The 56,727-nt window shown below is 72.1% G+C and carries 49 protein-coding genes and 4 pseudogenes (1 of these 53 only partly in view); 31 read left to right on the top strand and 22 right to left on the bottom strand.

The genetic code is table 11. From position 1 onward, the window contains the following. From IEY93_RS04455 to IEY93_RS04445, 3 genes are all read right to left on the bottom strand, one after another. The coding region annotated (locus IEY93_RS04455; protein ID WP_189161666.1) for a HAMP domain-containing protein crosses the window boundary (this coding region is incomplete at its 3' end): on the bottom strand, positions 1-684 show 684 of its 992 nt. Its footprint begins 308 nt before the window's first position. After that, on the bottom strand, positions 681-1,880 hold the full coding sequence (locus tag IEY93_RS04450) for a PP2C family protein-serine/threonine phosphatase (RefSeq protein ID WP_229690849.1): 1,200 nt from the start codon (positions 1,878-1,880) through the stop codon (positions 681-683). The genes IEY93_RS04450 and IEY93_RS04455, both read right to left, overlap by 4 nt. A gap of 156 nt (positions 1,881-2,036) precedes the next feature. After that, entirely contained in the window at positions 2,037-3,050 is a 1,014-nt protein-coding gene (locus IEY93_RS04445) for a LysR family transcriptional regulator (RefSeq protein ID WP_189161665.1), read from the bottom strand. 286 nt (positions 3,051-3,336) lie between these two features. Between IEY93_RS04445 and IEY93_RS04440 the strand changes: the two genes are divergently transcribed. The 3 genes from IEY93_RS04440 to IEY93_RS04430 are packed head-to-tail and all read left to right on the top strand — an operon-like array spanning position 3,337 to position 6,826. Then, positions 3,337-4,110, top strand: coding sequence for a succinate dehydrogenase cytochrome b subunit (locus IEY93_RS04440; protein WP_189161664.1), 774 nt, complete (start codon positions 3,337-3,339; stop codon positions 4,108-4,110). Next, on the top strand, positions 4,107-6,029 hold the full coding sequence (locus IEY93_RS04435) for a fumarate reductase/succinate dehydrogenase flavoprotein subunit (RefSeq protein WP_189161663.1): 1,923 nt from the start codon (positions 4,107-4,109) through the stop codon (positions 6,027-6,029). Before IEY93_RS04440 ends, IEY93_RS04435 begins: the two co-directional genes overlap by 4 nt. Positions 6,030-6,088: 59 nt before the next feature. After that, positions 6,089-6,826: a succinate dehydrogenase/fumarate reductase iron-sulfur subunit gene (locus tag IEY93_RS04430; RefSeq protein WP_189161662.1), complete on the top strand. Its 738-nt coding sequence runs from the start codon at positions 6,089-6,091 to the stop codon at positions 6,824-6,826. Between the two features lie 141 nt (positions 6,827-6,967). Here IEY93_RS04430 and IEY93_RS04425 read toward each other — a convergent pair whose 3' ends face one another. Continuing rightward, positions 6,968-8,446 (bottom strand): ATP-binding protein, encoded by a 1,479-nt coding sequence (locus IEY93_RS04425; RefSeq protein WP_189161661.1) that lies wholly within the window; start codon positions 8,444-8,446, stop codon positions 6,968-6,970. A gap of 388 nt (positions 8,447-8,834) precedes the next feature. Between IEY93_RS04425 and IEY93_RS04420 the strand changes: the two genes are divergently transcribed. From IEY93_RS04420 to IEY93_RS39275, 7 genes are all read left to right on the top strand, one after another. Then, positions 8,835-10,211, top strand: a complete 1,377-nt coding sequence (locus IEY93_RS04420; protein ID WP_189161660.1) for an MFS transporter — start codon at positions 8,835-8,837, stop codon at positions 10,209-10,211. Positions 10,212-10,347: 136 nt separating this feature from the next. Continuing rightward, positions 10,348-10,965, top strand: coding sequence for a TetR family transcriptional regulator (locus IEY93_RS04415; RefSeq protein WP_189161659.1), 618 nt, complete (start codon positions 10,348-10,350; stop codon positions 10,963-10,965). Then, on the top strand, positions 10,962-11,153 hold the full coding sequence (locus IEY93_RS04410) for a ferredoxin (RefSeq protein ID WP_189161658.1): 192 nt from the start codon (positions 10,962-10,964) through the stop codon (positions 11,151-11,153). Before IEY93_RS04415 ends, IEY93_RS04410 begins: the two co-directional genes overlap by 4 nt. Before the next feature lie 9 nt (positions 11,154-11,162). Further along, positions 11,163-12,434 carry a cytochrome P450 gene (locus IEY93_RS04405; protein ID WP_189161657.1) on the top strand — a complete coding sequence of 424 codons (1,272 nt, stop codon included), beginning with the start codon at positions 11,163-11,165 and terminating at the stop codon, positions 12,432-12,434. 256 nt (positions 12,435-12,690) lie between these two features. Then, positions 12,691-12,819: a hypothetical protein gene (locus IEY93_RS39285; RefSeq protein WP_268241528.1), complete on the top strand. Its 129-nt coding sequence runs from the start codon at positions 12,691-12,693 to the stop codon at positions 12,817-12,819. Positions 12,820-13,654: 835 nt separating this feature from the next. Further along, on the top strand, positions 13,655-13,783 hold the full coding sequence (locus IEY93_RS39280) for a hypothetical protein (protein WP_268241527.1): 129 nt from the start codon (positions 13,655-13,657) through the stop codon (positions 13,781-13,783). Positions 13,784-15,006: 1,223 nt separating this feature from the next. Next, on the top strand, positions 15,007-15,135 hold the full coding sequence (locus IEY93_RS39275) for a hypothetical protein (RefSeq protein WP_268241526.1): 129 nt from the start codon (positions 15,007-15,009) through the stop codon (positions 15,133-15,135). 266 nt (positions 15,136-15,401) lie between these two features. On the opposite strand, the pseudogene IEY93_RS04400 reads toward IEY93_RS39275, so the two are convergent. Next, a pseudogene (locus IEY93_RS04400) lies at positions 15,402-15,599 on the bottom strand (nucleoside deaminase); the annotation flags it as partial. Positions 15,600-15,808: 209 nt separating this feature from the next. Between IEY93_RS04400 and IEY93_RS39270 the strand changes: the two are divergent. Both IEY93_RS39270 and IEY93_RS04395 read left to right on the top strand, forming a co-directional pair. Continuing rightward, positions 15,809-15,937, top strand: coding sequence for a hypothetical protein (locus IEY93_RS39270; protein WP_268241525.1), 129 nt, complete (start codon positions 15,809-15,811; stop codon positions 15,935-15,937). 453 nt (positions 15,938-16,390) lie between these two features. Further along, complete coding sequence (locus IEY93_RS04395) at positions 16,391-17,722, top strand: MFS transporter (protein ID WP_189161656.1); 1,332 nt, start codon at positions 16,391-16,393, stop codon at positions 17,720-17,722. 198 nt (positions 17,723-17,920) lie between these two features. Here IEY93_RS04395 and IEY93_RS39670 read toward each other — a convergent pair. The 3 genes and pseudogenes from IEY93_RS39670 to IEY93_RS04385 form a co-directional block, all read right to left on the bottom strand. Continuing rightward, positions 17,921-18,238: pseudogene (locus tag IEY93_RS39670) on the bottom strand (Clp protease N-terminal domain-containing protein); the annotation flags it as partial. A 27-nt stretch (positions 18,239-18,265) separates the two neighbouring features. Beyond that, positions 18,266-18,463 (bottom strand): annotated as a pseudogene (locus tag IEY93_RS37825) (Clp protease N-terminal domain-containing protein); the annotation flags it as partial. 1 nt (position 18,464) lies between these two features. After that, complete coding sequence (locus IEY93_RS04385; protein ID WP_189161654.1) at positions 18,465-18,698, bottom strand: RNA polymerase subunit sigma-70; 234 nt, start codon at positions 18,696-18,698, stop codon at positions 18,465-18,467. 178 nt (positions 18,699-18,876) lie between these two features. Between IEY93_RS04385 and IEY93_RS04380 the strand changes: the two genes are divergently transcribed. Continuing rightward, entirely contained in the window at positions 18,877-20,568 is a 1,692-nt protein-coding gene (locus IEY93_RS04380; protein WP_189161653.1) for an ABC transporter transmembrane domain-containing protein, read from the top strand. A 1-nt stretch (position 20,569) separates the two neighbouring features. Then, positions 20,570-22,321, top strand: coding sequence for an ABC transporter ATP-binding protein (locus IEY93_RS04375; protein ID WP_189161652.1), 1,752 nt, complete (start codon positions 20,570-20,572; stop codon positions 22,319-22,321). A 144-nt stretch (positions 22,322-22,465) separates the two neighbouring features. Here the strand turns inward: IEY93_RS04375 and IEY93_RS04370 are convergent, their stop codons facing one another. After that, positions 22,466-24,529: a S9 family peptidase gene (locus IEY93_RS04370; protein WP_189161651.1), complete on the bottom strand. Its 2,064-nt coding sequence runs from the start codon at positions 24,527-24,529 to the stop codon at positions 22,466-22,468. Between the two features lie 67 nt (positions 24,530-24,596). Here IEY93_RS04370 and mshB point away from each other — a divergent pair, with 67 nt between their 5' ends. The 6 genes from mshB (at position 24,597) to IEY93_RS04340 (ending at position 30,723) form a co-directional block, all read left to right on the top strand. Beyond that, positions 24,597-25,511, top strand: coding sequence for an N-acetyl-1-D-myo-inositol-2-amino-2-deoxy-alpha-D-glucopyranoside deacetylase (mshB, locus tag IEY93_RS04365; protein ID WP_189161650.1), 915 nt, complete (start codon positions 24,597-24,599; stop codon positions 25,509-25,511). A 37-nt stretch (positions 25,512-25,548) separates the two neighbouring features. Further along, on the top strand, positions 25,549-26,202 hold the full coding sequence (locus IEY93_RS04360) for a DUF6113 family protein (RefSeq protein WP_189161649.1): 654 nt from the start codon (positions 25,549-25,551) through the stop codon (positions 26,200-26,202). An 83-nt stretch (positions 26,203-26,285) separates the two neighbouring features. Continuing rightward, positions 26,286-26,747, top strand: coding sequence for a hypothetical protein (locus IEY93_RS04355; protein ID WP_189161648.1), 462 nt, complete (start codon positions 26,286-26,288; stop codon positions 26,745-26,747). A gap of 366 nt (positions 26,748-27,113) precedes the next feature. After that, positions 27,114-27,974, top strand: coding sequence for an MBL fold metallo-hydrolase (locus IEY93_RS04350; protein ID WP_229690848.1), 861 nt, complete (start codon positions 27,114-27,116; stop codon positions 27,972-27,974). 503 nt (positions 27,975-28,477) lie between these two features. After that, positions 28,478-29,746, top strand: a complete 1,269-nt coding sequence (locus tag IEY93_RS04345) for a chymotrypsin family serine protease (protein WP_189161646.1) — start codon at positions 28,478-28,480, stop codon at positions 29,744-29,746. Positions 29,747-30,027: 281 nt separating this feature from the next. Continuing rightward, on the top strand, positions 30,028-30,723 hold the full coding sequence (locus IEY93_RS04340; RefSeq protein WP_189161645.1) for a hypothetical protein: 696 nt from the start codon (positions 30,028-30,030) through the stop codon (positions 30,721-30,723). A 55-nt stretch (positions 30,724-30,778) separates the two neighbouring features. Here IEY93_RS04340 and IEY93_RS04335 read toward each other — a convergent pair whose 3' ends face one another. The 9 genes from IEY93_RS04335 to IEY93_RS04295 form a co-directional block, all read right to left on the bottom strand. Further along, positions 30,779-31,069: a hypothetical protein gene (locus tag IEY93_RS04335; RefSeq protein ID WP_203967989.1), complete on the bottom strand. Its 291-nt coding sequence runs from the start codon at positions 31,067-31,069 to the stop codon at positions 30,779-30,781. Positions 31,070-31,196: 127 nt separating this feature from the next. After that, positions 31,197-31,880 (bottom strand): class I SAM-dependent methyltransferase, encoded by a 684-nt coding sequence (locus IEY93_RS04330; RefSeq protein WP_189161643.1) that lies wholly within the window; start codon positions 31,878-31,880, stop codon positions 31,197-31,199. 74 nt (positions 31,881-31,954) lie between these two features. After that, the gene (cysS, locus tag IEY93_RS04325) at positions 31,955-33,343 is read right to left on the bottom strand and encodes a cysteine--tRNA ligase (protein WP_189161642.1); all 1,389 of its coding nucleotides are present in this window, start codon (positions 33,341-33,343) and stop codon (positions 31,955-31,957) included. Between the two features lie 49 nt (positions 33,344-33,392). Continuing rightward, on the bottom strand, positions 33,393-35,288 hold the full coding sequence (locus IEY93_RS04320; RefSeq protein ID WP_189161641.1) for a sigma factor-like helix-turn-helix DNA-binding protein: 1,896 nt from the start codon (positions 35,286-35,288) through the stop codon (positions 33,393-33,395). Between the two features lie 67 nt (positions 35,289-35,355). Next, positions 35,356-37,431 (bottom strand): UvrD-helicase domain-containing protein, encoded by a 2,076-nt coding sequence (locus IEY93_RS04315; protein ID WP_189161640.1) that lies wholly within the window; start codon positions 37,429-37,431, stop codon positions 35,356-35,358. A 10-nt stretch (positions 37,432-37,441) separates the two neighbouring features. Continuing rightward, positions 37,442-39,964: a hypothetical protein gene (locus tag IEY93_RS04310; protein WP_189161639.1), complete on the bottom strand. Its 2,523-nt coding sequence runs from the start codon at positions 39,962-39,964 to the stop codon at positions 37,442-37,444. A 73-nt stretch (positions 39,965-40,037) separates the two neighbouring features. Then, complete coding sequence (locus IEY93_RS04305) at positions 40,038-40,820, bottom strand: class I SAM-dependent methyltransferase (RefSeq protein ID WP_189161638.1); 783 nt, start codon at positions 40,818-40,820, stop codon at positions 40,038-40,040. Positions 40,821-40,952: 132 nt separating this feature from the next. Then, positions 40,953-42,053, bottom strand: a complete 1,101-nt coding sequence (locus IEY93_RS04300; RefSeq protein ID WP_229690847.1) for an ABC transporter substrate-binding protein — start codon at positions 42,051-42,053, stop codon at positions 40,953-40,955. Between the two features lie 110 nt (positions 42,054-42,163). Beyond that, positions 42,164-42,358 (bottom strand): putative acetyltransferase, encoded by a 195-nt coding sequence (locus tag IEY93_RS04295; protein WP_307837546.1) that lies wholly within the window; start codon positions 42,356-42,358, stop codon positions 42,164-42,166. Positions 42,359-42,490: 132 nt separating this feature from the next. On the opposite strand from IEY93_RS04295, the gene fdxA reads away from it, so the two are divergent. The 3 genes from fdxA (at position 42,491) to IEY93_RS04280 (ending at position 44,670) form a co-directional block, all read left to right on the top strand. Further along, a complete protein-coding gene (fdxA, locus tag IEY93_RS04290; RefSeq protein WP_189161635.1) occupies positions 42,491-42,817 on the top strand; it encodes a ferredoxin in 327 nt (108 codons plus the stop codon). 66 nt (positions 42,818-42,883) lie between these two features. Beyond that, positions 42,884-43,999, top strand: coding sequence for a succinyldiaminopimelate transaminase (gene dapC, locus IEY93_RS04285; protein ID WP_275411978.1), 1,116 nt, complete (start codon positions 42,884-42,886; stop codon positions 43,997-43,999). An 11-nt stretch (positions 44,000-44,010) separates the two neighbouring features. Continuing rightward, a complete protein-coding gene (locus tag IEY93_RS04280) occupies positions 44,011-44,670 on the top strand; it encodes a DUF4178 domain-containing protein (RefSeq protein ID WP_189161634.1) in 660 nt (219 codons plus the stop codon). 36 nt (positions 44,671-44,706) lie between these two features. On the opposite strand, the gene IEY93_RS04275 is transcribed toward IEY93_RS04280, so the two are convergent. Continuing rightward, complete coding sequence (locus IEY93_RS04275; protein ID WP_189161633.1) at positions 44,707-45,537, bottom strand: hypothetical protein; 831 nt, start codon at positions 45,535-45,537, stop codon at positions 44,707-44,709. 56 nt (positions 45,538-45,593) lie between these two features. Here IEY93_RS04275 and IEY93_RS04270 point away from each other — a divergent pair, with 56 nt between their 5' ends. The 6 genes from IEY93_RS04270 (at position 45,594) to IEY93_RS04245 (ending at position 50,911) form a co-directional block, all read left to right on the top strand. Next, positions 45,594-46,430, top strand: a complete 837-nt coding sequence (locus IEY93_RS04270; protein ID WP_189161632.1) for a 2,3,4,5-tetrahydropyridine-2,6-dicarboxylate N-succinyltransferase — start codon at positions 45,594-45,596, stop codon at positions 46,428-46,430. Further along, on the top strand, positions 46,423-47,502 hold the full coding sequence (gene dapE, locus IEY93_RS04265; protein ID WP_189161631.1) for a succinyl-diaminopimelate desuccinylase: 1,080 nt from the start codon (positions 46,423-46,425) through the stop codon (positions 47,500-47,502). The genes IEY93_RS04270 and dapE overlap by 8 nt, the downstream gene beginning before the upstream one ends. 234 nt (positions 47,503-47,736) lie before the next feature. After that, positions 47,737-48,498, top strand: a complete 762-nt coding sequence (locus IEY93_RS04260) for an LOG family protein (RefSeq protein ID WP_189161630.1) — start codon at positions 47,737-47,739, stop codon at positions 48,496-48,498. A gap of 240 nt (positions 48,499-48,738) precedes the next feature. Further along, a complete protein-coding gene (locus IEY93_RS04255) occupies positions 48,739-49,563 on the top strand; it encodes an alpha/beta fold hydrolase (RefSeq protein WP_189161629.1) in 825 nt (274 codons plus the stop codon). A gap of 185 nt (positions 49,564-49,748) precedes the next feature. Continuing rightward, positions 49,749-49,898 (top strand): hypothetical protein, encoded by a 150-nt coding sequence (locus tag IEY93_RS04250; RefSeq protein ID WP_189161628.1) that lies wholly within the window; start codon positions 49,749-49,751, stop codon positions 49,896-49,898. A gap of 164 nt (positions 49,899-50,062) precedes the next feature. Continuing rightward, a complete protein-coding gene (locus IEY93_RS04245; protein WP_189161627.1) occupies positions 50,063-50,911 on the top strand; it encodes a GNAT family N-acetyltransferase in 849 nt (282 codons plus the stop codon). A gap of 11 nt (positions 50,912-50,922) precedes the next feature. Here the strand turns inward: IEY93_RS04245 and IEY93_RS04240 are convergent, their stop codons facing one another. Continuing rightward, positions 50,923-51,576 carry a pyridoxamine 5'-phosphate oxidase family protein gene (locus IEY93_RS04240; RefSeq protein WP_189161626.1) on the bottom strand — a complete coding sequence of 218 codons (654 nt, stop codon included), beginning with the start codon at positions 51,574-51,576 and terminating at the stop codon, positions 50,923-50,925. A gap of 422 nt (positions 51,577-51,998) precedes the next feature. Between IEY93_RS04240 and IEY93_RS04235 the strand changes: the two genes are divergently transcribed. Beyond that, positions 51,999-52,712 carry an alpha/beta fold hydrolase gene (locus IEY93_RS04235; protein ID WP_189161625.1) on the top strand — a complete coding sequence of 238 codons (714 nt, stop codon included), beginning with the start codon at positions 51,999-52,001 and terminating at the stop codon, positions 52,710-52,712. 52 nt (positions 52,713-52,764) lie between these two features. On the opposite strand, the gene IEY93_RS04230 is transcribed toward IEY93_RS04235, so the two are convergent. Together IEY93_RS04230 and IEY93_RS04225 are read right to left on the bottom strand one after the other, a co-directional pair. Then, positions 52,765-53,223 (bottom strand): SRPBCC family protein, encoded by a 459-nt coding sequence (locus tag IEY93_RS04230; protein ID WP_189161624.1) that lies wholly within the window; start codon positions 53,221-53,223, stop codon positions 52,765-52,767. A gap of 59 nt (positions 53,224-53,282) precedes the next feature. Then, positions 53,283-56,024, bottom strand: a complete 2,742-nt coding sequence (locus tag IEY93_RS04225) for a helix-turn-helix transcriptional regulator (RefSeq protein ID WP_189161623.1) — start codon at positions 56,022-56,024, stop codon at positions 53,283-53,285. 491 nt (positions 56,025-56,515) lie between these two features. Between IEY93_RS04225 and IEY93_RS04220 the strand changes: the two are divergent. Continuing rightward, a pseudogene (locus IEY93_RS04220) lies at positions 56,516-56,727 on the top strand (endo-1,4-beta-xylanase); the annotation flags it as partial.

Raw genomic sequence — 56,727 nt, 5'->3', positions numbered from 1 at the left:
GCGCAGCACGACGTAGCGGACGATGAGCGTGAAGGTCACCGCCGCGCCGGCGAAGACGAGCAGGGTCAGCGCCAGCATCAGGTAGAACAGGCGCCAGCCCGCCTCGATGCGCTCGCTGCCGCGGTCGTGCAGGTACGCCAGGCGGTGCTGCTGGTCGGACAGGACGGCGCGCACGGCCGAGAAGCGCTGGGCGTTGACCGGGGCGTAGGTCGAGGCGGTGGCGGTCTTCAGCGACGGCACCTTGGCCACCACGACCTCGGCGTAGTCGCGCCGCCAGGCCGCCGACGCCGCGGTCAGCCGGTCGAAGCCGTCGCGCACCACCGGATCGCCCATACGGGTCACCAGAGCGGCGAGCCGGGCGGTCGCCGCGGCCTCGGCCTGCACCCCGGTCTGGAAGTCGCGGAGGTACTGCTCCTCGTTGGTACGCCCGTAGGTGCGGATCGAGCTCTCCTGGGCGGACAGCGCCGTGGAGATCTCCAAGGTGTGCAGGACGGCCGGGTCGATCACGTCGACGACCGAGACGCGCGCCACCCGCAGGCGTTCGACGGTCATGACGGTCACCACGGTGCCGAGGGTGAGCGCGAGGGCGACGAGCAGCCCGGCGATCGCGAACCACCGGCCGAGGGGCAGGCGGCCCACCCCGCTCGGCGGGGCGGGCGGGGGGAGGGGCGTGAGGTGGGTCATCGGGGCGGCCGGCGGCCCACCAGCACCGCCGCCAGGTCGTCGCTCAGGGCGTCCCGGTGCATCTCGCGGACCGAGGTGATGATGCGGTCGAGGTCGATCTCGCCCTGCTCGTTGATCAGGCGCATCAGCCCTTCGGTGCCCAGCAGGTCGGGGCCGCCGCCCACCGTGGCCTCGATCAGGCCGTCGGTGTAGAGCAGCATCGACCAGTCGTCGCCGAGGTCGAGGTCGATCGTCGACCACTCGATGTCGGTGAAGATGCCGAGCGGCGGCCCGGACGGGGTGTCCGGCACGACGTCCAGCACGCCGCCGTCCACGCCGCCGCGCACCCACAGCGGCGCCGGGTGCCCGACCACGTGCAGGCTGGCGTGCCGCAGGCCCGGCTCCACCGTCACCGTGCACATGGTGGTGAAGATCTCGGGAGACTTGCGCTCGTTGCGCAGCACGGCCTCCAGCGTGGTCAGCAGCTCGTTGCCGGTGTGCCCGGCCAGCACGAGCGTGCGCCAGGCGATGCGCAGCGCGACGCCGAGGGCGGCCTCGTCCGGGCCGTGGCCGCACACGTCGCCGATGACCACGTGGACGGCGCCGTCGGGGGTCTGGACGGTGTCCCAGAAGTCGCCGGCGAGCAGGGCCTGCCGGCGGCCGGGCAGGTAACGGGCCTGGTGGAGCAGCCCGTCGCGGGCCGGCTCCTTCTTCAGCATGGGAACGGGCAGCAGGCCGTGCTCGAGGCGGGCGTTCTCGTGGCTGAGGCGCTGGGCGTCGGCGAGCTTGCGCTGGGCGAGGTCGGCACGCTTGCGTTCGATGGCGTAGCTGATGGCCCGGCCCAGCAGGCGCTCGTCGACGTCCTGCTTGATCAGATAGTCCTGCGCGCCGGCGGCGACGGCCTCGACGCCGACGTGCGCGTCGTTCAGGCCGGTCAGCACGAGCACGGCGGTGTCGGGCGCCATGGCGATCACCTGGCGCAGGGCCTCCAGCCCGGTGGCGTCCGGCAGCGACAGGTCGACCACCACGCACTGCACCTCGTCGGTCAGCCGGTCACGGCTCTCGGCCAGACTGCGCGCCCAAATGATCTTCGGGGGCGTCGCAGACCCGGCCAGCAGCTCCTCGACCAGGAACGCGTCACCCGCGTCGTCCTCGATCAGGAGGATCGTCTGCATATCTTGCGGCGCCGCCGGCGTGCCGGGCGAGAGCGCGGTCACTGATTCCTCTTGTGACGTGATGGTTGACCTAGCCTGTTGCCCTGCACCATATAGCGAAAGTCGCTCCAACGCATGGAAGTACAAAACCCTCACTCAGGGGCCCGAACGAAGGGGAAACGCCGTGGACCCACCGGCGGGGTGGTGGTCCCCACATCGTCACTCGGCCGGTGGCTCTGCGAGTACGACACCCTGCGGCAGCGATCCCTCCTCCGAGGCTTGCGAAAGATAGGAGAGCAGCGTAGCGCGGAAGGCCTGCGCGGCCCTGGTCGGCTGGACGTCCTTGCGGTGCGCGAGGGCGATCGTCCGGCGAAGCCCGGGCGGGGCGAGCGGGGTGCCGGCCAGGCCAGGCCGCCCGTCGAGCACCATGGACGGCACCACGGCCACCCCGAGCCCGGCCTCCACGAAGCGGAGTACGGCGTCCATCTCGCCGCCCTCGACGGCGAACCGCGGCTCGAACCCCGCCTGGCGGCAGGCGCTCAGCGTCGCCTCGCGCAGGTCGTACCCCCGGCGGAACATCACCAGCGGGCACCCGCGCAGCTCTTCGATCCGGACGTAGGCTCTGCGGCCCTGCCTGCCGGGCGTCCGGGTCCAGGGGGCCGTGCCGTCCGAGGCGGGCTCGGGGCCGTGCGCCGTGCGGTGCCGCTGGAGGCCGGAGGGGGAGGCGACGACGAGGTTCTCCTTGAGGATCTCCTCGGTCACCAGCGAGGGGTCGCTGCTCTGCAGCGGCAGGATGATCAGGGCGAGGTCGAGCTGCCCGCGGGCCAGGTCGCGCACCAGGTCGCGGGAGCCGCCCTCCTCGACCAGCAGGTCGATGCCCGGATAGGCGTCGTGGAAGCGCGCCAGGGCGTCCGCGAGCAGCCCGGCGCACAGGGACGGCGTCGCGCCGAGCCGCACCCGGCCCCGGCGCAGACCGGCCAGTTCGGCCACCTCGCGGCGGGCGGTGTCGGCGTCGGCGAGCATGCGGCGGGCGAGCGGGAGCAGCGCCTCGCCGGCGGGCGTGAGCGTCACGTTGCCCCGGGCCCGGCTGAACAGCGCGGCGCCGAGCTCGGCCTCCAGGGCCTTGATCTGCTTGCTGAGGGACGGCTGGGCGAGGCGCATCCGCTCCGCCGCCTGGGTGAAGTGCGATGTCTCTGCCACAGCGACGAACGACGCGAGTTGCTGTAGCTGCACGTTCCACAGCGTACGGGCACGCGGCCGGCCGACCCGGGGCGGGCCGACCGGCCGTCTCTGTGACATCGCCCGCCCGCCGCCCTCGCGGCATGATCCGGAGCCGGCCGTTCCGGCTGGAGCGGTCCTTCGCCCCTTCCCCCTCGCCCGAGGCTGTGATATTGGTCGCACCCGCTCCGGGCGCCGCGGCGTGCCTCGCCGTGGGGCCACGGGCGATAGCGGGTGGCTATGGAAACCAGGCACCAGCTGACTTGGACCCACGAACCGCCCATGTCTAGCGTCAGGAAACGTGACTTCGACGCTAGACCGGGGTGCCGCCACCACAGTGGTGACGCCCCGTCCCACGCCCCCCAAGGCACCCGGACGCCCGCACGGCCGTCAGGGGATCGCCGGCCTCTTCCGCTCGTCCAACGGCAGGAAGGCGGTCATGGCGGTCACCGGCGCCATGCTCGTCCTCTTCCTCATCGGTCACATGATCGGTAACGCGAAGCTGTTCCTCGGCAAGGAGAGCTTCAACGCGTACGCCGAGTGGCTGCGCACCGTCGGGGAGCCCGCGCTGCCGGCCCGCACCTTGCTGACCCTGACCGAGATCGTGCTGGCCGCGGCGGTGATCCTGCACATGTGGGCGGCGGTCACCCTGGCCCGCCGCGCGGCCAAGGCGCGCCCGGTCAAGTACGCCACCAAGAAGAAGTCGCAGGCCAACGGCTATGTCGTGCACACCATGCGCTACGGCGGCGTCATCGTCGTGCTGTTCGTGGTCTGGCACCTGCTCGACCTGACCTTCGGCGTGGTCAACCCCGAGGGCTTCGCCGCCACCCCGTACGACCGGGTGGTCGCCGGCTTCCAGCCGTCCCGCTGGTGGGTGACCGCCTTCTACGTCGCCGCCCTGGTCATGGTCGGGCTGCACCTGCGCCACGGGCTGTGGAGCGCGTTCCAGACGCTGGGCCTGGTCGGAGGGCGCAACCGCCGCCTGTTGAACGCCGGGGCCGCCGTCTTCTCCGCCCTGCTCATCCTGGGCTTTCTCGCCGTCCCCATCGCCGTGACGATCGGAGCCGTGAAGTGAAGTACACGATCGGCGAGCCGATCCGCGACACCAAGGCCCCCGAGGGGCCGATCGAGGATCGCTGGGACAAGCGCCGTTTCTCCGCCAAGCTGGTCAACCCGGCCAACAAGCGCAAGCTCACCGTCATCGTCGTCGGCACCGGCCTGGCCGGCGGCTCGGCGGCCGCCACGCTGGGCGAGCTCGGCTACCAGGTCAAGTCGTTCTGCTACCAGGACTCGCCCCGGCGCGCCCACTCCATCGCCGCCCAGGGCGGCATCAACGCCGCCAAGAACTACCGTGGCGACGGCGACTCGATCTACCGGCTGTTCTACGACACCGTCAAGGGCGGCGACTTCCGCGCCCGCGAGTCCAACGTCTACCGGCTCGCCCAGGTCAGCGTGAACATCATCGACCAGGCGGTCGCGCAGGGCGTGCCGTTCGCCCGCGAGTACGGCGGCCTGCTCGACACCCGCTCGTTCGGCGGCGCCCAGGTGTCGCGCACCTTCTACGCCCGCGGCCAGACGGGCCAGCAGCTCCTGCTCGGCGCCTACCAGGCGCTGGAGCGGCAGATCGCGGCCGGCACCGTCGAGATGCACACCCGCCACGAGATGCTCGACGTGGTCGTCAGCGGTGGCCGCGCCCGCGGCGTCATCGTCCGTGACCTGGTCAGCGGTGAGATCGAGACCCACCTGGCCGACGCCGTCGTGCTGGCCACCGGCGGGTACGGCAACGTGTTCTTCCTGTCCACCAACGCCAAGGGGTGCAACACCACGGCGATCTGGCGGGCGCACCGGCGCGGCGCCTACTTCGGCAACCCGTGCTACACCCAGATCCACCCGACCTGCATCCCGGTCAGCGGCGACTACCAGTCCAAGCTGACCCTGATGTCGGAGTCGCTGCGCAACGACGGCCGGGTGTGGGTGCCGCTGCGCAAGGGCGACGACCGGGCTCCCGGGGACATCCCCGAGGACGAGCGCGACTACTACCTGGAGCGCATCTACCCGGCGTTCGGCAACCTGGTGCCGCGCGACATCGCCTCCCGCGCCGCCAAGAACGTCTGTGACGAGGGCCGCGGAGTCGGGCCCGGCGGTCTCGGCGTCTACCTCGACTTCGCCGACGCGATCGCCCGGCTCGGCCGCGAGGCCGTGGAGAAGAAGTACGGCAACCTGTTCGAGATGTACGAGCGCATCACCGGCGAGGACCCCTACACCCGGCCGATGCGCATCTACCCCGCCGTCCACTACACGATGGGCGGGCTGTGGGTGGACTACGACCTGCAGTCCACCGTGCCGGGCCTGTTCGTGATCGGCGAGGCGAACTTCTCCGACCACGGCGCCAACCGTCTCGGTGCCTCGGCGCTGATGCAGGGCCTCGCGGACGGGTACTTCGTCCTGCCGACCACCGTGGGCGACTACCTGGCGGGCGGCCCGTTCGGCGAGGTGGACCAGGCCGACGTGGACGAGGCGATCGGCCAGGTCAACGGCAAGATCGGCCGCCTGCTCTCGGTGAACGGCACCCGGACGGCCGACTCCTACCACCGCGAGCTCGGCAAGCTCATGTGGGACTACTGCGGCATGGAGCGCACCGAGGAGAGCCTGCGTAAGGCCCTGGAGCGCATCCCCGAGCTGCGCGAGGAGTTCTGGAACAACGTCAAGGTGCCCGGGGATGGCGAGGGACTCAACCAGGCGCTGGAGCGGGCCGGCCGGGTCGCCGACTTCTTCGACCTGGCCGAGCTGATGTGCCTGGACGCGCTGCACCGCACCGAGTCCTGCGGCGGCCACTTCCGCGCCGAGTCGCAGACCGAGGACGGCGAGGCCCTGCGCGACGACGAGAACTTCGCCTACGTCGCCGCCTGGGAGTACGGCCCCGAGGGTCCGGTGCTGCACAAGGAGCGGCTGGAGTACGAGTACGTCAAGATGAGCCAGCGGAGCTACAAGTGAGCGCCATCACGCGCCCTGAGCCCCCACTGGTCGCGACCGAGGAACGGTAAGCGGAACTCATGAACCTCACCCTGAAGGTCTGGCGGCAGAACGGCCCCGCCGACAGCGGACGGATGGTGACTTATCAGGTCACGGACGTCTCGCCGGACATGTCGTTCCTGGAGATGCTCGACGTCCTCAACGAGCGGCTGATCCTCGAGGGCGACGACCCGGTCGCCTTCGACCACGACTGCCGCGAGGGCATCTGCGGCATGTGCGGCATGGTGATCAACGGCGTCGCCCACGGCGAGCAGAAGGCGACCACCACCTGCCAGCTCCACATGCGCCACTTCGAGGACGGCGCCACCGTCACCATCGAGCCCTGGCGCGCCGCGCCGTTCCCGGTGGTCAAGGACCTCGTCGTCGATCGCGGCGCGTTCGACCGGATCATCCAGGCCGGCGGCTTCATCTCCGTCCCGGCCGGCTCGGCGCCTGACGCGCACAGCGTCCCGGTGAAGAAGGACGACGCCGACGCCGCGTTCGACGCCGCCACCTGCATCGGCTGCGGCGCCTGCGTGGCCGCCTGCCCCAACGGCTCCGCCTCGCTCTTCACCGCCGCCAAGATCACTCACCTGGGCCTGCTCCCGCAGGGCGGGCCCGAACGCGACTCCCGCGTGGTGTCCATGGTCGAGCAGATGGACGCCGAGGGGTTCGGCGGCTGCACCAACACCGGCGAGTGCACCGCCGTCTGCCCCAAGGGCATCTCCCTCGACGTGATCGCCCAGATGAACCGCGACTACCTCAAGGCCGCCAAGTAACCCCCTGACCGCCGCCCTGCAGAGCCGTGCCACCCCCGCCCCCGCGCGAGTGGCACGGCTCTTCCCGTGGTCGTCCACGCGGTGACGTGCGTCCTTCCTGGCGGCCACCGGTGGCGGGCGTCGGTATCCCGCCGTCCGGTTCTAAAAGGCGCCTGCACCGTAGAGGTCGGCGAGCGTGACGAGATGGACGTCCCTGCGGCCGGACGCCTCGCGTCGCAGATCGGCGTCGAATCCCGTGCGGGCGAATATCGCCAGTGCGGCGTCGCCGGCCCGTACGCCACGGCCGGTGAGCAACGCGCGCACGTGCTCCAGGCGGCGCAGGTCCGCGACCGTCCTCGGTTGGCTCGTGTACTTCGCCTCGCCGAGCAGGATCACGCGGGCGTTCTTCGCGAACAGTGGCTCACCGGCGGCCAGGGCGACCACATCCAGTTCATGCTGCGCCCTGCCCGCCGGATCGCTCACCACGGTGCGGCCGACGGCGCCCACCGGCTCCCCGAGACACTCCCGGGCGGCGAACCGGGACGTCCATTCCCGGGCCAGGTCCTCGAAATGCGGGCCCAGCGCCTGCGTGAGAAAGGTGTCCGACGAGCCCGCCCAGACCTCGACCCCGCGCCGCTCTTCGAGGTCGGCCAGACGCCGCCACATGATGGTGTTGTAGAAGCGGACGATCGGATCCATGAGCACGAGTTGGGCGCCACGCTGCTTCAGGACGTCCTGCACGGGCCGGACGAAGCCCGCGGCCCGTAGCACCGACAGCGGGTGGGACAGGGCACGGTCGGGCCGGCCGATCTGGCGGCCGATCTGGCTTGGTGTGCCCGCTCCTGAGGCGATCGCCGCGAGGATCGAGTGGTACAGGGCACGATCGGTGATGCGCGGGTCCTCCCGCAGCAGGTAATCGTTCTCCTCGAAGAGCGCATGAGACGGGTTGAGCACCGTTCTGGCCAGCCACGGCCCGAGGTCCGCGACGCGTCCGGGCACCGGAGGGTCGATCAGCGCCCGGTACCCCGGCGTCCCGCCGAAGATGGCATGCAGGTGAAACGCGATCTCCGGATCCGCCGCCTGCCAGAACGCCGCGGCCTCGCGGAAGTTGAACGCCTGCAGGCACATGTCCAGCACGGCGCGCCCGCGAAGCGGATGGGAGCCCGACAACAGTTCGGACATCACCGAGATCGCCGAACCGCTCAGCAGAAGACGTGCCGAGGAACCGTCCGCGCGGAAGTCCCACTCGTCGTAGACGGATTGGACCAGGGACGACAGCTCTGGGGCGTTCTTGAGCAGGAAAGGGTATTCGTCGATGACGACGAGACGGTGACGGCGCAGCGCGTCGTCCAGAGCCGTCTCCCACCCGCCGGGGGTGAATGTGCCAGGTGAACGCCCTTCGACGCGTGCGACGGCGTCGGCGAATCTCCGCAGTGCCGGCTGCGCCTCCTGCTCGACGGCCATCGTGTAGAGGCCAGAGGCCGCGCGGGCCAGCCGTCTGAGCAGGAAGCTCTTGCCCTGCCGTCGGCGCCCGTACACCACGCCGATGCGCAGGCCGGGCGCGGGGGACTCGACGAAATCACTCAGATCTCGCCATTCCACATCTCGCGCGAACACTTCCGCAGGCTTCTCGGCCATCACGCAGTTAGTCTAAGTCGAGTTAGTCTAGTTCGGAAGCGATTACGTCCAGCCCTGCAGAGGCAGGTTTGATCCGTGCTCTGCCCAGCAGGTGGTTGGGAGTGGGTGATGGGCGGCACGTCGTTGCGGTCGGAGAGGGCGGCCGGTGACGGACAAGAGAGCAGGAGCCGGGCCTCTGCCCGCCGAGCCGGGCCGGCCTGTCGGTCGTTGTTCAAGGTGTTCCACGGCGGAAAAGTGGTCGCGGTGCGGCTTTACCTGGCTGTTAGCATGGCAGCGCTCCACCGCGCCCGGCCGCCCCGATCCACCGGCCGATGACGCAGCCCGTGACCGCCGTGCGCTCTGGTCGTCCGGGTCCGTGCCAGCCGCCGACGCTGTGAGATCTGGGGGTCCGTTGTCCATAGCAGTCGGCCGGCGACGAGCCTCCGTCGCCCTGGCGAACGTCGCCTTCGTCATGGTCGGAGTGAGCGCCGGCGTCGGCGGCGTGCTGCTGCCCGCGCAGATCACCGACTACCACGTGGACAACGCCACGATCGGCATCACCTTCTTCACCTTCTCCGCCGGGTTCATGCTCGCGGGCATCACCTCCGGCGCGCTGATCGACCGCTTCGGCATTCGCACCTCCCTCGCCGTCGGGTGCGGCACGTACGTGCTGGCCGCGCTCTACACGGGGACGCGCCCGCCGTTCATCGCGCTCCTGGTGGCGCAGCTGGTGGCCGGGTACGGCACCGGCGTCGTGGAGTCGGGGCTCAACGCCTTCCTCTCCCGGCTGCCCTCGGCCACGACTCTGATCAACCATCTGCACGCGTTCTTCGGCGTCGGCGCGCTGATCGGGCCGCTGATGGCCGCCTGGATCCTGACCATGGCGCCATGGACGGTCGTGTGGCTGGTGCTCGCCATGCTCTACCTGCCGCTGCTCGCCGGATTCCTGGCGCTGTATCCCCGCGACGGCGCAGCGGCGGCGCATGACGAGGCGGTCCCCGGCCCAGACGCCGGCTCCGCGAGCTCCGCGAGCTCCGCGAGCTCCGCGAGCTCCGCGAGCTCCGCGAGCTCGGAGATCGCGGTGGATTCCCTGGGTTCGACCGGCGACGGCCGGTACGCGACGCGTCAGGACGCGCCGCCGGTCGGCGAGCGCCGCGAGGTCGTGCGGCCGAACCGGCGTGGTCTGCTGACCGCGGCGCTGCGGACGCCCGCGGTGCTGCTGGCCTCCGCGTTGCTCTCGGTCTACGTCGGCCTGGAGGCCAGCGTGGGCAACTGGGGATTCTCGTTTCTGGTCGCCGAGCACGCGCAGACGGGCCTGATGGCGGGATACACCATCAGCGGCTACTGGCTAGGGCTCACCCTGGGCCGGTTCCTGATCAGCCCGGCCGCGGCCAGGCTCGGCATGACCGAGGCCGGCATGGTCTTCGCCTGCCTGGTCGGGGTCACGGCCGGCGCCGCGGTCACCTGGCTGGCGCCGGTGCCCGCCGTCGCCAGCGTCGGCCTCGCCCTGCTCGGCTTCTCCCTCGGCCCGATCTTCCCGACCGCCATGGCGGTGGTGCCGCACTTCACCGAGGCCCGGCTGGTCGCCACGGCCATGGGAGTCCTGAACGGTGTGTCGGTCATCGGGGGCGCGGTGCTCCCGTGGCTGGCGGGGGTCATCGCGCAGGGCGTCGGGCTGTGGACGCTGATGCCGTACGCCGTGCTCCTCGGCCTGGTACAGCTCGCGATCTGGCGCACGGTCGCCGTACGGATGACCGGCGGACGCGACCGGGAAGCGGCCCGCTCGTAGCGGCCGGCGGATCGTACCGGGCGGCGCGTTCCCGGCCGCGCCGCGGCCGGCCTCCGACGCCTTCCCGTCCCCGGCGCTGCGCCGGCGATGCTCGCCTCGCGTTGACATATCAAATGAACGCTCATTTAATTCGGCTGTGGGGCGCATCGCGGGTGTCACCGCCGCCGAGACGCGGGAGCGGCTGCTGCTGGCCGCCGCCGAGGCGTTCTCCCAGCGCGGGTACGACGGAACGCGGGTGTCCGACATCGCCGCCGCCGCGGGGGTGAGCAACGGCGCGCTGTACGCGCACTTCGGCTCGAAGGCGGAGCTGATCGTGGCGGCGCTGCGCGCGCACGGGCCGAGGCTGCTGGCCGACCTGCTGGCCGCCGATCCGGACAGGTCGATCACCGAGCTGCTGCTCGCCGTCGGCCGCAGACTCCCGCTCCGGCGCGACGCCAAGGGCCACCTCATCGGCGAGGCGCTGGTCGCCGCCCGCCGTGACGAGGAGGTCGCCCGTCCGATGCGCGACTACATCGGGGAACGCGCCGACTGGCTCGCCGGTCTGGTGCGCGCCGCACAGGACGACGGCGAGCTCGACCCCGCGCTGTCGCCGCGCGCGCTGGCGCACTTCTGCCTGCTGCTCGCGATGGGCAGCGCGCTGGTCACCCCCGACGTGCACGCGGTCGACGGCGAGGAGTGGGACGCGTTGCTCGTCCGGTTCGTCGCCGCCCTCGTGCCCGCCGGCACCACATCTTGCGAAGGAGTGCCGAGGTGAAAGTCAAGATCGACCCTGAGCGCTGCCAGGGACACGGCCGCTGCTACGACCTCGCCCCCGCCCTGTTCGGCGAGGACGACGAGGGGTACGGGCGGGTCCTCGGCGACGGCACGGTGTCTCCGGAGGAGCAGCGGGCGGCCCGGCTCGCGGTGTCCAACTGCCCCGAACGGGCGATCGAGATCCTCTAGGAGGGGTAGATGACCGTCGACGACCGCTTCAGCCAGGATTTCCGGGAGGAACGCGGGGACCGTCCCCTCGGCATCCGCAACGAGATCGTCACCGGCCCGGTCGCCGACTGGGCCACCGACTTCTCGCATCTGGAACCCGAGTGGGCCGCCGACCCCTACCCGATCCAGGACGATCTGCGACAGCGCTGCCCGATCGCGCACACCGACCGGTTCGGCGGAGGGTGGCTGCCCACGCGGTACGAGGACGTCGCCGGCATCGCCTACGACACCGACCGCTTCTCCTCCCGGTCGGTCATCATGAGCAACTTCCGGCCGCCGCGCGACCTGGCGCCGATCGGCGCGGCGCCGCCGATCTCCTCCGACCCGCCCTTCCACCGCGACGCGCGCAAACTGCTGCTGCCGGCGTTCACCAAGACAGCGGTCGGCAGGCGGGAGCAGGCGACCCGCGAGTTCTGCCACTCGCTCATCGACGAGCTGGAAGGCCGGCCGGTCGTGGACGCCGCCCGCGACTACGCCCAGCACATCCCGGTCCGCGTCATCGCCGACATGCTCGGCTTCCCGCCCGAGGACGGGCCGCAGTTCCGCGAGTTCGTGGAGAACACCCTCGAAGGCGTGAACCTGCCTCCGGAGGAGCGCATCCCCCGCCTGGACCAGCTGTTCGACTACCTGTACGTCCAGATCCGCGACCACGTGGACAACCCGCGCGACGACCTGACGACCTACCTCATCAACGCCGAGCTGTACGGCCACAGGCTGGAGGCGTCCCACGTCGCCGGGACGATGTCCCTGCTGCTCATCGCGGGCATCGACACCACCTGGAGCGCGATCGGCGCCTCGCTGTGGCACCTGGCCAAGACGCCCGCCGACCGCGAGCGACTGGTCGCCGAGCCCGCGTTGCTGCCGACCGCGGTGGAGGAGCTGCTCAGGGTCTACGCGCCGGTCACCATGGCCCGGCTGGTGAAGGACGACATGAACTGGCGCGGCGTGGACATGAAGGCCGACGACTGGGTCCTGCTGTCGTTCCCGGCGGCCAACCGCGACCCGGCGCAGTTCGACCGGGCAGGGAAGGTCGTCATCGACCGCGAGGAGAACCGGCACGCCGCGTTCGGTCTCGGCATCCACCGCTGCGTGGGCTCGCACCTGGCGCGCATGGAGCTGCGGGTCGCGCTCGAAGTCTGGCTGGAGCGCCTCCCGGTCTTCGGCCTCGACGACCCGTCGGCCGTCACCTGGGCCGCCGGCCAGGTCCGCGGCCCGCGCACCCTCCCCCTGCGCATCGGCTGACCACCTCCCCACTCTCACCTGCGCTTTTCCGCCCGCGCGGGTGCCGTCCGGCGTGTCATCGCCGCTCGCCACATGTCGCCGCGAGAAGCGGTCGGGGGCGTCCCGCAGGTGAGGGAGCGCCCCCGCGCGTGATGGCAGGAAAGTGTCATGGGCGTGCAGCTTGCTGCCGCCGAATCGTCTGTTCCGAGGGCTCCGGATGCCGGAGAGTTGTTCGTGCAAGGACAAAACACGAAGCCCTCGAGAAAAGGACGAAGAAATGACCGCCATCGCTTTCCCCGCCGCCCGTTCCGCTCGCTCCGCCGGCACCACCTGGGACTCCTTCTCGCGCACCGCGGGCACCACCTGGGACGGTTACTCCCGCGCCGCCGGCACCACCTGGGACTGAGTGAGAAAACAGCACGGAACGCCGACCGGAAAATTGAACCACCTGCGAGCCGAGAAATCGCCGCAATAGAACTTCCAACCGGCATCAAGGCGCGGAGCGCGGATGCCGAAGAAAGAACGACCCCAGCCGATCGGGGACGCGGACCGTCCGATGGATCCGCCTGACGAGATCGGTGGACCACCGCATCGGCGAACGCGAAGACGCCCTTTTCCCGCGGCGCGCCGAAATCACAGCGCCCCCGCCGCTCCGATCCGCGGCCACTGCCGCGGCCCGCGGCCGGGCGCACCGCCCGCCGCCCGGCGCCTCCACGACCGCGGCCGGACCGCCGTCTCACCGAGTGGCTCCCGTCGCCCGCCTCCCTGAGCGTGCCGTACCCCTCTTCGACCTTCTCACGTGCCATGTTCCGTGCCGCGTCCGCGTTCACGACGGCCGTCCCGCGCGGCCGGCCGGCTCTGTCCCGGCGCAGGTACCGCCGGGTCGATGCGGACACCGTCGTCCTCGGGGGGCGTCCTGCCCTCCGATTCACGCCCACCGAGCGCGCGGGGGCCCGTTCGGACGGGAGTTTCGGCGAACACCTGCCGGGTAGCCGCAGATGCCGCCGACGGTCATGCGGAAGAGCTCGGGCGGCTCTTGCGTACGGCCGGTCGGGGAGCGCCGTGACCTGCGAGGACGCCGTGTGCGGGCGCCGGGAGGAGATATGGCGGAGACAGATGGCAGGAAGGTGCCACGGGCGTGCAGCTTGCTGCCGCCGAATCGTCTGTTCCGAGAGCTCGGAATGCCGGAGAGTTGTTCGTGCAAGGACAAAACGAAAAGCCTCCGATAAAAGGACGAGAAAATGACCGCCATCGCCTTCCCCGCCGCCCGTTCCGCTCGCTCCGCCGGCACCACCTGGGACTCGTACTCGCGCACCGCGGGCACCACCTGGGACGGCTACTCCCGCACCGCCGGCACCACCTGGGACTGAGAATGTCACGCCGGGTGGACAACGGCCGGCGACACGACGAAGAGCAGACGATCCAGCGCACGCTTCAGTAAAGACCGGCGGAACGAACGCCGGGGAAACGCAGCGAAAGCAGCTCTCCGCCGGACGAGAATCGCGGCCGGCGACGATGGTGGGAAGCGCAGGCGAAGTTCGGGCCGCCACCCGCCACCAGAAGAACCGGAATTCTCGGAACAGCGAGAACGGAATCACGGCCGGCCGATCGCGATCGGCGCCGAAATGAACCGGGCGAACCCCGCTCCGCCCGCGGCCACCGGGCCACCGTCACATCGTTCCCTGCCGAAGCCCCCCATGCTCGACGGTGACGCATGGCCGGCTCGGGGCAGGCGACCACGGCCTCACCTCTTCTCGTGCCCGGCGCGGTGACCACAGGTTCGCCGCGTCCCCGCCGTAAAGCGGCGCCGTCGTTCGCCGTACACCGTCCCGCCGACGCGGCGCCGAGTGATGGGCCCCTGGGACGGAGAGGAAGAAGGCGCCCGGCGGGGATGGGCGGTCGGCGGTAGTGGGGGCGCGGCCGGGCCGGCTGCCGAGATGCCGCCCGGCTTGGCGCTCCGCTTGAGTGCCGAGTTCGCTACGACGCGCCAGGAGGCACCCAGCGGCGCCGAGTTCGCTACGACGCATCAGGAGCGTCCCGCCGTCCTCCCCTCGGTCGCCGGAGCGGTACGCGGGCGCGAGGGGCGTGCTTCGCGGCCTGGCACCGGCATTCAGGCTGGCCCAGAGGACGAGCAGGCGGGTGTGGCGCAGGGGCGCCGTCAGAACTCCCGGTGTACCGCCGGCGCCGGCCACGCCGCCGCGGCGAACGCATCGACGGCACTGGGCCGACTCGCTGCGCCGGAGCCTTGCCACCGGCGCGGGGAGCCCGCGCGTTCCGGTGCGGATGTCGACTGGGCGCCGACCCTCAGGCCGGGCGCCAGGAAGCCCCGCGCGTTCAGGTGCGAGGGTGTCACGGCCGGATGGTGCCATGGGAGCGCCGGGCGCGGTGTGGGCGGGCGGTCCGGCTGCACGCCGCTGACCTGCGGTGACAGTGGGCTCGCCGCTTGTGTGGGCCCCGTCGCGTACCGGGTGGCAGGAAGGTGTCAGGGGCGTGCAGCTTGCTGCCGCCGAATCGTCTGTTCCGAGGGCTCGGAATGCCGGAGAGTTGTTCGTGCAAGGACAAAACGAAAAGCCTCCGAGAAAAGGACGAAGAAATGACCGCCATCACCTTCGCCGCCGCCCGTTCCGCTCGCTCCGCCGGCACCACCTGGGACTCGTACTCGCGCACCGCGGGCACCACCTGGGACGGCTACTCCCGCACCGCCGGCACCACCTGGGACTGACCAGAAAAGCAGGTCGAAGGTTATCCCGCAGAAATCGATGGACCAGTCTCCCAAGTGCTACTGAGAAAGTGATTCACGCCGGTCACCGAAAGAACCCGGCCGGCCGAGCGTCAGACCGAACAGCGAGCCGTTGAGATCAGCGCCATTCACACCGCCTCCGGTTCGTTCGGCTGAACCCGCTCCTTCCGTACAGTGAAACCCCCCGCGTTCTTCCACATGCCGGTGAGCCATGCGCGGAATCCCCGCGCACCGGCGCACGATGAGTGTCATTCGCCGCGGTGGAACCTGCGGTGCAGCTCGCGCACCTCGTCGGCCAGGCCCGGGACCGGGCCGTCCACGACGGCGCCGGGGACCACCTCCCGGATGGGCAGCGGCCGCACCGGCGGAGCGGGCACGCCGAGCTCGCCGAGCCAGGTGACCAGTTGCTCAGAGGAGGACACGTACACGATGCGGCCGAGCCCCAGCGCCTTCCCAGATGCGATCCGCGCGCTGACACCGCAAGCGGTGCACACGTGCCGTCCGACCTCGACCGTACGGCCCCGGAGGTCATGGCAGGAAGGTGTCATGGGCGTGCAGCTTGCTGCCGCCGAATCGTCTGTTCCGAGGGGTCGGAATGCCGGAGAGTTGTTCGTGCAAGGACAACACGAAAAGCCTCCGAGAAAAGGACGAAGAAATGACCGCCATCACCTTCTCCGCCGCCCGTTCCGCTCGCTCCGCCGGCACCACCTGGGACTCGTACTCGCGCACCGCGGGCACCACCTGGGACGGCTACTCCCGCACCGCCGGCACCACCTGGGACTGAGAATCTCCTTTCGAGAATCAATCGCACCATGTCGAGTGATATCTGAGTGATCCGGCGGGACCGCCCGCCGAGAAGTGAACAGCACGACCCGGCCGACCAGAATCGTCGCCCTCCGCGTACCGGGGCTTGACGGCGTCGCCGGAGAGAACGTGAAAAGCGCGGCACCTTTCCCGCGATCCCTGGACTTCCGCCGGACCTTTCCGGGTTCCATTCCAGGACCTGCTCCAGGACGGCCGCACCGCTCGCCCGGCCACCTCGCCCCCGCTCCGCGTCCGCCTCGCCTCGCCGAGTGCTGTGACCTCTGGGCCTGTCCGGGGTGATTCGGTAATATTGCACCGCTTCATCCCCTTGGTGGCCTCGATTCATCCGCCGATGGCGCCAACCGCGTCCGCGACCTTCGCGGTCGTCCGGGGCTGTCCGCGCCGAGTGCCGTCATCGGGGGGATTCGTGGCCATGTCTAGCGGTATGCGCCGAGCGTCGGTCGTGCTGGCGTACGTCGCCTTCGTGTACGTCGGTGTCAGCGCCGGCGTCGGGGGCGTGCTGCTGCCGTCGCAGATCGCCGACTACCGCGTGGACAACGCCACGATCGGGATCACGTTCTTCACCTTCTCCGCCGGCTTCATGCTCGCCGGGACCACGGCCGGCGCGCTGATCCAGCGCCTGGGCATCCGGCTGACCCTGGCGGTGGGCTGCGGCGCGTGCGTGCTGGCCGCGCTGTACACCGCGACCCTGCCGCCGTTCCTGGCGCTGGTGGCGGTGCAGGTGGTCGCGGGGTACGGCATCGGCATCCTGGAGGCCGCGCTCAACACCTACCTCACCAGGCTGCCCCGGGCCACCACGCTGCTGAATCGCCTGCACGCCTTCTTCGGGGTCGGGGCGCTGCTCGGACCCCTGATGGCCGCGTGGATCATCACCCTGGCGCCGTGGACGGCGGTGTGGCTGGTGCTCGCCCTGCTCGCCCTTCCCCTGCTGGCCGGCTTCCTCGTGATCTACCCCAGGGACGACGTCCCGGCCCGCCGCGAGGAGAGTGCACGCGACGAGGTCCGCACCGGCGTCGACCAGACCCGTCGCGCTGTGGACGGTCCCCCCGCCACCCATGCCGTGGACGCCGCCTCGGGCGCCGCCCACGGTGTCCAGAGCGCGGCGGCTTCTCCAGGTCCGGAGCTGAACGGGCGTGGCCTGCTGGTCCGTGCCCTGCGATCGCCCGCGGTGCTGTTGGCGTCGGCGCTCCTGGCCGTGTACGTCGGCCTGGAGCTCGGTGTGGGCAACTGGGGGTTCAGCTACCTCGTCGAGGAGCAGGCACAGCCGAGCCTGATGGCCGGGTACACCATCAGCGGATACTGGCTGGGCCTCACGCTGGGCCGGTTCCTGATCAGCCCGGCCTCCGCCCGCGCCGGGCTGGGAGTCGCCGGCATGCTCTACGCGTGCCTGGCCGGCGTCACCGCCGCCGCCGTGCTGACCTGGCTGGCGCCGGTTCCTTTCGTGGCCGCCGCCGGTTTCGTGCTGCTCGGCTTCTTCCTCGGGCCGATCTTCCCCACCGTCATGGCGATGGTGCCGAGGCTGACCGACGCGCGCCTGGTGCCCACGGTCATCGGGGTGACCAACGGCGTGTCGCTCATCGGCGGAGCCGTGTTCCCCTGGCTGGCGGGCACGCTCGCGCAACGGGCCGGCATGTGGACACTGATGCTCTTCGCCGTGATCCTCGGCCTGGCGCAACTCGCCTTGTGGCGCTCGGTCGTCACGCGAATGGCCGCCGAACCCGTCCCGGACACGGCGCGCCTGTGATCCGACATTTCTCCCCCTCCACCGGAAAGCAGGCGGCCGCCGCCGGCTGAGCGGACGCCCGCGGCGGTCCGCTCTCCCGAGCGGGCCGCCTGGGACGGCGCAGACGGTGCGACGGTCACCGTGGGGCGGGTCGGTCCATTGATGGCCCCTGGCGGGAGGCGCTCACCTGCATCATCTCTGTCAGTTGAGTTCGGCGCGGATCTCCTGGCGGAGTGTGGTGAGGTCGATGCCGGCTTCGGTCATGACACGGGCGGCCAGGCCGTCGCCCTCGCGGAGGAGGCCGAGCAGGATGTGGCCGTCGCCGATGTAGTTGTGGCCCAGGTTGATGGCCTCGCGCAGCGACAGTTCGAGCACCTTCTTGGCCCGTGGGCTGAAGGGGATGTGCCCGCCCAGGCGCCGTGACGGGCGCCGCGGGTCGCGGTCCAGCGCGCCGGGCCCGAAGGCGGCCTCGACCTTCTGGCGTATCGCGTCCAGATCGATGCCGATCGACTCCAGCGCGTCGGCGTCGATGTCCTCGGCGCCGTCGCCGGTCCGCGACTGGAGTGCGCGGGTCACCGCGTCGCCCGCCGTGTCGTGGTCGAGGCCGTGGCGGGCCAGGACCCGCGCGGCGACCGAGCCGGGCTGGGCGAGCAGCCCGAGCAGGACGTGCTCGGTGCCGATCTTGTCGTGGCGCAGGACGGTGGCCTCGTGCTGGGCGTGGACCACGGCCTGCTGGGCGTCGGCATGGAACCGTTCGAACATCTCATCTCTCCCGTCGTAGCAGTCCGCGGCCGCCCGCGTGCTTCTTGTGGACGGCCTGCCGGGTCACGCCGAGCAGGACCGCGATCTCCTGCCAGGTCCAGCCCTGTTCGCGGGCGTTGTCGACCTGGAGTGCCTCGAGCCGCTCGACCAGAATCCGCAACGCCCGCACGGCCCGCAGGCCCACGGCGGGATCGCGGCTGCCGGCGTCGGCGGCCAGCTGTGCCGTATCGCTCATGTCCGTCAATGTAGGTTGACGGCAGAGGGTCTGTCAACCGCCGTTGACGTCTGATCGTGAGAAGTGGAAGATCTTCACGGAAACTTCGGCCGCACACCGGATTCAGGCAGGTGAATGGGTGCGGCGGCCGGAAATTCGTTTGCCGGGGCTCCTTCCGGGCTGTCAGCCTGAGGGGGTCATGCGCTCACTTCCCGTCGCCGATCCCGGCGTTCCCGATGCCCGCAGCCCGTTCCGGTACCTGTGGTGGATCGCGCGTGGTCAGGCAGGCCCGCTGCTCATCGGCATCGGCTACGCCATCTTGTGGTGGCTGGGGCAGGCGATGGTCCCGCTGACCCTGGGCAAGGCGATCGACGGGCTGACCGCCCGCGACGCCGAGAGCCTGGTGCGCTGGTCGGCGATCCTGCTCGGCCTCGGCGCCCTCACCGCCTTCGGCGGCGTGATGCGCCACCGCCTGGCCGTCTACAACTGGCTGTCCGCCGCCTACCGCACGGTCCAGGTCACCGTCCGCCAGGCCACCCGGCTCGGCCCGACCCTGCCCAAGCGGCTGTCCACCGGCGAGGTCATCAGCGTCGGCAACTCCGACATCGCCAACATCGGCAACGCCGTGGACGTCCTGCTGCGCGGCGTCGGCGCGGTCGTCGCGATCGGCACGGTCACGGTGATCCTGCTGGTCACCTCATCGCAGCTCGGCCTGATGGTGCTGGCCGGCGTGCCGCTGATGGCGGTCGCGGTCACGCCGCTGCTCAGGCCGCTGCACCGCAGGCAGCACCGGCACCGCGACCTGCAGGGCGACCTCGCCACCCGCGCCTCCGACATCGTCGCCGGCCTGCGCGTGCTGCGCGGCATCGGCGGCGAGGCCGTCTTCGCCGGCCGCTACCGCGAGGAGTCCCAGCAGGTCCGCGCGGCCGGCGTCCGGGTGGCCTCCATCGACGCGACGCTGGAGGGCGCCCAGTTGCTGCTCCCCGGCATCCTGATCGCGTTCGTCACCTGGCGCGGCGCGCACTTCGCGCTCGACGGCACGATCACCGTCGGCCAGCTGGTCTCCTTCTACGGGTACGCGCTGTTCCTCGTCGGCCCGCTGCGCACGCTCACCGAGGCGGCCGACCGGCTCACCAAGGGCCACGTGGCCGCGCGCCGGGTCGTCCGCATCCTGTCGCTGGACCCCGAGATCGCCGGCGAGGGCACCGCCACCACCGAGGGCGGCGACCTGGTGGACGCCGCCTCCGGCGTCACGCTGGAACACGGCCGGTTCACCGCCCTGGCCTGCGCCGTCCCCGAGGACGCCATCGCGGTGGCCGAGCGGCTCGGCCACTACACCGCGGCCGAGGTGACCTTCGGCGGCGTCCCGCTCGCCGACCTGCCGACCCGGGAGGTCAGGAGCCGCATCCTGGTCGCCGACAACGCCGCCCGGCTGTTCGGCGGGCGCCTGGCGGACCAGCTGGACGTCAGGGGCCGCGCCGACGCGGACCACCTGCGCGAGGCCCTGCACGCCGCCTGCGCCGAGGACATCGTCGACGCGCTGCCCGACGGGACGGACTCCCAGATCGCCGAGGCGGGCCGGGAGTTCTCCGGCGGTCAGCAGCAGCGCCTGCGCCTGGCCAGGGCGTTGCTCGCCGACCCCGAGGTGCTGATCCTCATCGAGCCCACCAGCGCGGTGGACGCGCACACCGAGGCCCGCATCGCCGACCGGCTCGCCAAGGCGCGACAGGGCCGGACGACGCTGGTCTGCACGACCAGCCCGCTGGTGCTCGACCGCGCCGACACCGTGATCTTCCTGCAGGACGGCCGGGTGCGCGCCGAAGGCGCCCACCGCGCCCTGCTGACCGCGGACCCCGAGTACGCCGCGACCGTGACCCGCGGAGAGGGCTGACATGAGCGCCCAGAGACAGATTCTGCCGGTCGCCGACCAGGCCCAGGTGCGGGCCTACGCGCGGCGGCTCACCCTGAAGTACCCCGGCCGCCTGGCGCTCGCGCTCGGCCTGCACGGCCTGGCCGCCGTCGCCGGGCTCGCCGGGCCACGGCTCCTCGGCGAGCTGGTCGAGGGCGTCCGCGACGGCACGGGCGTGAACGTCGACCAGATCGCGCTGGCGATCGCCGGTTTCATCGCCGTGCAGGCCGTGCTGATCCGCTTCGCCGTCTACGTCTCGGCCAAGCTCGGCGAGAAGGTCCTCGCCGAGCTGCGCGAGGAGTTCGTGGACCGCGTCCTCGCCCTGCCGCTGTCCACCGTCGAGCGCGCGGGCTCCGGCGACCTGGTCACCCGCACCTCGCGCGACGTGGACGCGCTGTCGCGCACCGTGCGGCAGGCCGTCCCCGAGACGCTGATCGCCGTGGTGGCCGGCGCGTTCGTGCTGGGCGCGCTCGCCCTGGTCGGGCCGCTGCTGCTGCTCCCGTCGCTGGTCGCCGTCCCGCTGCTGTGGATCAGCACCCGGTGGTACCTCAAGCGGGCCAGGGACGGCTATCTGCGGGAGAACGCCGCGTACGCCGAGATGACCGACGGGCTGAGCGAGACGGTCGAGGGCGCGAGGACGGTCGAGGCGTTCGGCCTGCAGGGCACAAGGCACGAGCGCACCGACCGGGACATCGCCCGGTCCTGGGCCGCCGAGCGCTACACACTGAGGCTGCGCACCGTGTGGTTCCCCGCCGTGGAGTTCGGCTACGTGCTGCCCATCGTGGCGACGCTGCTGGCCGGTGGCCTGTTCTACCTGAACGGCTGGGTCGCGCTGGCCCAGGTCACCGCGGCCACGCTGTACGTCCAGCAGCTCATCGACCCGCTCGACCGGCTGCTGTCCTGGGTGGACGAGCTGCAGGTCGGCGGGGCGTCCATGGCCCGGCTGCTCGGCGTGGCCGGCGTCCCCGACGACCGCAGCGCGGGCGACCGGCGGCCCGGGGGCGAGCGGCTCACCGCCGAGGACGTCCGGTACGCCTACCGCGAGGGCCACGACGTGCTGCACGGCGTCTCACTGGAGATCGCCCCCGGCGAGCGGCTCGCCATGGTGGGCCCGTCCGGCGCGGGCAAGTCCACGCTGGGCCGCCTGCTGGCGGGCATCCACGGGCCGCGCACCGGGGCGGTCGAGGTCGGCGGCGTCCCGCTGGTCGAGCTGCCGCTTCCCGAGCTGCGCGGGCACGTGGCCCTGGTCACCCAGGAGCACCACGTGTTCCGCGGCAGCCTGCGCGACAACGTGCTCATCGCCCGGCCGGACGCCGAGGACGCCGCCGTGCGGGACGCGCTGGCCGCCGTCGACGCGCTCGACTGGGTCGATGCGCTGCCGGACGGCCTGGACACCCGGGTCGGCTCCGGCGGCCTGGCGGTGTCACCCGCGCAGGCCCAGCAGATCGCGCTGGCCCGGCTGGTGCTGGCCGACCCGCACACGCTGGTGCTGGACGAGGCGACCTCGCTGATCGACCCGCGCGCCGCCCGCGACCTGGAGCGCTCGCTCGCCGCCGTCCTGGCGGGCCGCACGGTGATCGCCATCGCGCACCGGCTGCACACCGCGCACGACGCCGACCGGGTCGCGGTGGTCGAGGACGGCCGAGTCAGCGAGCTGGGCTCGCACGAGGAGCTGGTCGCGGCGCGCGGCGCGTACGCCGCCCTGTGGGAGAGCTGGCACGGCACTCCCCGCTGACCGCCGTCCGTCATCGCGTTCCGTCGACCTGGCCGGGAGTGGCCGCGTCCGGCGTGGCGCGATCTGGTACGGCCCGGCGCCGGTCGGATGCGGCCGGCCCGGGACGGCGGGGCGCTCACCGGGGCGCGCCCCGCCGGGGGCCGGTCAGGCGCCCAGGGACTTGCGGAGGAAGTCGACCTGCAGGTGCAGGAGGTTCTCGGCGACGACCTCCTGCGGGGTCATGTGCGTGACACCCGACAGCGGCAGGACGGTGTGCGGACGGCCGGCGGCCAGCAGCGCAGACGACAGGCGCAGGGTGTGCGCCGCCACCACGTTGTCGTCGGCCAGCCCGTGGATGAGCAGCAGCGCCCGCTGTAGCTTCTCGGCGTCGGCCATCAGCGAGGACCGGTCGTACACGTCCGGCAGCTCGTCCGGGTGGCCCAGGTAACGCTCGGTGTAGGCCGTGTCGTACAGCCGCCAGTCGGTGACCGGAGCGCCCGCGATGGCCGCGTGGAACACGTCCGGCCGGCGCAGCACGGCCAGCGCGGCGAGGTAACCGCCGAACGACCAGCCCTTGATGGCCACCCGGCTCAGGTCCAGGTCGTCGGGGTAGAGCTGGGCGGCGCCCTTCAGCGCGTCCACCTGGTCCTCCAGCGCCGGGGTCGCCAGGTCGTGCAGCACCTCGCGCTCGAACGCGGGCCCGCGCCCGGGGGTGCCGCGGCCGTCCGCGACGATCACGGCGAAGCCCTGGTCGGCGAACCACTGCGACTCAAGGAAGGCCCGGCCGTTCGCCAGCACCCGCTGCGCGTGCGGGCCGCCGTAGGGGTCCATCAGGACGGGCAGCCGCCGCGAGCCGGGGACGTGGTCGCTGGGCAGCAGGACGGCCGTGGCCAGCTCACGCTCGCCCGTGCGTACCAGGGAGACGCGCGGCTCCAGGGCCGGGCGCTCGGCGAGGGAGGCGATGTGCACCCGGCGGTCGCCGCGCCGCACCTGGACGGTGGTGCCGGGGCCGGCCAGGGTCTGGCCGGAGATCAGCAGCGTGCCGCTGGAGAGCAGGCCGGTGTACACGCCGGGCTCCTCGGTGAGCGGGGAGATCGTGCCCGCGGACCAGGTCCACAGGTGGATCTCGGTGGGGTCGCCGCTCGCCCGGAACAGCACGGTGCCGCCGTCCACGCCGAGGACGTCGCGCACCTGCAGGGTCCGCGGGGTCACCGGGGCGTCCCCGACGATCAGCCGCCGGCCGCCCTCGGCGTCGGCCACCCACACCGGCGTCCCGTCCGCCAGATGGGCGGGGACGCCGCCGACGACGTCGATCCACGCCGGGTCGGTGTCCTCGCGGACCGGTTCCGAGGCCCCCGTCGCCGGGTCCACGGCATGCACCCGGATGGCCTTCTGGTCGCGCGGCATGGTGACGATCGACAGGCCGTTCCGGTCCCAGGCGGCGCTCACCAGGTATTCGTCGGAGAACGGCACCGGCACCCGCGAGCCGTCCAGCCCGAGGATCACCAGTTCGACGGTGGCGTTGGCCGTGCCGGCGGCGGGGTAGGCCACGGCGGTGGGCGTACGGGACGGGTTGGCCGGGTCGGCGATGTGCCAGACCTGCACCGGCGACTCGTCCGCCCGTTCGACCAGCAGCGCCGTGCCGTCCGGGGACCACCAGTGGCCGCGCATGCGGTCGAGCTCCTCGGCGGCGATGAACTCCGCCAGGCCGTAGGTCACCCCGTCGGCCTCGGGCGTGGCGAGCGCGCGGTCGGCGCCGCTCGCGAGCTCCTGCACGTGCAGGGCGCCGCCGGTGACGTACGCGACCACGGACCCGTCGGGGGACAGGCGCGGGTCCACGACCGGGCCGGGGGTGTCCAGGCGGCGCACCGAGCCCGCGGCGAGGTCGGCCGCGTACAGGCCGCCGGAGAGCGCGAACACGGCCGTGGTGACCGCGGCGTCGGTGGTGTAGGCGACCACGCCGCCGGCCTGCTCCCTGGCCCGCTCGCGGCGCGCCCGCTCCTCGGCGGGCAGGTCCTCGTCGGCGGCGCCGAGATCGGCCGGATCGACGACCAGGCGCTCGGCGCCGGAGGTGAGGTCGAGCTCCCACAGGCATGTGACCGGGTCCGTGCCCGAGCGGCTGCGCAGGAAGACGACACGCCCGCCGTCCGGGGTGATCGTGAACCCCCTGGGGATGCCCAGGGTGAAACGACGGGTCCTTGCGTAAAGACGGGGAAAGCTCTGGCTCATGCCCTCATCCTGCCAGGTCGGCTCATGGGCAAGCCTGTTTGTCGGTGTGGTCGGCTAGCCTCGGGCCATGACCGATCGTCGATTGTTGTTGGTGCACGCCCACCCCGATGACGAGACCAGCGGCACGGGCGCCACGATGGCCAGATACGCCGCCGAGGGCGCCCAGGTCACGCTGGTCACCTGCACCCTCGGCGAAGAGGGCGAGATCGTCGTGCCCGATCTCGCGCACCTCGCCGCCGACAAGGAGGACCGGCTCGGCGAGCACCGCGTCGGTGAGCTGGAGGCCGCCTGCAAGGCGCTCGGCGTCGACGACCACCGCTTCCTCGGTGGCGCGGGCCGCTGGCGCGACTCCGGCATGATGGGCACCCCCGCCAACGACCACCCGAACAGCTTCTGGCGCGCCGACCTGGACGAGGCGGCCGGCGAGCTGGTGAAGATCATCCGCGAGGTCCGGCCCCAGGTGCTGGTGACCTACGACGAGAACGGCTTCTACGGCCACCCCGACCACATCCAGGCCCACCGCGTCTCGTGGCGGGCGGCCGAGCTGGCCGCCGACCCGGCGTTCGGCGCCGGCGAGCCGTGGCAGGTGGCCAAGTTCTACTTCACCACCATGCCCAAGTCCCTCCTGCGGCGCATCGGCGAGGCCATGCGTGAGGCCGGGGTCGAGTTCCCCGACCCCGGTGAGTCGGGCGACCTGCCGTTCGGCGCCGAAGACTCCGAGGTGACCACGGTGATCGACGCGCATGCGTACGCCGAGGTCAAACTCGAGGCGATGCGCGCCCACCGGTCGCAGATCGATCTCAGCGACCCGTGGTTCTCCTCGTTCCAGGGCGACAGCCCGTGGCCGCAGGGCATCGAGCACTACATCCTCAAGATCGGCGCCAGCGGGCCGGCCGGGCGGCAGCTATCGGTCGATCAGGGGGGCCTCGGCGAGCCGGGCGACCGTGAGGACGATCTCTTCGCGGGCATCGCCCAGCCTTGACACGATCTCGCCGGGGGCATCGGCTAGCCTTCGCAATATGGACGAAGACCAGGCCAGGGCCGACGCGTTCCGTCCGGCCAGGGCCGATGCCCGCCGCGATGGGCGGCGCGCCGACGCCCCCCGCGACGGGGACGCCCACCCCGCGGGGCCGGGCGGCGTCTCCCCGGCGGAGCCGTGGGTCGCCCCCGACGGCGCCCTCGGCGACGAGCGGTCCGTGGCCGGCGCCTTCCCTGCGGACACGGCGCATGCCGAGGTGCCGCCATGGGCGGCCGACGAGGGGGAGGAGACCGAGAACGCCGCGGTGACCGGCGCCGCGTACGGGACGCTCTTCGTGCTCGGCGTGGTCTTCGGCGTGGTGTCCGGGCTGGAGCACTCGTGGGGCGTCGGCGACCTGGTGCCGCCCGTCCCGATCGCCCTGTCGCTGCTGCTGTTCGGCCTGCTCTACACGGCCGGCCGGCTGATGGGCAGCAAGCTCGGTGCCTTCGTGCCCGGCGCGGGGTGGATGCTCGCCGCGCTGGCCTTCGCGGTCGAACGCGCCGAGGGCGACCTGATCGTCGCGGCCACCCCCGCCGGCTACTGGTACCTCTGCGGCGGGGCCATCGCCCTGGTGGCCGCCGTCCTGCTCATCCCCTCGTCCGGGTCGTGGCTGTTGCGGCCCCCGCCGTTCAGCGGAGCGAGGCCGGTCCGTTGATCCGGGAGGGTCGCCACCGCCGTCCGGCCGCCCTTGACAGCTCGCGTCTACCGTCCGCCTCCGCACTGAGCGACAATCGAGTCATGCGCGGTCGGCACCGGGCGCGGCAGGTCGTGAACTTCCTGAACCTGTCCACGCCGCTCGGGTTGCTCATCGCCGTGATCGGCCGGGCCAGGGTGCGACGCGGCGAGCATGGCCTGCTGTACGCCCACGGGTACCGCGTCCGGTTCCCGGTGGCCGGGGCGTTCACCGTGGGCAACGTCGTGCTGACCGCCCAGCGGGAGGGTTACCTGACCGGGGCGCTGCTGCGGCACGAGTCCCGGCACGCCACGCAGTACGCCTACTGCGTCGGCCTGCCGCTGCTGGTCCTGTACGTGCTCGCCGCCGGGGTGTCGCTGGTGATCTGCGGCCATCCCGCGTCGTGGAACGTCTTCGAACGCCTCGCCCACCTGGAGGACGGGGGGTATCAGCGGCATCCGGTCCGCTGGCGGCGCCGCGCCCTGGACCGGGCGGGGAGACCGCAATCGGAGTCGTTACCCCGCTGACGGGCACACTGTGGAGGAGCTTTCCGGCGATCCGGTCGGCATCCGGGAGGACATGACGGATACCTCGTACGGCTGAGGCATGTTTTTCGCACACGGGGGATCATGCAGCAGGAGTGGTGATTCCCCTACGGAACAACCTGCCTCCACTCGGTGACGAACAGGAGGGTCTCAATGTCGCGTACCGTCAGCCCCGAGGTCTCCCCGGACACTCCGCCGGTCCAGACCGTGTCACCACCGGCACCTCTGTCACCACCGTCACCGCCGGTGACGCCTTCCCCTCAGCCGATCGCCCCGCCACCGCGCCGGACCTTTCCCGCCGATTTCAAGGACCGCCTGACCTGCCCGTTGCCCGACTATCGCGAAATCGTGAGCGTCACCTGGCACGGCGGGCTCCGGCCGGACATCGGCGACGTCGACCAGATCCCGGTGCTGCGCGCCGGTCTGCCCCCGGTGACCGCGAAGGACGCCGCGATCACCTGGGTGGGCCACGCCACCTACGTGCTGCGCATCGGCGGGCTGACCGTGCTGACCGACCCCGTGTGGTCGCGCAAGATCCCGGGTGTGCGGCAGCGGCTCACCCCGCCCGGCCTGGCGTGGAGTGACCTGCCGCCCGTGGACGCCGTCGTGATCAGCCACAACCACTACGACCATCTGGACGCTCCGACGATGCGCCGTCTGCCCAGGCACACGCCGGTCTTCGTCCCGGCGAACCTGGCTCGGTGGTTCACCCGCCGGGGGTTCACGAACGTCACCGAACTCGACTGGTGGGAGAGCGTCAGCGTCGGCGAGGTGAGCTTCGACTTCGTGCCCTCCCATCACTGGAGCCGCCGGACGCTCTTCGACACCTGCAAGTCCCTGTGGGGCGGCTGGGTGCTGACCTCTCCGCACCAGCGCGTCTACTTCGCGGGCGACACCGCCTACGGTGACCGTTTCCAGCAGATCGGCGACCGTTATCCGGGCATCGACCTCGCTCTCATGCCGGTGGGCGCGTACGAGCCGCGCTGGTTCATGCACGTCACCCACGTGGATCCGGCCGAGGCAGTGCAGGCGTGCGCGGACGTGGGCGCCCGGCGGATGGCGACCATGCACTGGGGCACGTTCGTCCTGTCCGGCGAGCCGCTGATGGCCCCGGTGCAGGAGACCCGCGCCGCCTGGATCGCGGCCGGTCGCGACCGCGCCGACCTGTGGGACATGGCCATCGGCGAGACCCGCGTCCTCACCGGCTGACCGTCTCGATGGGGCCCCGCCCCGCCGGCCCGCGGGCCGGCGCGGCGGGGCTCTGCCGTTCTCCCGCAGGCGTCTTTCCGCCGCGTCAGCGGCGACCACCGTGTCGAATCCGGGCGGTCGCCCGGTGACCGAGGCTGTTTCCATACGATTCGCCTGCTGGTCCCGGACTATACGAAGTCGTTTGCCGAATGCGATTCTCCCGGGGAAGCGGCCGAAGCGAAAGATCCGCCGCCGCTGATCATAAAGAGGCGGACATTCGTCGTGTCCAGAAGCGGACATGGCGGGAAATGATCTATTGGCCGGGATTCCGCGCTGCCAGCGCAGGTGGTGGATCGGTGCTCCGTGGCCGACCGCATTATGGGCGAATCCGGAAACCCGGCATGCGGCCGACCGACAATGCTTCTTTACCAGCAGGGGAATCCGTGGTCAAGGCATTGATTACGCGGTAAATGCCTGGAATATCTGATGCGTCCCCGCAAGCAAGGCTACGGAGGAACATTCCCGTGGAATCCCCCCTGCGCACCACACGAGCCCCTCGGGTCACCCGCCGCCTGGCCGTGGTGATGGGAGTCGCCCTGGTCACGGTCGGGCTGGGTGCCGCCCAGGCCGGCGCGGCCCCCGCCCCGACACCGGTCAAGGACACCACCGCCCACGCCATCGAGTCCGGCACGGTTCCGGGCGGTTTCGCCTCCTGGAAGGACCTGCTGGCCACCCAGGAGAAGCTGGTCAAGGCCGCCGACCGCCTCACGGCCGAGGTCAAGGCGCAGGGCGGCGCCGGGTTGGCCGGCATCGTCGCGGCGCCGGAGAACCACGAACTGCGCGTCTACTGGAAGGGCGGCACCCCCAAGCGCATCGGGGACCTGGTCGGTCAGTTGCGCCGGGACGTCCCGGTCAGCGTCCTGCCCGCGGCCTACTCGGCGCGTGAGCTGGAGCGCGAGATGAACCGCCTCGCCCGCAAGTCCGGCGACGCGATCACCTCGATCGCGGCCAACGTCGACGGCTCGGGCCTGACGGTGTCGAGCGCCGACCTCGGCCTGGCCCGTCCCAAGATCGCCGACGCCGCGGTGCCGGTCACCCTGGAGGCCGGCGTGAAGCCGGAGCTGACCTCCCGCTGGGACGACTCCTCGCCCTGGTGGGGCGGCGCGGCCTGGCGCAACGCCAGCACCGGCGGCGGCTGCTCGACCGGCTTCGCCGTCTCCTACGGCGGGTCGACCAGGATGCTGTCCGCCGGCCACTGCGGCGACGTCGGCCAGACGGCCACCGACCCGACCGGGCAGGTGATCGGCCCGATCTCCTACGACAACAACAGCTATGACGTGAACCTGATCAGCGCCAGCACCCAGGGCCGTGTCTACAACAACTCGGGGTCGACCGAGGGCGGCAACCCCGTCATCGGCACCTCCAGCTCGTACGTGGGCCTGTGGGTCTGCACCTCCGGCGCCTACTCGGGCACCAACTGCAGCATCCAGGTGCAGCAGGTCAACGTCACGATCAACGTTGGCTACCTGATCTACGGAACCGTCCGGGCCGAGCAGTCGGCGCACACCAACGCCGTCGGCCAGGGCGACAGCGGCGGCTCGGTGGAGGTCGTCAACCCGTCCAACACCACGCAGGTGTACGCGGCGGGCGTGAACACCGCCATCGACACCAGCACCGCGGTGCCCTGCACCGGCTATGTCACCAGTGGCCGCACCTGCGCCTGGCGGATGTACTACGCGCCGTGGAGCAACGCGACCACCGCCTTCCCGGGAATCGCGATCTTGACCAGCTGACGCGGTACTGATCGAAAAAGAGGCCGGTGTTCACCCACCGGCCTCTTTGTTTTCCCGGTGAACCTTCTTTCCCATTGACCGGGTTCCCGCCCGCGCCTCCTGGCAAAATGATCGCGGGGCGGGCGACATCCGATCTGACGAGTGGACAAGTCCCGGGAAAGGCGGGGTCGTTGATCCTCGCGAACGCCGCGCCGGGTGAAATAACGGTGAACGGTCCGTCCCGGATATTCGTCTTATCTTCGTCAGGCGCGCGAGAGCCCGGTCCGGTCAGGAGGATCATCATGAACGGGAAGCATCGCACGAGAACGGCGGTCGCATTCCTCGGCTGCGTGCTCACCGCCACGACGGCCTGCGCCGCCGCCACCCCACCCGGCGGTGACGCCGCCCATCCCGCCGGCACCCCGGCCCCGAGCCCGGAAGGTCCCGCATCCTCCGGCGCCCCCGGACCCGGCCCCGGAACGCCGGCGCCGGGGCCAGGCGACCCCGCGATCGCCGGGCCCCCGTCCGTGGGGCCGAGCCCTTCCCGGCCCTCCGGGACGAGCGGGCAGCAGGACCTGGCCGCCCTCGCGGGCCGGGTCGAGGGCTACCTGCGGCAGCGCTTCCCCGGCCAGTACGCGGGCGTGGTCCTCGACGTGCGCGGCCGTCAGGTGATCGTCTACCGGCGCCCGTCGGCCGCGCTGGACGCCGCCCTGCGCAGGGAGTTCCCCGGGGCGCCGCTCAGGCCGCGCGACGCCGCCCACTCGGCCCGCGAGCTGGACAAGATCGCGCGGCGGGTCACCGCGGACGTGCCGTACTGGGCGGCCCGCGGCATCACGATCACCTCGATCGCCGTCCTCCCGGACGGCGCGGCCGTCGAGGTCGGCACCAGCGACGTCGCCAAAGCCACCCGCGAGCTGCCGAAACGCTACGGCAGGGCGCCGCTGAAGATCATCGGTGCGACCCCCACACTGCTCACCCCGCCGACCGCGACCGGATGACCCCCGTACCGGAGGCCCCCGGCGGTTCGCGGCGTCCAAAGCCGGGCAGGTGACGTCAGGCGTCCAGACTGACGGTGACGACGACCCGGCCCGCTTTGCCACGGTGGGCGACCGCATGCCCGGTGCGGTCGACCCCGTCCAACTCCAGCGATATCGGACCGCCCTGGTCCGCGAAATTGCGCCACCATGTCTTGGAGTCAGGGAGCATGACGTCGATGGTGACGGTGTCACCCGCGCGCCGGAAGGCGACGGGTGTGCTGAATGTACGTCCCGAGCGGCGTCCGGTGTAGGTGACCACCGTGAGATACCTCCTGATCAGGCGGCCCAGGCGAGGCGAGGAACGCATCGCCAGGACCCAGGAGTTGAATCGGCCGGCCGCTCGCTTCGGAAATGACCGTTGGTTCGGCACCGAACCTCCATCCGACGGGTGTCTCTAGCCGCCAAGATAGCCAGACGGGCGCCCGGACGCGTGATCAGGCGGGTTTGCGGGCGAGCAGGCACGCCTGGGGGGTCTTCTCGCGCTCGCCCTGCTCGCGCAGCATCTGCACGGACACCGTGAAACCGGCCCGGCGCAGCAGGCCGGCGATGCCGTCGGGGGAGAGACGATGGAACACCAGCGAGACCTGGTGGCCGAACGCCTCGGTGTAGGACACCGGCTCGTCGCCGACCTGGAAGGCGAGCAGCAGGTGACCGCCGGGGGCGAGCACCCGGTGGAACTCGGCGAGCACGCCGGGCCGGTGCTCGGGTGGGATGTGGATGAGCGAGTACCACGAGACCAGCCCGGCCAGCCCGCCGTCCGGCAGGTCCAGCGCCGTCATCGAGCCTTCCTCGAACCACAGGCCGGGGTAGGTCTCCCGGGCGATCGCCACCATCCGCGGCGACAGGTCGATGCCGAAGATGTCCACCCCCAGCCCGTGCAGGTGCGCGGTGATCCGCCCCGGCCCGCACCCCACCTCGACGACCGGCCCTCGCCCGGCCGACCGGCCGTCGGCCCGGTCGGCCACCGCCCCGCCACCGGCCCGCACGATCTCGGCGAACGCGGTGAGCAGCCCTCGATCCACCGGCGGGGCCAGCTCGCCCTTCACCATCTCCACGTAGTCGCCCGCGATGGCGTTGTATCCCGCGCGCGTGTCTGCCAGAAAGGACATGTCAGTCATGCCGGAGCACTGTAACGAACCGGCGCTCCAGGCGCGTGCAGGTTCGAGGGCCCGGCGAGGGGTGTCCGCTCGGGTCAGGACCAGGTCTGGCCCTGGGGGGTGTCGGTGACCTTGACGCCGAGGACGGCGAGTTCGTCCCGGAGGCGGTCGGAGGCGGACCAGTCCTTCGCCTCACGGGCCTTGGCGCGGGCCTCCAGCAGCTCGGCGGCGCCGGGCGGCAGGACGGGTACGGCGGGGGGCCTGCCGATGTCCGCCGACAGGTCGAGGCCGAGGACGTGGTCCAGGTGCAGGAAGGTCTCGAAGCGGGAGCCGGGCGCCACCGACTCGTCGCGCTCCAGCTCGCGCAGCACCCGCAGCGCTGTCGGGGTGTCCAGGTCGTCGTCGAAGGCGTCCTGGACGCGGCGGGCGTGGTCGGCCGCGATCGGCCGGCTCGGGGACTCGGCCCACTCGGCGACGCGCTGCCGCCAGCGGCGCAGGGTGCGGTCGGCGGCGTGCAGGGTCTCCCAGGTGAGGTTCATCTGCTGGCGGTAGCGGTGCTCCAGGAAGGCCAGGCGCACCGCCAGGGGGTCGAGGCCGGCGTCGACGACATCGGAGAGCAGGACGACGTTCCCGGTGGACTTGGCCATCTTGCGGCCGTCGAACAGCAGGTGCTCACCGTGCACCCAGTGCTTGACGACGTCGTGGCCGACGGCGGAGTTGGACTGGGCGCGCTCGTCCTCGTGGTGCGGGAAGCGCAGGTCCTTGCCGCCGGTGTGCACGTCGATGTGCTCGCCGAGGAACCGCAGGGACATGGCCGAGCACTCGATGTGCCACCCGGGGAAGCCCCGGCCCCACGGGGCCTCCCAGGTCATGTCGCGGTCGGTGCCCTTCCACAGCGCCCAGTCGGCGTGGAAGCGCTTGCGCGGGTCGACGCCCTCGACGCGGTGGCCGGGCTTCAGCGCGTCCAGCCGGTTGCCGGAGATCTCGCCGTAGGAGGGGAAGCTGCGGGCGTCGAAGAACACCGAGCCGTCGTCCACGGCGTAGGCGTGCCCCATCTCGATCAGCTTGGCGATCAGCTCGATCATCAGATCGATGCTCTCGGAGGCGCGCGGGGTGTGCTCGGGGGCGCGCATGTTGAGCGCCGCGGTGTCGCGGCGGAAGGCGTCCTCGTAGAAGCGGGCGATCTCCAGCGCCGAGCGGCCCTCGGCGCGGGCCTGCCGCAGGATCTTGTCCTCGCCGGTCGGGTCGATGGCGTCGTCGTCGACCAGGTGGCCGACGTCGGTGATGTTCTGGCACACCACCGCGCGCACATGGTGGCGTTCGAGCACCCGGCTGATCAGATCGGGCAGGAGGTAGGACCGGAGGTTGCCCACGTGGGCGAACCGGTAGACGGTCGGGCCGCAGGTGTACACGCGCACGGCCCGGCCGTTCTCGGGGACCATCGTCTCGGGTCGCCTGGTCCGGGTGTCATACAACCGCAGCATGCCACCGAGCTTAGGCGATGGATCACCCCGTGTCCCCGGCCGATCTCGGTCATGGGGCCTCGGGGTCGAGGAAGGCCAGGATGTCGCGGTCGCCGCGCTCGCGCAGCCGGGTGAGGATCTCCTCGCGGGAGGCGCCTTCCGGCAGGCCGATGCGCGCCCCGATCAGCCGCAGCGCCTCGGCCTCCGAGGCGACGGGCGCGGTGTACCCGATCAGGTGCAGCGCCATGTTGATCGGCGGCAGCCCGGTGGCGGCCTGCGGCAGGTACCGGGTGAGCAGTTCGCCGCCGTCCGACACGGTCAGGAAGATCGAGTCGCCCTCGCCGGCGTTGTAGTCGGCCAGCACCGCCCGGATGGACCCCATCGTCGGCTGGTTGTGCCAGCTGATCATGACGTCCCCGGACGGGGTCGAGGTGGTGAGCTGGCCGCCGGGGGCCATGCCGAGGTGGGCGGCGAAGCCGGTGGGCAGCGGCGACCCCGAGCCGCGCAGGTGCTCGGCGTTGACGTCCACCCGGTGCCACCAGCGCCCGTCCCGGCTGCGGAAGGACCGGCGGGTCATCGACACGTCGCGGCGCGGCTGGTACGGCTCCGCCTGCTCGGGCGCGGCGACGCGGATCCAGCCGCGCTGGGTGCGCTCGAACCCGGGCCCCCCGGCGTAGGCGCGCACCGAGCTCTCGCTGACCTCGTAGCGGGTGGTGAGGTTGGCGACGATGCTGTTCACCGACGCCTCGCCGCCGGCCCGCTCGATCTCGCGGACGATCATCTCGCGGATGCCGATGTACTCTTCGCCGCCCCAGCGGGCCAGCCCGTACCGGTTGCGGTCGACGCGCAGGAAGCGGTCGTCGGCGGTGAGCTGGTTGCGGATGCCGACCAGGCTGTAGTCCTCGCCGATGCGGCTCTGGATCTCCTCGGGGCTGAGCGGGCTCTCGGCGACGGCGAGCACGGCCTCGGCCTTCTCGTTCACACTGCGCGGCCAGGGGACCACGTGGCCCTCCAGGATGCGCAGGTGCGGCACCGAGGCCAGCCAGCGCTCGGCGACGTCCTCCCGGATGCCGAGCTGGGCGACCATGCCGACCGCCTCGGGCAGCTTCACCGGGCCGTCGGTGAAGAGCTGACGGGTCTTCTCCTTGAGCTCTTCCGCGCCGCCGGCCACCAGCCAGCCGTCGGCCTGCTCGTACCCGGTGAGCAGGTTGCGGATGAACCGCCAGGCGGGCAGGCGAAGCGTACCGAGCTCGGCGCGGTGCCAGGGCGCGGCGGCGGCGAGGTCCTCGCCGGGGACCGCCGAGCCCAGACTGGTGCGTAGCCAGGCCAGGTGGGCGGCGAGCGGGGTGGCCTCGGGGGTGGCGAGCCTGGCCTGCACGTGGTCGCGCAGGTCGCGTTCGATCTGCCGGATGCGCTCACGGGTGACCGAGAAGCGCTGGGCCAGCTCGTCCAGCGTGACCCGCCGCTCGGCGTAGACGCGGTCGGCGGCGATGGCCCGCTGCCGCTCGTCCAGATCGGCGAAGATGCCGTCGATCAGCTCCGGCAGGGATCGCTCGGCCGCGCCCCCGGCGCCGGTCGCCGCGGGCGCCGCGGCGGTCGCCGCAGAGGGGATGGGGGGCGCGTCGGCGGGCGCGGTGCCGGTCTCGGAGGCCAGCAACCGCGACAGCACGCCTGCGAACAGGGGGAAGACCTCCTCGCGCGACTGCGGGGTCTTCAGAGACTTGTCCGGGTCGGTCATCCGGAGCAGGGGCAGGATGTCGCCCAGGGGGAGATGCCCCCAGCAGGTCATGGCCATGTCGGCCAGCCGTCCCGCCACCTGTGCGGTTCCGGCGATCAGGCAGGCGCGGTCCAGGGGGAGCGCCTGCCACCACGCGTCGGGGAGACGGGGGTCGCGCGCGATCGGCTCCACCTGGCTCGGAGCTGTCCAGCGCAGGGGGGGCACGATATCGCTAAGGCTCAGATTCATGGGGGTCCAACCGGCATGGGGCTTGAGTCGGGATGACTCGCTCTTGTCCGCAGTTCAGGTTATTGGGTCACGGTGGCAGGAAGGGACTTGCGCGGCCGGAATAGGACACATAGAGGCGTTCCGCCGCCCTGGTGCACGCCATGTAGAGCAGGCCACGCTCCCGCTGAAGGTCGTGCGCACGGGCCGTCGGATCCTCCGCGGCCGGGGTCAGCGTGTCCGCCGCGGGCACCACGCCGTCGGCCACGCCCACGAGCGCGACCCGGCGGAACTCCAGGCCCTTCAGCCCGTGCAGGGTGCTGACCCGGACGCTCGCCTCGGCCGCGCCGAGCACGGCCTTGGCCTCCTTGACCATGTCACCGGTGCGCGCCGCCACCGCGATCTCGCCGGACGGCACGCCGTCGCCCAGCCACGAGGTGACCAGGACGGCCAGCCCGGCCAGCTCGGCCTCCGGCGAGGTGTACTCGCGCACCTCGGGACGCCGGCCGGGGTGGGTGGCGCGGAAGCCCACCAGTTCGGTGACCCCGTCCACCAGGCCGTCGGCCGGGCCGCCGCCGCGCAGCCGCACCGCCCAGCTGAGGATCTCCTGCGGCAGGCGGTAGGAGATGGACAGCCGGTGCGTCTCGGCCTTGATGCCGAGCGTGCTCAGCGCCACCCGCGTGTCGAAGATGCGCTGGTGCGGGTCGCCGGCGATGAACAGGTCGTCCGGGCCGGGCGGCACGGCGGCGCGCAGCAGCCGCCACTGCGCCGGGTGCAGGTCCTGGGCCTCGTCGACCACGATGTGCCGGTACGGCTCCCGCCGCGGCGCGTCGTCGCCGAGCAGGTCGCCGGTGTCCCGGCCCAGCAGCATGGACGCCTCGGCGGCGAGCTGGAGCAGCGTGCGCCTGCCGGTGGCGCGCAGCCGCCCGGTGACGTGCTCGATGGCCTTCCAGACGTAGGTGCGTTCCTCGTCGTCCAGCTCGACGCTGCGGCCGGGCCGCCGGGCGGCGAGGTACTCCTGCAGGGTGCACAGGTTCTGCGCGAGGATGACCTGCTCCCACTCGCGCAGCAGGAACGCGGGGCTGTGCAGGTCGCCGCAGATGCCCGCCGCCTCCTGCCACAGGGTGGCGAGGTCGGGGCCGCCGACCAGCAGCGGGGGACGGCCCTCGGCCTCGGCGACGATGCGGTGGGCGAGCCGCTCGGCGTTGCCCACTTCGATGCGCTCGCGGGCCTGCCGGTCCTCGATCAGCACGTCCAGCTTGGCGGCCACGTCGGCCGCCACGGCCTGGGAGAACGTCACGAGCAGGATCCGGCCCTCGCCGGCGCGGGCGAGGTGGGCGGCGCGGTGCAGGGCGACCAGGGTCTTGCCGGTGCCGGCCCCGCCGGTGACCAGCACCGACCCCTCGTACTCGCTCTGGTGGGCCAGCCGGTGCTGCGCGGGGGAGAGGAAGGTGCACCAGCGCGGGAGGGACAGCACACGCTCGAGGTCCGCCGGGCCGGGCACGAACGCCGCCCGGCCGGGGGTGCGTTCGAGCGCGGCGGGCAGGTCGGTGACGTCCACCTCGGCCTCGCCGGGCGGGACGGCCGCCTGCGCGTCCAGCGCCTGCCGGGCCTCGGCCATCGAGCCGCCCCGGCCCAGCACCCACAGCGGGGCGTACTGGCTCTCGGGCAGCAGCGGCTCCAGCGCCTCCAGGTTGACGTCCGTGGTGATCAGCCGGACCAGCGGGACGAGCAGGGCGTCGATGCCCAGCTCGAGCAGGTCGGTCTCGGGGACGTGGCCGAACAGGCGTTCCCCGGTGGAGCCGGCCGAGCGGCGCAGGGCGGGCTCGACCCGTTCGAGCGCCTCGGCGTCCCACACCTCGGCGACCCCGATGGCGGCGTTGACCGAGAACCGGTGCCGCTGGGCGTACGACCACGCCTCGGCGTCGGGCAGCACGGTGAGCATCCAGTACACGTCCCGCTGGCGCACCACCACCGCGCGGCACCCGTCGGCGAGCCACAGCGTGGCCACCCGAGGGTCGCGGGTGTTGCGCACCCGCTCGGGATGCGGCGCGGTGGTGGTCTGCTCCAGGAACCGGCGCATGGCGATCACCGCGTCCCGGCGGGTGGGCCGGGTGAACGCGTCGAGGTCCGCGAGGACCTCGGGAGCGATCGCGAGCCGGGGCATGCGGCTCCCGTCAGACCAGCAGGGACAGCAGGTCGCGGTCCCCGCGTTCGCGCAGCCGGTTCAGCAGGTCGGGCATGCCCACCGGCCCGGTCATGCCGACCCGGGTGGCCAGCACCCGGATGGTCTCCTCCAGCGACTCCGATCTGTCCTTGCCGGTGTGCCCGGCCAGGCGCAGCGCCTTGCTGTTGTGGTCGAGGTCGGCGGCCGCCGCCGGCACCAGCCGGGCCCGCAGCACCTTGTCCTCCTCGGCCACCGTGAGGAACAGGTGGGCGCCGGGCTGGGCGCCCATCTCCTGCAGCAGCGGGCCGAGCGAGTCGATGGCCGGGCGGGCCTGCCAGGTCAGGTTGACGTCCCCGGCGGCGCCGTTCACCGTGCGGCCGTCGCCCGGGCTCATCCCGAGGTAGGCGGCGAACCCGCTGGGCAGCGGGCATTCGCCCCCGACGAGATGCTCGGAGGTGACGTCGATGCGCAGCCACCACAGGCCGTCGGGGTGCTTGAAGCACCTGCGGGTCATCGACACGTCCTTCAGCCCGGACGGCGCCGGGGTGGCCCCGTCCGGCTCCGCGGTCTCGCCGGTGTCGCTCTTCGCGGGCTTCTTGGAGCTCTGGATGCGCAGCTGGGGGACGTCCTCCAGCCACTCCTTGGCGACCTCGGGGTGGATGCCCAGGGTCGAGACCAGCTCCAGCGCGCGGGCCACCGTCGGCGGCCGGTCGGCGTTGAGGATCAGGGCGCAGGTCTGGTCGCGCAGCTCGGCGATGTCGCCCGCCACCAGCCAGTCGTCCTGGACGGTGTAGCCGGGCAGCGTGGCCAGGACGAACTGCCAGGCCGGGACGTCCAGGGAGCGCAGCTCTCTGCCGTGCCAGCCGGCCGCGCCCATCAGGCGCGACTTGGGCGCGGCGACGCCGAGCGTGCCGGGGAGCTTCTCCAGGTGCTGGGTGTACGGCGCGGCCTGCGGACTGTCCAGCCAGGCGGCCAGCCGGGCGCGCAGCTCCTCCTCCAGGGAGACGATCTCCTCGGGAGTGACGGCGAACAGCTTGGCGAGCTCCTCGGGCGCGGCCGGGGTGTCGGTGAACACGTGGTTCTGCGCCACCGCCCACGTCTTGTCGTCCAGGTCGGCGAAGGCGGCGTCGATGAGCGCCGCGATGTCGGACTCGCCGCCGTCGGCCGCGAACTCGTCGGTGCTCGGATTGGTCCCGCCGTCCGGGACGGCCCCCGCGCTCGCGGGCACGGGCTCGGCGTCCTTCGCGGGCTCGGCGCCGTCGGGCTCCTCGGGCCGGTCGCCGGCCTGGGCGGCGGGCTCGGCCGGCGCCGGAACGGCGGCGTCGGCGGCCGGGGAGGCGGCGGCCTGGGAGTGCGCGGCGGTCGTCGCCGGGCCGAGCGGGTCGGGGACCGGGCCGGGCGTGCCGGGGGGCGGCGGGAACGGCACGGGTGGCGGCGCGAGCGGGTCGGGAGCCGGGGCCAGCGGGTCGGGGAGCGCCGGGGGCGCCGGCGGCTCGCTCGCGGCCGGGCGGGCTCCCGTCCCGAACGGGCCGGGGCCGGTGTCGAAGGGACCGCGTCCGGCGTCGAACGGCCCGGGGCCGGTGGTGAACGGGCGCGGCGCCTCGAACGGCTCGGGTTCGGGCACGAACGGGCGTGGGCCGGGAGGCGGCCCGGAGTCGGGCAGGCCCAGCGGCCGGGCCTCCTTGCCGCGCTTGGGCAGTTCCGGCGGCACCAGGCCCTCGGGCGGGGCGAGTGAGGGCCGGTCGCCGCGCGGCGGCGGGGTGAACATCGACGGGCGCGGCCCGCTCGGGCCGCCGCCGGCCTGCTGCTGCAGGGCCGCCTCGGCCAGGCGTGCGGCCGCCAGGCCGAGCGGGTCGCCGGCGTCCACGCGGTTGGTGCGCCGCTTGGGCAGCGGCGGCGCGGGGGGACGGACGGGAAGCGGCTCGGCCTGCCTGGAGGCCGCGGAGCTCGCGGAGCTCGGGGTGTTCGCGGAACCAGCGGGGCTCGCGGGGCTCGCGGAGTCCGCGGCGGCGAGCGGCGGCGTGCCGGAGAGCCGCCCCGCCCCGTTGGCCGAACCGCCGGAGGCCGAGGCCGCGGAGGCGGCGGCCTGCTCGGCCGGGCCGCCGGGCTGGGCGGCGGACTGCTCACCGGCCGGGGCCAGGCGGGCGAACACCGCGGTGAACAGCGCGGTCAGCACCGGGCGCGCCCGGATGAACGGCTGGTCGGCCAGCTCGCGGCCGGTCAGCGCCAGCAGGCCCGTCCAGGAGCCGACGCGGTCGAGGGCGATCGAGACCTGCGGCTCGTCGGCCTCGTCGGGGTCCATGACGTGCAGCGCGGGCAGGATGTCGCCCACGGCCGCGGCCGGCCAGTGCTCGGTGGCCAGTTCGGTGATCAGCTCACCGAGCGCCTCGGGGCCGAGCACGGCGAACACCCGGCTCAGCGGCACGGAGCGCCACCAGGCGTCCGGCAGGCCGGGGGCGTCCCGTAGCTGCGCGAACCCCGTCGCGTCACTCCAGCGAAGCGGAGGCACGAGATCACTCAGGCAGAAGTTCATCCCGTTCCCTCTCCGGTGATTTGAATCGGTGACCAGACCATAGTCTGGCAAATCGCTCGATCGTAGACGGCCGTTAGGCCCGGACGGCCGCGAATCGCAGCCGGACGTAGTCGGCCATCCACCCCGACTCACGCCGCAGCGCGGGCGCGGCCAGCTCGTTGACCCTGCGCAGCAGCGGCTCCGCGGTCGCGGGCGGCACCATGTCGAGCAGGGAGCCCGCGAACATGCGCACCCAGTCGGCCGCGCCGCCGGGGCACTCGTCGAGCGGGGTGGGCCGGTCGAAGTACTCCAGCAGGCGGACCGTGAAGCCGCCCTTCTCCAGCCGGAGCGCGTACTCGGCGGGAGAGGGGAAGTACCACGGCAGCTCGGGCTCGGGCAGGCCGTACTCGCGCCAGGCGGTCAGCATCGCGGAGGTGAGCGCCGCGCAGTTGCCGGCCCCGCCCATCTCGGCGACGAAGCGCCCGCCGGGGACCAGGGCGTTGCGGACGCACTGGATCACCCCGTCCGGGTCGCGGCCCATCCAGTGCAGCGCCGCGTTGGAGAAGACCGCGTCGAAGGTCATCGGGACGGTGAAGGCGGCGCCGTCGCCGACCAGGAAGTCCAGCTCCGGATGGTGCGCCCGCGCAACTTCGATCATGGTGGCGGAGCCGTCGACGCCGAGCACGGTCGTGCCCCGGGCGGCGATCTCGGCGCTGAGCACTCCGGTGCCGCAGCCGAGGTCGAGGACGCGCTCGCCGGGCCGCGGGTCGAGCAACTCGATCAGCGGCGCGCCCTGCGGGGAGACGTAGCCGAAGGAGCTGTCATAGGCGCGAGCGTTCCACCGCATCAAGATCGGCGTTTCGTGTCGCAAGGCCATCAGCTCGCATTCTCGAACATCGCATCCCCGTGTCCGTAAGTACAGACACTTTAGAGCCTTGATGTCCTCGCGACACATCTGTCCGGAAGCTTGCCCACCGGGCTCCCGCATCGAACCCCTCCACCGGCGGGCTCATCCCATCGTGCGCGCCCAGTTGGCCTTCAGGTAGGTCTTGGCCTCGTCGGCCTGCGGGATGGTGAGCAGGACCGGGGTGCGCGGCACCGCCGGCAGCTTGGCCGCGGCCTGCCGGTCGAGCGTGCCGGACATCTCCATCGCCTCCATGCGGGCCGGCCGGGCGAATCCCTTCAGGAAGAGGTTCTGCACCTCGTCGCTGTACAGGAACTCCTCCCACAGGCGGGCCGCGGCCGGGTGCGGGGCCTTCTTGTTGATCGCCTGCACGTAGTACGAGGCGAGCGCGGCGTCGGGCGGCACCACGACCTTCCAGGCCGGCTTGTCGTCCCCGGCGGTCTGCGCGGCCTTGGCGGCGTTCACGTAGTCCCAGTCGACCAGGGCGTTGGCCTGGGAGGGCAGGCTGAGCCGGCCTTCCTTCTTGAGCCGGCCGAACAGGGCCAGCCCGCGCTCGGCCTGCGGCCGGCCGTCCTGCAGCGAGGCCGCCATGACCGCGTTGAACGCCGCGGCCGTCCGCAGCGGGTCGCCGGGCAGCGCCACGGCGTACCCGGGCTTCAGCAGGTCGGCGAACCTCGCCGGCGCGGCGACCTTGCGCGGGTCGTACCCGATGGACATGTAACCGCCGTAGCCCGCGTACCACAGGCCCTTGAGGTCCTTGACGGCGTCCGGGATGTCCTGCCAGGCGGTGACCTTGTACGGGGCGAAGCGCTGGGCGCTCGCCACCGCGACGTCGACGCCCACGTCGAACACGTCCGGCGTCCGGTCGGCGGTCTTGGCGGCCGCGGCGAGGTCGATCTCGCGCCGGCTGCTCGCGCCCGGCTCGATCACGTTCACCCGCAGGCCGTACTCGCCGGTGAAACGGTCGATGACGGCGCCGTAGTTGACCCAGTCGCGCGGCACGCCGACGAGGTTCAGCGCGCCTTCCTTGCGCGCGGCCTCGACCAGGCGGTCCATCGTGCCGAACCCCTGGGCCAGCCCGGCCGCCCTGGGGTCGACCGGAGCCTGCTCGGTCTTCTTCGGCGGCGTGGACGAGCACCCGGCCATGGCGGTGGCGAAGGCGGTGGCGGCGAGGAGCGCGGCCGCGGCGGTGGCACGTGATGTCACGAATCGAATACTCAGCGTCATATCCTCCGGCGTCGAGGAGGCACGCGGAGACGACGCCCGAGTTTGGCGCGGGGTTGGTGATCGGCGCCCCGAGTGGTGGAACGCCCGGATCAGCGTTCGGGGACGACCTTGGCGGCGACGACGGCCTCCTGCCGGATGTCCACCAGCGTGCCGTCGCGCTTGCGCACCCGGAGCAGGCCGTCCTGCCAGGACTCGAGCACGCCCACGGCGTCCCGGAAGCCGCCGGTGTCGGTGCGCCGCACCGAGACCCGCCGGCCCACGTCGGAGGGTGAGATGGCGATCACGAACCTTCCGCCAAAGTGCGCTGTCACGACGTTGCCCCCCCTCCCGTTTCAGACAGGCGGCCCGCACGGCAATACTAGGTCTAGCAACCCGCGGTCGAGTCGTGCGAAGGCGCGGAGAAGAAGGAGCCCGAGGTGACCTACGTCATCGCGCAGCCTTGCGTTGATGTGCTGGACAAGGCGTGCATCGAAGAATGCCCCGTCGATTGCATCTACGAGGGCGCGCGCATGCTCTACATCCACCCCGACGAGTGCGTGGACTGCGGCGCGTGCGAGCCCGTCTGCCCCGTCGAGGCGATCTTCTACGAGGACGACACGCCCGACCAGTGGAAAGACTTCTACAAGGTCAACGTCGAGTTCTTCGACGAGCTGGGCTCGCCCGGCGGGGCGTCCAAGGTCGGCAAGATCGAGCGCGATCACCCGATCGTGGCCGCGCTCCCGCCGCAGGCCGCGGAGCACTGACCTTCCGCACGTCGCCATGAGGCGCCCGGGCGCCGCGGCCGCACGGCCGCGGTGCCTGCCGCCGTCATGTCACCTATCGCGATCGACCTTGGGGGTAATACGGTGATCGGGCTGCCCGACTTCCCGTGGGACCGGCTGGCGCCGTACAAGGACCGGGCACTCGCCCACCCCGGGGGCATCGTGGACCTGTCGGTCGGCACGCCCGTCGACCCGGTGCCCGCCGTGGCCCGCGAGGCGCTGGCGGGCGCGGCCGACAGCCCCGGCTACCCCCTCACGCACGGCACCGAACGCCTGCGCCGTGCCGCGGCGGGCTGGCTGGCCCGCCGGCACGGGGTCACGGTGGACCCCGCCGACGTGCTGCCGACGATCGGCTCCAAGGAGCTCGTCGCCTGGCTGCCGACCCTGCTGGGAGTGGGGCAGGGCGACCGCGTGGTCATCCCGTCCCTGGCCTACCCGACCTACGACGTCGGCGCGCGGCTCGCGGGCGCGCAGCCGTACGCCACCGACGGCCTGCTGGGCCTCGGTCCCGAGCGGGCGCCGCTGGTCTGGGTGAACTCCCCGTCCAACCCGACCGGCCGGGTGCTGCCCGCCGAGCACCTGCGCAAGGTCGTGGCCTGGGCGCGCGAGCGTGGCGCGGTCGTCGCCTCCGACGAGTGCTACATCGAGCTGGGCTGGGAGGAAGAGCCCATCTCGATCTTGCACCCGGACGTCTGCGGCGGCTCGCACGAGGGCCTGCTGGCCGTGCACTCGCTGTCCAAGCGGTCCAACCTGGCCGGCTACCGGGCGGCGTTCGTCACCGGCGACCCGGCGCTGGTCAAGCGGCTGCTGGAGGTGCGCAAGCACGCCGGCATGATCATGCCGGCCCCGGTGCAGGCCGCCATGGCCGCCGTGCTGGACGACGACGCGCACGCCGCCGCGCAGCGCGAGCTGTACGCCGCGCGGCGCGCGCTCCTGCGGCCCGCGCTGGAGAAGGCCGGCTGGCGGGTGGACCACTCGGCGGCCGGGCTCTACCTGTGGGCGACGGACGACCGGAACTGCTGGGACCAGGTCGCCGCGCTCGCCGAGATCGGCATCCTGGTCGCGCCGGGCGACTTCTACGGACCGGCGGGAGCGTCGCACGTCCGCGTCGCGCTGACCGGGACGGATGAGCGGATCAATGCGGCGGTGCTCCGGCTCCAGTAGGATCCCGCGGCATGACCGTTGCGGTCGTGCTCGCAGTGAGCGCAGCCATCCTCGTCGTCGTGCTGGGCGCCTATCTCGGCACGCGACGGCCCAAGCCGCCGCCTCGGCCGCCTCGCCGCCCGCCTGAGCCGGAGCCGGAGCAGGCCGGGCCGCACCCGGCCCTGGGCCGCCCGGTCATGCTGAATTCCGAGTTCCTCGACCCCCGCACGATCAAGGTCGGCGACATCGTCGACCGCCAGGGCCTGCGTGCGCGCGTCCTCGGGGCTCTGCACCTGTCCTGGCAGGGCGAGCAGTGGACCGAATACCTGCTGGAGGAGGCCGTGGGCCACTACCAGTGGCTGTCGGTCGAGGAACGCCAGGGGCAGGGCCCGGACGACCCGCCGCACCTTGAGGTGTACCTGTGGACCCCGGTCCCGACCCAGGGCATGGTGCCGGCCAAGAGCATGCTGATCATGGACGGGGTGGAGTTCCACCCGATCGAGCGGGGCACCGTCACCTTCCGCTCCGAAGGCACCACTGGCTACCCCGAGCGGGGCCTGGGCGACTTCGCGGACTACCGCGCGACCGACGGGCGGCTGCTGAGCTTCGACCGCGTGCAGGGCCAGCCGTGGACCGCCGCCTACGCCCAGCCACTGGCCCCCGGCTCGATCAACGTGGAGCGCATGCTCTGACCCGGCCGGGCAAAGGCCGGGGAGCCCGCGCGGACGTCAGGCGATCTTGACGACCGTGGCGGTGGCGCCGGTGTCGGGCAGCCAGCCGTCCTGGCCGTCGGCCGACGACCAGGCGACCCCGGCGTAGCGCACCTTGCGCAGCCCGTACTTCTGCGCGTGCGCGACCGTCCAGCTGGCGATCAGCCAGCCGCGCCGCTGCGTGGCCGCGCTGATGCCGTCGCCCTGCGCGGGCCGCTGGCCGAGGGCGCGGGCGAGGTCTTTGCGGGCCTTGGCGGCCTGCACGGGCTGCGGCTTCTCCGGCGCGGGGTACCAGCAGTGGACGGCCTTCGGCGTGCGCCCGGTGAACGCATCGGCGAGGATCTTGGCGTCCTCCTCGTGCTGGGCGTACGCCGAGCCGTCGGCCGACCGCTGCACCGCCTGCGCCGCGTCGTGCAGCGGAAGCTTCTGGTAGCGCTTGACCTTCACCAGGGCCGAGAAGAACTTGCGGGTGGCGTACACCGGGTCCTGCAGCTGCTCGATGGTGCCCCAGCCCTGCGAGGGGCGCTGCTGGAACACCCCGACCGAGTCGCGGTCGCCGAACGGGAGGTTCAGCAGCTTGGACTCCTGGATCGCGGTGATGTAGGCGATCTCCAGGGCCCGCTCGGGCAGCCCGCGGTCGGCGGCGACCGCGGCGATGGTCGCGGCGACCTGCGCCTGCTCGATCTCCAGGTCGAGGGTGCCGCCCGGGGTCTTCACCTGGCAGTGCTCACCGAGCGCGAGGGGCTTGGCGCGGTTGAGCAGGTGGTAGACGCCGAAGAACAAGGCCACGCCGAGCACGAGCACGATGCCGATGATCGTGAGTACCGCCCGTGAGAATCGCCGTGCCACGGACAAGAACCTACCGGCCCCATCGCGGTGCCCGTACGCCACTAAGCTCCCCTTGCATGAGCCAGACCTTCGAAAGCCCGTTGCCGGCCACCTTGGACGAGTTGTGGGACCGCCGCACCGAGCTGTCGCCCGATGACGGCGAGGCGCGCGGCCTGATCGTCGGGGCCGTGGACATGCTCGACACCGGCAAGGCCCGCGTCGCGTTCGTCGACGACGCCACCGGCGAGGTGGTCGTGGACGAGCGCGCCAAGCGCGCCATCCTGCTCGGTTTCCGGGTGCTCGGCATGGTGCGCAGCCAGGTGGGCGACTTCCACCACCACGACCGCATCCCGCTGAAGACCTCCCTGGAGGGGGTGCGCGTGGTGCCCGGCGCCATCGCGAGATGGGGCTCCTACCTCGCTCCCGGCGTCGTGCTCATGCCCTCCTACACCAACATCGGCGCGTACGTGGACAGCGGCACCATGGTCGACACCTGGGCCACCGTCGGCTCGTGCGCCCAGATCGGCCGCAACGTCCACCTGTCGGGCGGCGTGGGCATCGGCGGGGTGCTGGAGCCCCCGAACGCCGTCCCGGTCGTCATCGAGGACGACGCGCTGATCGGCAGCCGCTCGATGATCGTCGAGGGGGCGCGGGTCGGCAAGGGCGCCGTCGTGGGCGCGGGCACCATCCTGTCGGCCTCCATGCCGGTCATCGACGTCGAGACCGGCGAGGAGATCTCCCGCGGGCGCATCCCCGACTGGTGCGTCGCGGTCGGCGGCACCCGCGCCAAGGAGTTCCCCGGCGGCACCTTCGGCCTGCCGTGCGTGCTGGTGCTCAAGCGGCTCCAGGAAGGGCAGCGCCACGACAAGGCCGAGCTGAACGACGTGCTGCGGCAGCACGGCGTCAATGCCTGACATCCCGCCGCTCGACCTGACCGGCGACGTGCGGGCGCTGACGGCGGCGCTCGTGGACGCCGAGTCGGTCAGCGGTGACGAGACCGCGCTCGCCGACGCCGTCGAGGCGGCGCTCAAGCCGCTTTCGCACCTGTCGGTCGTCCGCGAGGGCGACGCGGTGGTGGCCCGCACCGAGCTGGGACGCGCCGAGCGGGTGGTGATCGCCGGTCACATCGACACCGTGCCGCTGGCGGGCAACCTGCCATCCCGGGTGGAGGGCGACCTGCTGTACGGCTGCGGCACCTCCGACATGAAGAGCGGCGTCGCCGTGGCGCTGAAGCTCGCCGCCGGGGTGCCCGAGCCGTCCAGGGACGTCACGTACGTCTTCTACGACTGCGAGGAGGTCGAGGCCGAGCGCAACGGGCTCGGCCGGATCGCCCGCACTCGTCCCGACCTGATGGCCGGCGACTTCGCCGTGCTGATGGAGCCGACCGGCGGCGAGATCGAGGGCGGCTGCCAGGGCACCCTGCGCGCCGAGGTCGTCGTGCGCGGGCGCCGTTCGCACAGCGCCCGGTCCTGGCATGGGGTCAACGCCATCCACGGCGCCGAGCCCGTTCTCGCGCGCCTCGGCGCCTACCGGGCGCGCGAGCCGCTGGTGGACGGCCTGACGTACCACGAGGGGCTGAACGCGGTCGGGATCACCGGAGGCGTGGCCGGCAACGTCATCCCGGACGAGTGCGTGGTCACGGTGAACTACCGTTTCGCGCCCGACCGCTCGATGGAGCAGGCGCGCGACCACGTGCGCGAGGTGTTCGAGGGCTACGAGGTGCGCTTCACCGACGGCGCCCCCGGAGCCCGTCCGGGGCTGACCCACCCGGTGGCCGCCGCGTTCGTCCGCGCCATCGGCGGCACGCCGCGGGCCAAGCTCGGCTGGACCGACGTCTCGCGGTTCTCCGCGCTCGGCGTCCCCGCGGTCAACTACGGTCCTGGTGACCCGAACCTCGCCCACCAGCAGGGTGAGTACGTCTCGCTCTCGATGATCGCCGACTGCGAGCGGCGGATGACCGCCTGGCTCACCGCCTCGGCCGGCTGAGCCGCGCGCCCCGGCGCCGACCTGGCGGCACAAAAGAAAGTGGCTTTCCTCGCCGGCCATTTGGCGGGGAAAGCCACTTTCAGTCCCGAGCAGCACCCTCGGCTCTTAGACGCGGCCTCGCTCAGAATCGGTTCCGCCGCTCGTCGCAGATTTTTCAAGATTCTTTGCGGCGTTCACGGCACGTCCCGTTCCGGTATGGCTTGGGTGGTCCCCCGGGCGGTTAGCGTTCTCGGCATGAGCAAAGCATCGCGTGAGGAGCGCCGCCAGGGCCCATCTCTCGTCCGGGGCAAGTTCCTTCCCGACTCCACCTATGACGAGAGGCTGCTGGACCGGCGCGGTTCGACCGAGTGGCTGCACATGGACCCCTGGCGGGTGCTGCGCATCCAGGCGGAGTTCGTGGAGGGCTTCGGGCAGCTCGGCGAGCTGCCGCCCGCCGTCACCGTCTTCGGCTCCGCACGCACCCGTCCCGACGACCCCGACTACGCCGTCGGCGAGACCCTCGGCAAGGCGCTGGCGGAGGCGGGTTACGCCGTGATCACCGGTGGCGGGCCGGGGATCATGGAGGCCGCCAACAAGGGCGCACGCCAGGCCGGCGGCATTTCGGTGGGCCTCGGCATCGAGCTGCCGTTCGAGCAGAAGCTGAACGATTATGTCGACCTCGGCATCGAGTTCCGCTATTTCTTCGTGCGCAAGACGATGTTCGTCAAGTACGCCTCCGGGTTCGTGGCGCTGCCCGGCGGGTTCGGCACGCTGGACGAGCTGTTCGAGGCGCTCACGCTGGTGCAGACCCGCAAGGTCACCTCGTTCCCGGTGATCCTGCTCGGCAGCCACTTCTGGGGCGGGCTGCTCGACTGGATCCGCGACACCCTGCTGTCCACCGGCAAGATCTCCCCGCGTGACGTCGACCTGATGACGGTCACCGACGACGTGGACGAGGCCGTGCGCATCATCGCGGAGTCCGACCGCGAGCGCAACGGCGGCCGCCACCAGGTCTGACCCCGCCGCCGGCCCGTCATGGGGCCGCCACGGCGATTCGGCGTGCCTTCGGAGCGCCTCGCGCCCGCCCGCCGGTGGTCGTGCGACCGTGGCCGCACGCGCCGGCCGTCATCGTTCCCGTCATCTGACGGGCACTGACCGCGAGTCGCCCGCCGAAGATGGGAACTGTCCCGCGAAGAACCATCCGCGTCGCCGGTGTCCCACCACGGCGGCCCCGGCGCACCGAGAACGGAAAACGAGATGCCTTTCATCACCACCGACGACGGCACCGAGATCTACTACAAGGACTGGGGCTCGGGGCAGCCGATCGTGTTCAGCCACGGCTGGCCGCTGTCGGCCGATGACTGGGACACCCAGATGCTGTTCTTCCTGCAGCACGGCTACCGGGTCGTCGCGCACGACCGCCGCGGCCACGGCCGGTCGGCGCAGGTCGCCGACGGGCACGACCTGGACCACTACGCCGACGACCTGGCCGCGGTGACCGCCCACCTCGACCTGCGCGACGCCATCCACGTCGGCCACTCGACCGGCGGTGGTGAGGTGGTGCGCTACCTCGCCCGGCACGGTGAGGCGCGGGTGGCCAAGGCGGCGATCATCTCCGCGATCCCGCCGCTCATGGTGCGGACCGAGGCCAATCCCGGCGGGCTGCCCAAGAGCGTGTTCGACGACCTTCAGGCGCAGCTGGCCGCCAACCGCTCCGAGTTCTACCGGGCACTGCCGTCCGGCCCGTTCTACGGCTTCAACCGCCCCGGCGCCGAGCCGTCCGAGGCGATCATCCAGAACTGGTGGCGTCAGGGCATGATGGGCGGTGCGAAGGCGCACTACGACGGCATCGTGGCGTTCTCGCAGACCGACTTCACCGAGGACCTCAAGAAGATCACCGTGCCGGTGCTCGTCATGCACGGCGACGACGACCAGATCGTGCCCTACGAGGACTCGGCGCCGCTGTCGGCGCGACTGCTCCGGAACGGCACGCTGAAGACGTACGCGGGCTTCCCGCACGGCATGCCGACCACGCAGGCCGACACGGTCAACGCCGACCTGCTGGCCTTCTTCCGATCCTGACACCCTGAACGAGCGCGCCTGCGGCGACCCGATGCTCGGCTGAGGGCCACCGTGAACGCCTCGACCGATCGGGACCGGCCGCCGCCCGGCGGCCGGCCCCGGGGGGCTTCCCGCGGACGCCGACCACGACCGGCCAGGTCTGTCGCCGGACGGATCCGATCTGGGTCAAGAGTGCCGTGCCGCCGATGAAATCCGCTTCGATCGCGGCCGAACGCGTCGTAAGCGCGCGCGAGACGGTCCTGGCCGGCCTCACCGACGGTCAGATCAAGCAGATGCGGGCCATCGCCGAGGTGATGATCGCGGATCTGGACCGCTGGCAGGACCGGAACCGCTGACGCCTCCGAGCTCCACCGTTCACACCGGCCGGCGGTGGGCGCCGTACCACCGGATCGCGGGGCTCCGATACGGTCGGTGCCTGAATTGCGGCATCTTGTCCTATTTGTCGAGTGCGCTCGGCGGGCCGACGAGATGGATCACGAAGAACATGAAATGAGGCGTTGTGGGTTTCGACATCTCCCCGGACGTTGCCGAACGATCCGAATCCGAGACGCTTTTCGACTGGGAGGACGGTCTCCCCGCCGACCTGCGGGAGCGGTACGGCTTCGCCGCGCTTCGCCTGGGCGGCGGAGTCGCCCTGTCGGTCCGGGACGACTCGACGCTCTTCTGGAACAAGGCACTCGGCTTCGGCTTCGAGGAACCCGTCACCGCGGAGCTGATCGGCCGGATCGACGACTTCTACCGGCTGAACGGGACACCGCAGGCGACCATCCAGCTCGCGCCCGCCGTGATCCCCGCGGATTGGGACGAGATCCGCGCGAAGACGAACCTGTCCGCCGGGTCCACCTGGGTGAAGCTCGCGTGCGACACCGAGGTCGCGCTCTCCCGGACCGCCCGGGGGCTGGACGAGGGACTGCGCGTCGAACCGGTGGAGCCCGCTCAGGCGGCGGAGTGGTCGGCCACCTTGAATCGGGTGTTCGGGATGGACAACGAGATCGCGCGGTCGATGGCCGCCGCGTCCGTCGGACGGCCGGGCTGGCACCCCTACGCGGTGTGGGCGGGTGACCGGATCGTCGCGACGGCGACCCTGTACGTCCGGGGGGACACCGCCCAGTTCTTCGCCGGCGCGACCGTGCCGGAGGTACGCGGGCGCGGGGCGCAGAGCGCCCTCATCGCGGCCAGGGTCCGAGCCGCCCAGGCGGCGGGCTGTCGCCGGCTCGTGGCCGAGACCGGCGCCGAGGGCCCTGGTGAGCACAACCCCTCGCTGCACAATCTGCGGCGGGCCGGCTTCGAGGTCCTGTACGAGCGCACCAATTGGACCTGGCGCCCCGACCGGCCTGCCCAGGGGTGAGGGCGTCCGTCCTACCGGACTTCGGGGCCCGGCTCCGCGGCGGCCCGCAGCCGGTGGTTCTCGCTGCGCAGGCGCGACAGCTCCGCCCGCAGTTCGTCCAGCGCCGGCGCCAGCTCGGCCTGCGTCCAGCGTGGGGTGATGTGCTGCGGGCAGTTCCAGTCGTAGCCGTGCACCCGTACGGTGATGACCCGCTCGACGCGCGCCCGGTAGCCCGGCAGGCCGACCTTCTCGAGGAGGGGAGTGGCCTCCTCGGAACGAGCGTCGATCGTGCGCGCCTCCCCGAGGATCTTCAGGCGCAGTTGGCGGGCGTAGTCCATCAGGAACAGCGACACCTTCTCCGACGCCTTGAGGTTGCCCACCGACACGTACTGCCGGTTGCCGCGGAAGTCCGCCCAGCCGAGAAGGCTCGCGCCGTCCTCGGTGCCGAGAACCTTCAGAAATCCCGGCGGACCCCCGCGGAACTGGACGTACGGCCACCCGCTCTCGCCCACGGTGCCGAGGTAGAAGCCGTCACGTTCGCCGATGTAGGCGATCTCCTGCTCACCCAGCACGCCGTCGGTGTGCAGGCCTTCCAGCATCCGCCGCATGCTCGGGTAGCTGCCGTACTCCTTCTGCGCGGCCTCGACCGAGGGGGTGGTGAGCGCCTCCAGGTAACGGTGCGGCATGGCGCTCAGCCCCGCTTCACGAGTCGCGGCGAGCACGCGGCGAGCGCGCCGATGAGGACGGTGACGGCGAGGACGCCGGGCGGGGTGAGCGTGACGGTCATGGCTTCCTTCATTCGGACGATACGAACGGAAAGACCACTCTCGACGGTATGCCCTGTGGTCCGCGCCTGTCAGATGACGGTCATCCCGCCCTTCGCCGCAAGCCCGTGACCGGGGGCGAACACCACGCGGGGAACGGCCGGGCCGGCGTCCGCGGCCGGCCTCCATGCGGTCCGGCCGGTTCCGTACCGGTCCCGTGGCATGACGGTCGGCACCCGCCGTCGAGCACAGTCGTCGTGCCAGTCATCTGACGGACTCTGGCCGGTGCCGTCCCGCCGAACATGGTGAGTGTCACGACGAACCGATCCCGCACGGAGGAAACCATGTCCGAGAACACCAAGCCCACCGTTGTCCTGGTTCACGGCGCGTTCGCCGAGTCGGGCGGCTGGGGGCCGGTCGCCGGGCGTCTGCGGAGTGAAGGACACCGGGTGATCGCCGCGCCGAACCCGCTGCGCTCGGTCGCCTATGACGCCGCGCAGGTGCGTGCCCTGCTCGACTCGATCGACGGGCCGGTCGTGCTGGTCGGCCACTCGTACGGCGGCATGGTGATCAGCAAGGCCGCCGCCGGCGCCGGCAACGTCAGGTCGCTGGTCTACGTGGCCGGGTTCGCCCCCGAGTCCGGTGACAGCGCGGCGACGCTGTCGGGCAAGTACCCCGGCAGCACGCTCGCCGAGACGCTGCGTGCCGTCGGGCTGCCGGACGGCAATCAGGACATGTACGTCGCGCAGGAGCTCTACCACCGGCAGTTCGTGGCGGATGTGCCCGAGGAGACCGCCCTGACGATGGCGGCCACTCAGCGGCCGATCACCCTGGCCGCGCTGCAGGAGCCCGCCGAGGGGGCGCAGGCGTGGCAGACCACCCCGAGCTTCTTCGTGTTCGGTGAGGCCGACAAGAACATCCCGGCCGCCGTGCAGCACTTCATGGCCGAGCGGGCCGGGGCCAAGGAGATCATCGCCATCGACGGCGCCTCACACGCGGTGTTCGCCTCCCACCCGGACGAGATCGCCGAGGTCGTCCTGCGCGCGGCCGCTGCCTGATCGGCCTTTCTCCGGCACCGCCTGCGGGGGCGGCGGTGCCGGGGCCGCCGGGTCAGCGGCCGTCATCGGGCAGTGCGTACACCCAGTCGCGGGTCAGTTCGAGCCGCTCGGCGGCCCGCAGGAACGCGGACGGCCCACGGGAGGCCTCCTGGAAGACCACCAGCGTGCCGCCGTCGGGCTCCTCCAGCAGCAGCCAGTTCTGGTAGAAGCTCACCCGGTCGCCGATCGCCGCCCAGCCGAAGCGGTTCGGCCGGTCGAGCTCACCGACGATGCCGTCGAGGAGGTGCCGCCTCGTGACGACCACGAAGCCGCTGCCGGTGGCGAGCTCGCCGGACACCTCCGTGCGCTCGACGGCGCGCTGCCATCTCGGCCACGCCTCGACCGCGACGAGACGGGCGAACACCGCGCCGGCCGCCGCCGTCATCCTGCGCTCATGGGAGACGAAGCCGTCGCCACGATCCGGTCCCCAGCCGGGCGGCCAGTGGACCTCGGGAAACGGTTCTGCGCTCATGCCGCCAAGACTGGCCTTCGCCGACCGGTTCAGCACCAGTCACATGACTGTCGTGCCGGTCACCCCTGCTGGTCGTACGCGGTGAGCGCGTCCCGCAGAGCGGCCCGTGACGTGATCCCCAGCTTGGGAAAGATCTTGTAGAGGTGGTCGCCGACCGTGCGGTGCGAGATGAACAGCTTCTGCCCGATCTGCTTGTTGGTCAGCCCGGCGCCGGCCAGGTCGGCGATCTCGCGCTCCTGCGGGGTCAGCGTCACCGCGACGTCCGTCGTCGACCGCCGGGTCATCCCGGTCGCCCGCAGCTCGCCGGCGGCACGCTCCTGCCAGGGCACCGCTCCCAGGCCGGTCAGCACATCGTGCGCGATCGTGAGGTGCTCGCGCGCCGCCCCGGTGTCGCGCAGGCGGCGCAGCCGTTCGCCGTACGCGAGCCGCACCCTGGCCAGCTCGAACGGCCACAGCTCCGCGTCCGGGGTGGCGAGGGCCGCCTCGAACCGGTCACGGGCGCACTCGTCGTCGGCGGTGAGCGCGGCCGCCGCGGCGGTCAGCAGGCGCAGGCGCGGCGACAGCTCGTCCAGGCGCGCCTCGCGCATCGCGGCCGCGTGGGCCACCGCCTCGCTCCGCCGCCCGGTGTGCAGCGCGGCCTCGACCAGGTCCAGCCCGGCCCACATCGCGGTCGGCCGGTACGGTGCGAGCCGTCCGGCCGGGCTGATCCGGGTCGCGGTCCGGTACGCGCCCTCGTGGTCGCCGGCCGCGAGCTCGCCGAGCGCCCGCGCCTGCAGGCCGAAGAACGTGACGCCGGTGGCCTGGTGCGCGACCGCCCATCGGAGCAGGTCGTCGGTCAGCCGGCGGGCCGCCTCCACCTCGCCGCGCCCGGCCGCGACCAGCGCGTGCACCCAGTCGAAATACCAGCGGAAGAACGTGAAGCCGTGCTCGGCGCTGACCGCGATGCCCTCGTCGGACAGCTCCTGCGCCTCGGGCCAGCGGCCGGACAGGAACGCGTCGATGGCCAGGTGGATCAGCGCGCCGAGATGACGACGGGCGGGGCCCCTGCCCTCCCGGCTCAGCTGTGCGAGATGCCGTTCTGGACCGCGCAGCCGGGAAAGGCGGTCGGCGAACAGGGCGGCCGTGCCGATCCGGACGAGCCGGGTGGGGTCCTCGCCGGTGCCGACGGAGTCGATCAGCGTGTCGAGCGTGGCGACGTCCTCGGGGGTGGCACGGACCGGGTCGGGGAACACGCTCGCGTAGACGCGCAGCAGCGGCGGAGGCTCGGGGACGAGGCGGTCGACCAGCGCGCGGGCGCTCCGTCCGGCCTCCTCGGTGCCCACCCACCAGCTGATCAGCTGCACCGAGTACATCGCCTCGACCAGCACCGGGTTCTGCGCGTCGTACCCGTGGTCCCCGGCCTCGATCGCGGCGGCCAGCAGGCGGTAGGCCGTGGTCACGTCGCCGTCCGAGTTGATCAGCAGGTGCGCGGCGGCGGCCGCGGCGTGCAGCGAGTGGGTGTCCAGCGATCCGCTGCGCCGGGCGTCGCCCAGCAGCCGGGTGGCGGTGGCCATCTCGCCGCCGGCCTCGGCGCCGACGTACGCCGCCTCGGCGAGCCGGCGGCTGCGGTCGGCCGGGGCGGGGCTCAGCTCGGCGGCACGGGTCAGCGCGGCCACCGCCGCGATCGCGTCGCCCTGCCGGAGCAGGGCCTGCGCGGTGGCCTCCAACCGGCCGGCGATCGCCTCGTCCGGGCCGACCACGGACTCGGCGAGGTGGCGTACCCGCCGCTCCGGGGCGTCGACGACCTCGGCCAGCGCGCCGTGCGCCCAGCGCCGGTCCCGCTCCGAGCACGCCTGGACCACCGCGGCGCGGATCAGCGGATGCCGGAAGCTCAGCCGGTTCGCGGTCACCTGCACGAGCCGGTCGTCCTCGGCCGGCCTCAGATCGTCGAGGTCGCAGGTGTCGCCGCCGGCCTCTCGCAGCCGGGTGACCTCGGTGGTGCCGCCGAGAACGCCGAGCAGCATCATCAGCCGGCAGCGCTCGGGCAGGCCGCCCACCCGGGACGCGAACATGGCCTGCAGCCGATCGGGCAGGGGCAGGACCGTGGGGAGCGCGGTGAAGTCCGTACGCTGGTCGCCGTCCAGTGCGGACGGGAGTTCCAGCAGCGCCAGCGGGTTGCCGCGGGCCTCGCTGAGCAGCCGCCGGCGCACGGCCGGCGCCAGTGTGGGGAAACGGCGATCGACCAGGGTCCGCGCGGCGTCGGCGGCCAGGGGTGGCAGGGTCATCTCGCTCAGCCCGCCGCCGGAGAAGAAGCCGCGCTCGGCGGTACGGCAGGCGCCCAGGAAGGCGATCGGGCTGCCGACCAGGCGGCGGGCGACGAAGCCGAGCACTTCTGCACTGGCCCGGTCCACCCAGTGCAGGTCGTCGATGATGATCAGGAGCGGCGTCTCGGCCGCGACCGACCGCAGCCACAGCACGGCCGCGTTCGACACCACGAGCCGGTCGGGAAGCGAGCCGAGCTCGTAGCCGAGCGCGACGCGCAACGCGCCGCGGTGTGCGTCGGTGAGGGGGGCCATGTCGTCGCCGAGCGGGAACAGCAACTGGTTGAGGACGGAGTAGTTGACCTCGGCCTCGAACTGCACGCCGGCGGCCCGCAGGACACGGGTGCCGCGGCCGGTCTCCACGGCCGCGAACGCGTCGAGCACCGCGGTCTTGCCGACGCCGGCCTCGCCCACCAGCAGCAGCGCGCCACCGCGGACACCCGCGGTCTCGAAGAAAGCACGGATCGAAGCGACGTCGTCATCGCGGCCGATCAGTTCCACCGCCTGGTCCTCCTGAGGCGCGACGGTCGCGGCAGAGCCATCCGCTGGGTGAGCGGACCGTACGGATGAGTTGCGAGTTCAACTGGTCTGAAACGTACTACACGCTGCGCCCGGTGTGGCGCCCTCTGTTCTGTTTGCGCACTCGGCGCAGCTCTCCGTGGCACCCGGCCGGGGCGGACGTCAGTTGAAAGTTACATGGAATGTTCCCCGATGCAGAGCGTGGTCTCGCAAGTTTCATAGCACTTATCCGCAGGTAGCGAGCATTCACTGATCGGGGCGCCTCGATGAGGGTCCGAAAGTTTCAGAGTGGCCTTGACGCCTTTCGGAGAGGTTTCCACACTGAGTCCCCAGACGGTCCCCACCGGCCCTTGCGGTGCGCGGCGGGAGCCGTCGTCCGCGACGCCCTGGCGGCGTGCGTCCCGCTGGTCAGGCGGACGCGCGCCGACGCCATGGGTGTCCGCGCTTCCTTGACCCGTTATGGAGGCTCAGGTATGGGCACGAACCCCTCTGGAACCCGGCGCCCCTCTAGGGGGCTGCGCAGGGCCGTGGTCGCCGGCGCGCTCGGCGTACTCGGCACGATCACGGCGCTGACGGTGCCGCTTCCCTCCAACGCCGCGGAGAGCACGCTGGGCGCGGCGGCCGCGCAGAGCGGCCGGTACTTCGGCACCGCGATCCCGGCCGGCAAGCTGGGTGACTCGCAGTT

The sequence above is a fragment of the Sphaerisporangium melleum genome (genome assembly GCF_014646695.1).
GTDB lineage: Bacteria > Actinomycetota > Actinomycetes > Streptosporangiales > Streptosporangiaceae > Sphaerisporangium > Sphaerisporangium melleum.
The sequence above is the reverse complement of the archived record's forward strand: the minus strand, read 5'-3'. Positions and strand labels throughout refer to the sequence as shown.

What these genes read in the sequence shown, in the direction of transcription:
- IEY93_RS04330 (WP_189161643.1), bottom strand. Translation starts at nt 31,880, where the DNA reads ATGACTGACATGTCCTTTCTGGCAGACACGCGCGCGGGATACAACGCC.
- IEY93_RS04395 (WP_189161656.1), top strand. Translation starts at nt 16,391, where the DNA reads ATGTCTAGCGGTATGCGCCGAGCGTCGGTCGTGCTGGCGTACGTCGCC.
- IEY93_RS04380 (WP_189161653.1), top strand. Translation starts at nt 18,877, where the DNA reads ATGCGCTCACTTCCCGTCGCCGATCCCGGCGTTCCCGATGCCCGCAGC.
- IEY93_RS04335 (WP_203967989.1), bottom strand. Translation starts at nt 31,069, where the DNA reads ATGCGTTCCTCGCCTCGCCTGGGCCGCCTGATCAGGAGGTATCTCACG.
- IEY93_RS04255 (WP_189161629.1), top strand. Translation starts at nt 48,739, where the DNA reads ATGCCTTTCATCACCACCGACGACGGCACCGAGATCTACTACAAGGAC.
- cysS (WP_189161642.1), bottom strand. Translation starts at nt 33,343, where the DNA reads ATGCTGCGGTTGTATGACACCCGGACCAGGCGACCCGAGACGATGGTC.
- IEY93_RS04370 (WP_189161651.1), bottom strand. Translation starts at nt 24,529, where the DNA reads ATGAGCCAGAGCTTTCCCCGTCTTTACGCAAGGACCCGTCGTTTCACC.
- IEY93_RS04355 (WP_189161648.1), top strand. Translation starts at nt 26,286, where the DNA reads ATGCGCGGTCGGCACCGGGCGCGGCAGGTCGTGAACTTCCTGAACCTG.
- IEY93_RS39280 (WP_268241527.1), top strand. Translation starts at nt 13,655, where the DNA reads ATGACCGCCATCGCCTTCCCCGCCGCCCGTTCCGCTCGCTCCGCCGGC.
- IEY93_RS39275 (WP_268241526.1), top strand. Translation starts at nt 15,007, where the DNA reads ATGACCGCCATCACCTTCGCCGCCGCCCGTTCCGCTCGCTCCGCCGGC.
- mshB (WP_189161650.1), top strand. Translation starts at nt 24,597, where the DNA reads ATGACCGATCGTCGATTGTTGTTGGTGCACGCCCACCCCGATGACGAG.
- IEY93_RS04270 (WP_189161632.1), top strand. Translation starts at nt 45,594, where the DNA reads ATGAGCCAGACCTTCGAAAGCCCGTTGCCGGCCACCTTGGACGAGTTG.
- IEY93_RS04405 (WP_189161657.1), top strand. Translation starts at nt 11,163, where the DNA reads ATGACCGTCGACGACCGCTTCAGCCAGGATTTCCGGGAGGAACGCGGG.
- IEY93_RS04375 (WP_189161652.1), top strand. Translation starts at nt 20,570, where the DNA reads ATGAGCGCCCAGAGACAGATTCTGCCGGTCGCCGACCAGGCCCAGGTG.
- dapC (WP_275411978.1), top strand. Translation starts at nt 42,884, where the DNA reads ATGTCACCTATCGCGATCGACCTTGGGGGTAATACGGTGATCGGGCTG.
- IEY93_RS04280 (WP_189161634.1), top strand. Translation starts at nt 44,011, where the DNA reads ATGACCGTTGCGGTCGTGCTCGCAGTGAGCGCAGCCATCCTCGTCGTC.
- IEY93_RS04385 (WP_189161654.1), bottom strand. Translation starts at nt 18,698, where the DNA reads ATGAGCGATACGGCACAGCTGGCCGCCGACGCCGGCAGCCGCGATCCC.
- IEY93_RS04240 (WP_189161626.1), bottom strand. Translation starts at nt 51,576, where the DNA reads ATGCCGCACCGTTACCTGGAGGCGCTCACCACCCCCTCGGTCGAGGCC.
- IEY93_RS04340 (WP_189161645.1), top strand. Translation starts at nt 30,028, where the DNA reads ATGAACGGGAAGCATCGCACGAGAACGGCGGTCGCATTCCTCGGCTGC.
- IEY93_RS39270 (WP_268241525.1), top strand. Translation starts at nt 15,809, where the DNA reads ATGACCGCCATCACCTTCTCCGCCGCCCGTTCCGCTCGCTCCGCCGGC.
- IEY93_RS04315 (WP_189161640.1), bottom strand. Translation starts at nt 37,431, where the DNA reads ATGCCCCGGCTCGCGATCGCTCCCGAGGTCCTCGCGGACCTCGACGCG.
- IEY93_RS39285 (WP_268241528.1), top strand. Translation starts at nt 12,691, where the DNA reads ATGACCGCCATCGCTTTCCCCGCCGCCCGTTCCGCTCGCTCCGCCGGC.
- IEY93_RS04235 (WP_189161625.1), top strand. Translation starts at nt 51,999, where the DNA reads ATGTCCGAGAACACCAAGCCCACCGTTGTCCTGGTTCACGGCGCGTTC.
- IEY93_RS04360 (WP_189161649.1), top strand. Translation starts at nt 25,549, where the DNA reads ATGGACGAAGACCAGGCCAGGGCCGACGCGTTCCGTCCGGCCAGGGCC.
- IEY93_RS04260 (WP_189161630.1), top strand. Translation starts at nt 47,737, where the DNA reads ATGAGCAAAGCATCGCGTGAGGAGCGCCGCCAGGGCCCATCTCTCGTC.
- IEY93_RS04230 (WP_189161624.1), bottom strand. Translation starts at nt 53,223, where the DNA reads ATGAGCGCAGAACCGTTTCCCGAGGTCCACTGGCCGCCCGGCTGGGGA.
- IEY93_RS04250 (WP_189161628.1), top strand. Translation starts at nt 49,749, where the DNA reads ATGAAATCCGCTTCGATCGCGGCCGAACGCGTCGTAAGCGCGCGCGAG.
- IEY93_RS04320 (WP_189161641.1), bottom strand. Translation starts at nt 35,288, where the DNA reads ATGAATCTGAGCCTTAGCGATATCGTGCCCCCCCTGCGCTGGACAGCT.
- IEY93_RS04310 (WP_189161639.1), bottom strand. Translation starts at nt 39,964, where the DNA reads ATGAACTTCTGCCTGAGTGATCTCGTGCCTCCGCTTCGCTGGAGTGAC.
- IEY93_RS04305 (WP_189161638.1), bottom strand. Translation starts at nt 40,820, where the DNA reads ATGGCCTTGCGACACGAAACGCCGATCTTGATGCGGTGGAACGCTCGC.
- dapE (WP_189161631.1), top strand. Translation starts at nt 46,423, where the DNA reads ATGCCTGACATCCCGCCGCTCGACCTGACCGGCGACGTGCGGGCGCTG.
- IEY93_RS04430 (WP_189161662.1), top strand. Translation starts at nt 6,089, where the DNA reads ATGAACCTCACCCTGAAGGTCTGGCGGCAGAACGGCCCCGCCGACAGC.